Raw genomic sequence first — 55,504 nt, forward strand, 5'->3', positions numbered from 1 at the left:
ACGCGCCTCGGCCCCCGCCCGAAAGAGGCAAAACGCCCGCTTGGCAAGGCGCTGTGTCGCGCCTAAGGTCGCGCTGCAAACGCACAGGTGAATTATGCACATCGGTATCTTGCAATGCGGCCATACCTCGGGCGAGGTCGCAGCGCACCACGGAGACTTCGACACCATGTTCGAGGGCCTCTTTAACGGACACGGCCTGACCTTCTCCAGCTATGACATCGAAAACATGGTCTTTCCGCCCAGCGTCACCACGTGTGATGGCTGGCTTCTGACTGGCTCAAAGCACGGCGCATATGAGGACCATCCATTTATTCCTCCGCTTGAGGCGTTCATTCGTGACGCCTACGCAGCGGGTATCCCGCAGGTTGGGATTTGTTTTGGCCATCAAATCATGGCGCAGGCGATGGGCGGAAAAGTTGTCAAATATGATGGTGGCTGGGGGATTGGACGCGCTGTTTACCGCATGGGGGACCGCGATATCGCGCTGAATGCGCTGCATCAAGATCAGGTTGTCACACGGCCCGAGGCGGCTCGTGTTCTGGCCTCTTCTGATTTCTGTGAGAATGCGGCGCTTGTGTACGGGGACCGCATGCTTTCGCTTCAGCCGCATCCTGAGTTTTCACCGCAAGTGATTGAGACCTACATTAAGATGCGCAGAGGCATGGCAGGCTATGACCCTGACCGCATGGATGCGGCGGTGGTTGCGTTGGATCAGCCCATTGATCAGGCATCAGCCGCTGCCATGATCGCGGCCTTTTTCAAGGATGCACATAATGGATGATTGGCTTTCTGGATTGCCCGAGCACGCGCGCGCCTACCTTAAGGGGCGTCGTCTGGATGAGGTGGAATGTATCGTTTCGGACCTGTCGGGCATTGCCCGGGGCAAGGCGATGCCGGCGGCTAAATTCGCCAAGCAGTCTCATTTTTACCTGCCTGCCTCAATCTTTCAGCAGACCATCACAGGTGAGTGGGCCGACGATGGGGACCAGCCATTCCTTGAGCCCGACATGATCCTGCAACCGGACCTAGAGACTGCCTGCGCGGCACCGTGGACGGCGGATTGGACCCTTCAAGTCATACACGACATGGTCGATCCTGACGGCGCGCCTGTGCCCGTCGCTCCGCGCAACGTGCTGGCGCGTGTCGTCGCGCTGTACCGCGCCCGCGGGTGGGAGCCCGTCGTTGCCCCAGAGATGGAATTCTACCTTGTGGCGCGCAACACGGACCCGCGCCAACCCGTGGTTCCGCCCTTGGGGCGCTCTGGGCGGCCGGCGGCGGCGCGACAGGCCTATTCCATGTCTGCGGTGGATGAATACGGTCCCGTTATCGACGATATTTATGATTTCGCCGAAGCGATGGGCCTCGAGATCGACGGCATCTTGCAAGAGGGCGGCTCGGGTCAGATCGAGATGAACCTGCGCCACGGTGATCCGGTGAAACTGGCCGATGAGATATTCTATTTCAAACGCATGATCCGAGAGGCCGCTCTGCGCCACGATTGCTATGCCACGTTTATGGCCAAGCCGATCCAAGATCAGCCGGGCAGCGCGATGCACATTCACCACTCGGTCGTTGGTACGGATGGTAACAACATTTTTGTGGACGCGCAGGGCGAGGAAACGCCTGCCTTTTCGCACTTCATCGGGGGCATGCAAAAGCACTTGCCGCAGGTGATCGCGCTTTTGGCGCCTTACGTGAACAGTTATCGCCGGTATGTGCCGGATTTCGCCGCGCCAATTAACCTCGAATGGGGGCGGGATAACCGGACCACAGGCCTACGCGTGCCGATTTCGAACACGCAGGCTCGGCGATTGGAAAACCGGATCGCGGGAATGGATTGCAACCCCTACCTCGGGATCGCAGGGTCATTGGCTTGTGGCTACTTGGGGTTGGTCAATCAGATTGAACCGGCAGAGCAATTCAAAGGCGACGCCTACGCGAGTGATGAAGGCATCCCGCGGAACATGGCCGAAGCGCTGGACCTGTTCGCCGAGGCGACCGAGATCCATGAGGTGCTGCACCCGCGATTTGCTGAGATTTATCGCTCTGTGAAGGATTTGGAATATCGGGCCTTCCTACAGGAGATTTCCCCGTGGGAGCGGGAGCACCTGCTGTTAAACGTATGAGCTGGCTGCATACCAATGGCCCGTTGAGCCAGCATCCAGACAGCTATTATGCGAGCCTTCAGCCGCCGATGCCGCAGTATGAACCTCTGCGTGGGGCAACGACAGCTGACGTCTGTGTCGTGGGTGGTGGGATCACGGGGCTATCGACGGCTTTGCATGCTGCGCAGATGGGCCAAGATGTCATTGTGCTGGAGGCTGCGCGCTTTGGCTGGGGCGCGTCGGGGCGGAATGGCGGGCAAGTGGGCAGCGGCTTTAACTGGGATCAGCGCAAGCTGGAGAAAAAGCTAGGCGTTGAGATGGCCGCGCAGCTTTGGACGCAGGCGGAAGAGGCCAAAGCACTCACCCGTGAGTTGATCGAGGCGCATGCGCCAGAGGCCGATTATCGGCCGGGAATTGTGCATGCGTTTTCGCGCGAGCAAGAGGCGACAGGCTACGGCGAACACATGGCACATATGGCGGACCGGTATGGCCAGTCGTTAGATTTATGGTCAAAGGATGAAATGGCCACACGCCTCGGTACGCAGGCCTTTGCGGGTGGCGTGGTGGATATGAGCGCAGGTTTTTGTAACCCGCTTGCCTATGTCGCGGGGCTGGTGCGCGCATGTGAGGATACTGGCGTTAGGCTGTATGAGCGTTCTGAGGTGCATCGCCTAACATCAGGCCTTGTCCAAACGAACGGTGGGGAGGTGCGCGCGGCCAGTGTGGTGCATGCGACCAACGGGTTGGGTCCGCACCTGACTAGCCGCGTGGCAGCGCGGGTCCTGCCCATCAATAACTTTATCGCCGTGACTGAGCCTTTGGGCGCTGCAGCCCCTATGACTGATCCGATTGCGGTGGCGGATGATAGGTTCGTCGTGAATTACTTTTGGCAAACCCGGGATGGGCGGTTGGTTTATGGCGGGGGCGAAAGCTATGGCAAACGCTATCCATCTGACATTGCCACGCGGGTGCGGCAGAACCTTGGACGGGTATATCCGGAGTTGGCGGATGTGCGGTTTGATCACGCGTGGGGGGGCACCCTAGCAGTGACGGCCACAAGGTTGCCCTTTGTCGCGGATTTGGGTGGCGGTGTTTTTGCGGCGGGCGGGTATTCGGGGCACGGGTTGGCCTTGTCAGGGCTTGCGGGCAAGGTCCTTGCAGAGGCGACATGTGGCGACCGAACTCGCTTGGATTTGTTGGGTAAGTTGCCCGTGCCTGCATTGCCCGGGGGGCGGATGTTTGGGGGCTTGATGGCGACAGGTGGGATGATCTGGGCGGCCGCTATGGACCGGTTGCGCGGTTGAATGGGGCTCTGCCCCCGTCCTGCGGACGCCCCCGGGATATTTTGAAACCAAAGACTGCTTAGAAGAGGGAGCCTTGATCGGGCGGGGCTATTTTTTGTTTTGGTTTCTTGGGAGTGGTTGGCGTGACTGGTTTGCGCCCGTCTGCGAATTCGATTTCCACGGTTTCTACTGATTTGAGGGCTTTGTGGGAGGTGACGACGGCATCATCGCCCCAGACGACGGCGTAGCCGCGTTTGAGTGTTTCTTCGTAGCCCAGAGATAGGCGCATGCGTTCCAATGAATCGAGTTTTGCGCGCAGTGCAGCGACCTGTGATTGGGCGCGGGGGGCGAGGCGGGCTGTGGCAGTTTGGAGACGTTGATCTTGCGTGCGCAGGGCTGCGCGGAGTGTGTTGGGTGTCATGCGCCCTTCGAGCCGCGACAGCGCCATACGTCCGGCATTGGTGCGCGCGCGCAGGGCGTTTGGCAGACGTTCTGAGCTGAGGTCGAGGCGCTGGCGCGGTTGAGATAAAAGCGTGTCGGGGCGTGGTAGAGCGCGGGCCAGATCGGTGGCGCGTTGGGTGCGTTGGCGCAAGCCCATGCGAAGCGTCTGTGTCATCCGCGCGCCCTGCTGATCGACCCAGCCCATCAGGTCCAGCCGCACGGGTACGGCCATTTCCGCGGCGGCGGTGGGGGTAGGGGCGCGTTGATCGGCGGCGTAGTCGATCAGCGTGGTATCCGTTTCGTGCCCCACGGCTGAGATCAGGGGAATGCGGCTTTCGGCGGCGGCGCGCACGACGATTTCTTCGTTGAAGCCCCAGAGGTCCTCGATCGAGCCACCGCCACGGGCCACGATGATCAGGTCCGGTGTGGGCGCGCCCTCGGGCATCGCGTTGAAGCCGCGGATCGCATTCGCGACTTCGGGGGCGCAAGGTTTGCCTTGTACGGCCACTGGCCAGATAATCACACGCCGTGGGAAGCGGTCGCGCAAGCGGTGCAAAATATCGCGGATTACGGCGCCGGAGGGTGAGGTGACGACGCCGATGACCTCGGGCAGGTAGGGGAGGGGTTTCTTACGTTCCGGCGCGAAGAGACCTTCAGCGGTAAGCTGTTGCTTACGCTTTTCAAGCATGGCCATCAGGGCACCTGCGCCTGCGACCTCTAACTCCTCAACGTTCATGTTGTATTTTGACTGGGCGCCGTAAGCCGTGAGGCGGCCTGTGACGATGACCTCCATCCCCTCTTCGGGCTGTACGCTGAGCCGGGCGGCTTGGCCTTTCCATGTGGTGCAGGCGAGCGTGTTGCGATCGTCTTTGACGTCGTAATAGATGTGGCCTGACCGCGCGCGGACAACACGCCCGACCTCACCGCGCACGCGAATGCGCCCAAACTCACCCTCTAGGGTGCGTTTGACGGCGCCCGACAGCTCGGACACGGTGAATTCAGGGGCGTTTGATCCGTTGGGATCGCCGGTGGGGTCGTCGTCAAGGAGGTCCATGGGCAGAGGTTAAACCGTGTCGAGATAGAGGTCCATGCGCTCTGCGTCGGTTAGCTCGCTCACGTCGGTTAATTCTTGCTTCTTGGTTAGCAGAAGGTTCTGGATCAATCCCTCGGGCAGGAGGCGCTTGATCCAAGGATCGCTTTCAAATCGGGCGATGGCCTCGGCCCAAGTCTCGGGCGTTTGGGGCAGGTCTAGCGCGTATGCGTTGCCGGTGATCGGTGCGGGTGGTTCATTGGCGTCCTCGATCCCTGCGAGAGCCGCGCCCAATACGACCGCGAGCATCAAGTAAGGATTAATGTCACCGCCCGCGATGCGATGCTCGATGCGGCGCGCCACGGGAGGGCCGGAGGGCACACGGATGGCCGCCGTCCGGTTCTCATAGGCCCATGCGAGCCCTGTGGGAGCATGGGCGCCGGGCACAAGGCGGTCGTAGCTGTTGGCGTGGGGGGCGAAGATGAGCATTGATGCGGGTGTGGCCGCCAGCAGGCCCGCAATGGCGTGGCGCAGGGTTTCTGTGCCCTTTGGGCCGCCATCGTCAAAGATGTTCTTGCCGGCCTGATCAAGCACGGAAAAGTGCGTATGCAGACCGTTGCCCGCATAGTCGGGATAGGGCTTGGCCATAAAGCTGGCCGCAAATCCGTGTTTGCGGGCAAGGCCTCGGACCAACAACTTGAAAAGCCATGCGTCATCCGCGGCTTTTAGGGCATCAGGCTGATGCATCATGTTGATTTCAAACTGGCCAAGACCTGCCTCGGAAATGGCGGTGTCCGCGGGAATGTCCATGGCCTCGCAGGCGTCGTAGAGTTCGGTAAAGAACTGATCGAACGCATCCAGCTGGCGCATTGCCAAGGTCTCGGCTCCGGCACGGCGTTTGCCAGAGCGGGGCGAGGGCGGCACACGCAGGACGCGGCGACTGTCATCGATCAGGTAAAATTCTAACTCGGTCGCCACTACTGGCGTCAGCCCCTTTGCGGTGTAGCGCGCGACGACAGCGTTTAGTGCGTGACGCGGGTCACCGGCAAACGGGCGGCCTTCGTCGTGGAACATCCACAGCGGCAGCAGAGCGGTGGGTGTTTCGAGCCACGGCATCGGCACATAGCCCCGGTCGGTGGGCAACAGAATGCCGTCCGCGTCGCCGGTGTCAAACACCAGCGGGCTGTCTTCGATATCTTCGCCCCAAATATCCAGATTGAGGACAGAAAACGGGAACCGTGTGCCCTCATCCTCAAGTTTGTGGGCAAAGCGGCGGGGAACACGTTTGCCTCGGGCTTGGGCGTTTAGATCGCACGCAACCGCGCGGACAGAGTGAATGTGCGGGTTGTCGTGGAGCCAACTCATCGGATCAGTGTGGGCCTTATCTTTAGCTTGGGAGCCTTGCCGAGGTGTCGGTTCAGGCGACGATTGATCGCCCCCATAGACAGGATCACCACCAAGGTCAGCAGGATGAAATATCCCGCAAGAATGGGGTAAGGCACAAAGGGATTAAAGGTCTTATCGGCGAAATAGTTAGCGTAATACAGGGCATCGCCGCGTTGCTGGCGCGCGGGAAAGCCGGAAAAGAACACCAGTGCAGTGGCGTGAAACAGAAAGATCGCCTCATTCGTATAGGCCGGCCAAGCGAGGCGCATCATCGTGGGGAATGTGATGCGGCGGAATTTGGCGTAGCCGGATAGGCCATAGGCGTCCGCGGCCTCCATATCGCCCTTTGGGATCGATTTGAGTGCGCCGAAAAAGATCTCACCGGAGTAGGCGGCGGTGTTGAGGAACAACACAATCAATGCGCCCAACCATGCCGACGAAAACGCGTCAAAGATCGGCGAGACGCCTTTGAGCGAGAGAAAGAAGAAGTAGGCGAAGAAGAATTGAATAAACAGCGGTGAGCCGCGGAACAAGAAGATGAACCATTCTGAGGGTTTGCGCACCAACCGGTTGCTGGAGGCCTTGCCCATCGCCACCGCGACCGCCAGCACAAAGCCCGCGAGCAGTGCGAAAACGCCGAAGTAGATGTTCCACAACATCCCCGAGCCGATCAGGGTGAACTGCTGGCACAGGGTGAAATCGCTGCGTGGGAGCAGTCGCTCACCGTAGCCGAGCGCGCGCAGGCCATAATCGCCAATGGTTTGCAGGCAGCTGTCCATCAGGCGGCTTTCCTTTGTGCTTCGCCGCCGGTGGTGGCTTGGCCGTGGGTCAGGCGGTTCATCAGCCGTTCTAGCACGACCTCGGATACGCGCGTAAAGGCGAGGTAGAACACCAGCAGAAACAGAAAATACCACATGCGCCAATCGCCGTGAGGGTAGTCTGTGAAGCGCGGGTTAGCCGTGCCGCCCAGTTCGCGCGCCCAGTAAACGATGTCTTCAACGCCCAACAGGAATAGCAGGGGGGTGGCTTTGATCAGAACCATCCATAAGTTGCTCAGGCCGGGCAGGGCATAGACCCACATTTGCGGCACGAGAATGCGCCAGAAGGTCTGGCGGTGGGTCATGCCGTATGCCTCCGCGGTTTCTAATTGCGCGCGGGGCACCGCCTGCATTGCCCCGTATAGGACGTTGGCGGCAAAGGCGCCGAACACGATGGCAAAGGTAAAGACCGCAAGCGCGAAGCCGTATACCTCATGCACCCATTGTGGTGCGTTGCCCAAGGGCAGTTTGGCCGCGTCACAGACGATGAAATCGTTGCCCTGGCGGATTGGTTGGTCCCAGTCGGGGCATAGTGCGCTGTGGCGCAAGAACTCTAGCCCCTGATCAAGGGCGATCACAAAGAACAAGAAAAATGCGATGTCGGGCACGCCGCGCACCACGGAGATATATCCGTGCCCAAGCCAGCGCACCGGCGCGATGCGTGAGCGCGCGGCAGACGCCCCGCCAAATCCCATCGCAAGAGACGTCGGCGCCGTGACCGCGAGCAACAATAGCACAGTGACGAAGGCCCAATAGAAGTTCGCATGCTTACCCGTGGTGAAGTAGCAGGCGAACCACTGGTAGGTCTCCAGGGTCGAGGGATCGGTGCAGAATGAGAACATAAGAAAATGAAGGGCGGCAGGTGTAACCCCGCCGCCCAAGCGCGATTAGAATTTCGCGCCGACTTCCCATTTTTCGATCAAGGCGTTGAGCGAGCCGTCTGCCTTCATGGAGGAGATTGCTGCGTCCATTTTCGCCTTCAGCTCACCGTCGCTTTCGCGCAGGCCCATGCCGATGCCGCCACCGATCAGCTCTTCACGCTCCAGCTTGGCTAGCTCTGCGTCGGCCTCAACGATTGGCGCCAGAAAGCTGTCGTCGGCCAGAACGGCGTCTGCTTCACCGGCTTTGACGGCAGCAACCGACTCCTCGGGGGAGGCGAATTCCAACAGCGTTGCGCCCATTTCAGCCACAAAAGAGGCTTGGATAGTGTTGGTCTGTGCGGCGATCACGGCGGTTTCGACGTTCAGGCCTTCGTTGCCCGCAGCCACCAAGTAGGAGGATGGATCGGGTTGTGTGTAGTTCTGAGTGAAGTCGATGACTTCATCACGCTCGGCTGTGATGGACATGCCAGCGATGATAGCGTCGTAGTTGCCGGACACGAGGTTGGGGATGATGCTGTCCCACTCGTTTGTGACCCACTCACAGGTCAGTTCGGCGCGTGCGCACAGCTCGTCGCCCAATTCGCGTTCAAAGCCGTCAACTTCGCCAGCGTCGTTGAGGAAGTTGAAGGGAGGGTATGCGCCCTCGGTGCCCAAACGGACAACGGAGTGGCCATCGGCAAATGCCGCGCCCGCGCCAATTGCGAGAAGTGCGGTGGATAGGATCAGCTTGTTCATGGTGGTCTCCCGTTAGCTGGTTTTGCTGGTAGTCGCCTAGGCTCAGGCCAAGTTGGTTGAGGCAAGAAAGCCTCTGAGCCGCTCGGATTTCGGTGTCTTAAAGAGAGCCTCTGGAGGGCCCTCTTCCTCTATCCTGCCTTGATGCAGGAATATCACGTGGTCTGACACGTCGCGGGCAAGCGCCATGTCGTGGGTCACGATCAGCATGGTCCGGCCCTCTGCCGCGAGGTCCTTGATCACGCGAATGACTTCTTGTTCCAATTCGGGGTCCAAGGCGGATGTCGGCTCATCGAACAACAGCGCCTTCGGCTCCATCGCCAGCCCGCGCGCAATCGCGGCACGTTGCTGCTGACCGCCAGACAATTGGGCGGGGTACGCATCGCATTTGTCGCCAATTCCGACCTTGTCGAGGATCGCGCGGGCGCGCACCTCAACCTCAGCCCGGTCCTGTTTGAGGACGGTGACAGGGGCCTCCATGACGTTCTCAAGGATCGTCATATGCGCCCAAAGGTTGAACTGTTGAAAGACCATCGACAGGTTCGTGCGGATGCGACGGACTTGTGCGGCATCACCGGGGACCCGCGCGGCACCTTGGCCTCTCCAGTGTACGGGTTCACCGCAGAAAATGACCTCACCCTGCTGGCTGTCTTCCAGTAGGTTGGCACAGCGTAGAAGCGTAGATTTGCCCGAGCCCGATGATCCGATGAGGGAGATCACATGCCCCTGTGGCGCCGTCACGTCCACGCCTTTCAGGACCTCAAGATCACCATAGGCCTTGTGCAGGTCCCGGATTTCGATCACCGGCGCGGTTTCAGAACTCATGGACATCCCCAGATCCAAATGACGCCTGACTTAGCGGTAATTCTTAGCGAATTGCAATGGTGCAGGCCGTAATGACGGAACGTCATGTGTGCGAGGCGCTGGTGTATCGGCCGATGTGCCAAAACAGGTGGCAGTCGGGTAGTGCAGCTTAGACGACTGGCGGCGGCGGGACGGGCACGTCAAAGTAGGCCGATTCTGGCCAGACGTGAAAGCCAGACAAGCCACCAAGAGCATCAGAGCCTCGCACAGGTGAGCCGTTGATCACGGCGTCTAGCGCTGCGCGCAGCGGGGCGGCATCACGCGAGAGCGCGGTTATCAAGGGCAGGCCCGGTGTGGGCTGCGTGCGCGACCGGATCGGTATGTCGGCAAATTGGGGCGTGTTGCGCTGCAACAACCGCCAGGTCACCGCGTCAATAAACGCGATATCCGCGCGTCCATCCGCCACTGCGTAGGCAGAGGCCGCGTGCGAGCCGGTCATGACTATGCGTGTCTCGGGGCCCACGGCGGGATCATTCTGCGCTGCGGCCCAGCCCGATTGGCTATCGGCCGCATTCACAGCCAACCTGACGTCCTTGGTGGGTGCCGTCCCAATACAAACCGAATGATAGCTGCCCACTGGACCCGGTAGGCCGAAATCTAACGTGCCCACATAGCTCACGCGGCCCTTTAGCGATGTCCGTAGCGGCAAGGCGCAGGTCTGGGAAAGGACAAGCTTAGGATCGGTCCAATGCGCGGTCCAATCCTTTGGCAGCGCGCTGGGCGGCGTCAGATCCGGGAGCCTTAGGCCAAAGTCGCATGCCGCATCTTGGATATCGCGCCAAAGGCCCGTCCACGCAGCAGCACCTGCCACGTCCCAATACATTGGCAGGCTCGCAATCATCCCCGCTTGGCGGCGCGCTGTCGCGCAAAGTTGCTGTCGCGGTCGTTGATGCCCAGCAGATTGGCGACCATGCGAAGGAACGTGTCTTCGTCGTGATCCCGCTCTCCGTCGGCAAGGACAACAGCCCAAAGCGCTTCGATGATTGCGGTGCGATCCTCTAGGTCAACGGCGTCCTTGATAGCGCGGGTAAAGCGGACGGTATCTGGCGCTTCGCTTTCCAACGTTTCGGCCTGACCGCGCAGCTTCGCGGCCTCAAACGGTGAGAGGCCGTGGCGGGCCGCAAGGATCTTGTCGATCTTGTCGATCTCAGCGGCTGCATAATCACCATCCGCGCGGGCCACGCGCACCAACAGGGCGGCCAGCGCCACTTGCGCATCTGGTTGAGGAAGGCGCTCGGGCTGAGGCGCGATGAGGCGGTTTAATAAGTCAGCAAACATAGGGCACCATATAGGAAAGCCCGGGGCAGAGTTTTAGGAAAAACGCCGCCCCGGGTCAAAATGAACGCAAAAGGATTAGGCTGTCGCTTTTGCCAGCGCTTGATCCAGATCGGCGATCAGGTCGACGGCATCCTCGATCCCGATGGAAACGCGCACGACATTTGGGGCGGCCCCTGCGGCTTCTTGCTGCTCAGCCGTCAACTGACGGTGCGTGGTTGAGGCGGAGTGGATGATCAACGACCGCGTATCGCCCAAGTTGGCCACGTGTGAGAAGATCTCGAGGTTATCAACCAACTTGATGCACGCCTCGTAGCCACCCTTGACCGCAAAGGTAAACAAACCGCCTGCGCCACGCGGACAGATTTTGGGCACGAGGTGATTGTACGGCGACGATTCGAGCCCAGCATAGGTGACGTAATCTACCCGTGGGTCCGCTTCGAGCCACTTGGCCAGCTTGGTCGCGTTCTCAACGTGGCGTTCCATCCGCAGGCTCAGCGTCTCAATCCCGCACAGCGTGTAGTGCGCCGCCTGTGGGTTCATCGTCATGCCCAGATCGCGCAGACCAATGGCAATCCCGTGGAAGGTGAACGCCATGGGGCCAAACGTCTCGGCGAACTTTAGGCCGTGATAGGCAGGCTCGGGCTGGCTCAGACTTGGGAACTTATCGTTCGCGGCCCAATCGAACTTACCGCTGTCCACAACACAGCCGCCGGTAACGGTGCCATTGCCGGTCAGGTATTTCGTGGTCGAATGCACAACAAGCGTGGCACCATGTTCAATCGGGCGCACAAGGTATGGGGTGGCAGAGGTGTTATCGACGATCAGAGGGATACCAGCCTCGTCGGACACAGCCGAGATCGCGTCCAAATCCGTGATGTGGCCACCGGGGTTGGCGATAGCCTCACAGAAAACCGCACGAGTATTTTCGTCAATCGCTGCAGCAACTGCTTTGGGGTCGTCCATATCGACAAACTTGGCAGACCAGCCAAACCGTTTGATCGTCTGAGAAAACTGCGTGACCGTTCCGCCATACAACCGGGTCGAGGCGACGATGTTGCAGCCAGGCTGCATCAGCGGAAACAACGCCATGATCTGCGCCGCATGCCCGGATGAGCAACAAACCGCACCAACACCACCCTCAAGCGTCGCGATCCGCTCTTGCAGCACAGCAACCGTCGGGTTCGTCAGACGCGAATAAATGTAGCCGACTTCCTGAAGGTTAAACAGCTTGGACGCATGCTCTGCATCGCGAAACACGAAGGCCGTCGATTGATAAATCGGCGTGTTACGTGCGCCTGTTGCGGGGTCAGGGTTCGCGCCTGCATGAATTTGCAGCGTGTCGAAGCCGTACGTTTGATCACTCATGTCATCTCTCCATGTCTTTTTGTCTTTTGTTGCGGCTTTGATAGGCCCGTGCGCTCGCGCCGTCCATCGCAACGATAAATCCAGCGCGGGAATTCGGCCTCGAATCCCGCTTAATCCCAGAATTTCCGCCCATTTTTCGCAAAACCCGCCCTCTTTGGTTTGGAAATATCCCCGCCGGAGGCACATAATCCTTTATTTCGCGCCACATGCCGCAGCCCACGGGCACTGGACGCTTCCCCGTGCGGGGCCTATAGGTGAGGCGTTCGAACCGGAGGACACCCATGTTCTATTTTCTCAAACGCGCCGTGACGTGGTGGAACAGTCAAACGCTGGGCACTCAGCTTTTCACGTGGCGCAAAGGCGAGCGTGTGGGTGAGGATGATCTTGGCAATACCTACTACCAAACAACAGGTGGTGTGCGTCGCTGGGTGATCTTCAATGGTGAGGCAGAGGCATCCCGCGTGCCGCCCGAATGGCACGGTTGGTTGCATCACACGTACAAGCTACCGCCGACCGAGTCGCCATTGCCGCACAAGGTTTGGGAAAAGCCGCACCAGATGAACCTCACCGGGACGGCTGCGGCTTATGTGCCAGCAGGATCGCTGAAACGTGCCAAACCCGTCGAACGCCAAGATTATGAGGCTTGGAGCCCGGAATAATCGGGGCTACGTATGGGCACCTTAACAAAGGGGCGCTCTGATGGCTGAAAACCGCACTGAGATTTTTGTAGGCACCGTGGTGCTGACCGTGGCACTCGGGTTCCTGTTCTATACGGCCCAGGCCACTGGCTTTGCGAACGGGCCGGGCAGCAGTGCTGCAAACTACTCGGCGTCCTTTCGCGCGGCCGATGGCATTGCAGTCGGGTCCGAGGTGCGTTTGGCGGGCGTCAAGTTGGGTACAGTCACGGATCTTGCTCTCAACCCCGTGACTTTTCGCGCCGACGCCACCGTGGCCGTACCTGCAAATCTCGAAATCCCTGACGACAGTTCACTGATCATCTCTTCCGAAGGGCTGCTTGGCGGCAACTTCGTTGAGATCGTCCCCGGCGGCTCGCCGTTCAACCTAGAACCCGGTGGTCAGTTTCTCGATACCCAAGGGTCCGTTTCTCTGGTGTCGTTGTTGATGCGGTTTGTGACCGGGTCCGAGGAGTAATGATGCGGCTTCTGGGCGCGTTCTCACTGGTCCTTGGCCTTCTGGTGGCCCCCGAAGTGGCACCGGCTCAGGGCACATCCGTTGTCACGGGCACAGGCACTGGCGCGGTTTTGCGCACATTGGACAAAGTCACAGGCGCGGTGTTCGATGTTGAGGTCGCTTCGGGTCAAACCATGGGGTACGGCACGCTCGAAATCACGCTCAGTGAATGCCGCTACCCTGCCAGTAACCCCGCAGGGGACGCTTTCGCGCATTTGACTGTGATGGATGGCAGCAAGCGCCAGGATATCTTTCAGGGGTGGATGATCGCCTCATCTCCCGCGCTCATGGCACTGGATCATGCCCGCTATGACGTCTGGGTGCTGCGCTGTATCACATCCTGAACAGGGGGCATTTCGGGTGCGCGGGTAAAGTCTGCCTCTTGGCCTAACGCGCGCGCCAGTTGCGCATGATACATCGCCCGCGGAATCTCTACGGCACCAAGCGACATTAAATGCGGTGTGACGAACTGCGTATCAAACAGGGTAAAGCCGCCGACCCGCAATCTGTGCACCAGATAGGCCAGCGCGATTTTTGAAGCATTGGTGCGCCATGAAAACATGCTTTCTCCAAAAAATGCAGCCCCAAGGGTGACCCCGTAAACGCCACCAACCAAGGTTTTATCTTCCCAGACCTCTAGGGCGTGCGCGTAACCCGCCCGGTGCAACGCGCTATAGAGGGTCGCGATAGGGCCATTGATCCACGTCTCATCCCTGTCGGCGCAGCCCTCAACCACTGCATCAAAAGCCGTATTGATACGGATTTGAAATGGCTCTTTGGCGATGTGTTTTCCCAAAGATCGGGAAATGTGAAAACCGTCGAGGGGCATGACCCCACGCTCGCGCGGATCGACCCAGAAAATCTCGGGGTCGTCGCGGCCCTCGGACATTGGGAAAATCCCGGCGGCATACCCCCGCAGGAGCGTTTCTGGCGTCAGCATGGTCGTCATAGCGGCACGCTACTCTGCATCGGAGGTGCGCGGCAACGCGACCATCAATCCCCGCGCCAAAACCGCAAGCACGCACACGCCGAGCATCAAAGGCACAGCGGTTCCGTCAAATGCCAGCCCCAACGGGATGGCAATAACCGCCCCAGCGATGGTCGCGACCGAGCCAATGACCGACGATGCGACGCCGGCGATGTGGCCCATGGGGCTCATGGCGATGGCGTTAACGTTGCCGATGGTCAGGCCTGCCTGAAAGAATACGGATGTTTTCCAGATGATGAACATTGCGAACAAAAGGCCTCCATCCAACAGACCCGCCAGCCAGACAATCGCGCATAGGCCTGACAAAAGGATCTGCGCCGCAAGGGTCCAGCGGATGATAAAGTGCATGCCCAGCTTTTCGACGAGCTTTGCGTTCAGCAACGACGCGGTGCTTGCGATCAGGGCGACCAACCCAAACCACAGTGGAAAACTGCCGGCACGGTCGAATGTGATGTCGAAAATCTGCTGGGTTGAGGCAAGGACCCCGAACAACATGCCATAGCACAACGCCTGTACCCCGATCGCGAGGCTCACGTTGCGGTTGGCCAACACTTCGCGGAGGCTGGATGCCAAAACGCCGGGGCGCAGGGGGCGTCGGGCCGCGGGCGGGTGGGTTTCGGGCTGTCGCAGCCCCATCCATAGGGACAGGATAATGGCAAACACCACAAACGCCGCAAAAATCCCGCGCCATCCCGTGACCCAGATAATGCCCGCGCCGATGGCTGGCGCGATGGCAGGCACCAGCGCAAAGACCAGCATGACAAAGGACATGATTTTCGCCATGCCACGCCCCGCATATTGGTCGCGCACGATGGCCAGCGTCACAACGCGGGGCCCTGCGGCGCCTAGACCCTGTAACACACGCCCCGCGATGACTGTTTCCAGTGTCGGGGCCACGTAGGCCAAAACCGAACCGATGCAAAACAAGAGCGCTCCGGCCAAAACAACCGGCTTGCGCCCGACCGCATCCGAAATTGGTCCCGCAAAGAGTGTTCCAAGGCCGAGGCCGAGGACAAATGTCGTGATGATCAACTGCGCGCGGTTTGGTTCATCGGGGGTCAGGTCGCGCGCGATGTCAGGCAGGGATGGCAGCATCGAGTCGATTGAAAACGCAACGATTGCGGTCATCATCGCCATGAGAGCGATAAATTCGGCGCGTGATAGCGGTGGCTTGGGCGTCAGTTGGTCGCCTGCCACCGCTGTGTTTGGGTCACTCGGGGGCATCTGCCGCTTTTATCTGGGCGTTCAGGTCGTCAATCACTTGGCCCCATAGCTCGGGTGGTTGTGCACCGGGCACGACGTGTTGATTGGCAATAATAAATGTAGGCACAGCACTGACGCCACGCTCACGCGCATGGGCGTCTCGGGCACGGATATCATCCGCATCGGCATCACTGCTCAGCAAGCGGCGGGTCATATCCGCCTCTAGCCCCGCGCGGGTGCCAATTTCGACCAGCGCATCCCGGTCACCGATGTCTTCGCCTTTGATGAAATAGGCTTCAAACAGAGCCTGCGCCATGGGGGTCTGTTTGTGTTCCAGCCCGGCCCAATGGATCATCCGGTGCGCGTCCAGCGTATTTGGCGTGCGGGTGATGCCCTCAAGGTTAAGGTTCAGGCCCATGGCCTCGGCCGTCTCAGCAATCGGGGCATAGGCGCGCACCGCGGCCTCTTTGCCGCCAAACTTTCCCTCTAAATAAGCGCGGCGATCCATACCTTCGGGCGGCATGTCCGGGTTCAACTGGAACGGATGCCAAGCCAGCACAAAGGGGTGGTCGCCCGCCGCCTCTAGGGCGCGGAACAGATGGGTTTTGCCAATGAGGCACCAAGGGCAAATCGGGTCGGAAAGAATATCAAGGGTGATCATCCCCTCTCGTCGTCCACTCGGCTGCGTTTTGCAACCCCTGAGGCAAGGACCGCCGCCTCTGCCTCAGTGCGCAAGGCGCGGCGGTTTAGTTTGCCATTGGCATTTCGCAGCAGCGTTCCACACGCGAAATAGAGGCGCGGCTGTTTGTACCGGGCCAGATGGGTCTGAGCCATGTCGCGGATATCGTCTTCTTGGCCGCCGACATGAAACAGCGCAATCACACTCGTGTCTTCGTGGAGCCTTACCTCGCAGGCGGCCACTTCCGACACGCCGGGCGTCAGCGCGAGCTTGGTTTCCACTTCAAGGGGCGAAACCCGAAAGCCCCCGGCGTTCATCATATCATCGCGGCGCCCTAGGTATGTGATCGCTCCATCGCGGGCCATAGTGACGTAATCACCGGTGCCAAACCAAGCCGTGCCAAGGGGCGCGGGCCCTGTGTCCGGTTCCCAATAGCCCAGCATCAAGCCCGGCTCAGAGGCGTGTAGGCACAACTCCCCGGGGGTGTTGTAATCTACGGCTGTGCCCTCGGCACGCACGCTGATGTGACGCCCGGCTTGTGGGTAGCCAGCCGTGCCGGGTGCCGCGGGCCGTGTTGGGCTGCCAGAGATATAGGTTGAGCATTCGGACATCCCCAAAGCCTCATGCACGGCGGTGCCGGTTGCCTTGATCCATGCGGCACGTGTGATGTTCGGCAGGGCCTCTCCCGCGCTTAGCCCATGACGTAGCCTGCGCAGGGGCGGGGTCGGTCCCCGCAGCATTTGACGATAGACGCCTGGGGCTGCAGCAAAGATCGTGACGTTGTGCGCGGCAATCATCGCGGGCAGGTCCTTGGCTTTGGTGCCTTCCGCGGGGATCAACGCAGTGGCCCCAATGGCCCAAGGGTCCATTAGTCCCGTCCCCATCGTATAGGTCCAATTAAAGGCGCCTGCGTGCATCAAACGGTCGTCGACCCGCAGGCCATACCAGCCGTCCCACATCATTTGCCGCGCCCATACGGCCCGGTGGGCATGACAGACGGGCCGTGATTTTCCTCCGCTGCCAGAGGTGAACACAATGTAGGCGGGTCGGTTTGGGTCTCCCATCTCTGCGGTCAGCGGGGGCAGACTTTGCATCTGGCGCAAGCTATCGGCATCAAGCAGTGGCAGATCCGTTTCAGGTACCGCTACGCCCTGTGACGTGGCAATGGCCGCCGGTGTGACCTGCGAGATGAGGGCCGCAACCTCAGCACTTGTCAGGGCGGCGGCCGTTGGTACGGGAATGATGCCTGCCCAAATGCAGGCCAAATACGTCAGGGGACAAATCACTGAATTGCCTTGGCGTAGCATCAACCGATCACCAGGCTGCAGGCCGGCATCCCGCAACCCGCGCGCCATGCCTGCTACGGCTTGTCTTAGGTCCGCATAGGTCCACGGTGCGGACCCGTCTCCAACAACTTGCAAGGCGCAGGCGTCGGGCTTTCCAGCCTGCAAAACATAGGCCGCCATGTTGAACTCAGCGGGCGGGGCAGGAAACGTATCGTGAAAAACAGCAGGCATATGCCATGTTTAAGTATCCAAACCCCATGCGGCAAGCGCTTGCAGCGACTTTGGGCTGAGGATACAAAGGCGCCATGTCCAAGACCGAACCCAGCCTGATCCGCTTGGCCCGCGAAAGCGGGGGCGACCGCAGCCCCGAGCCCCTCAACCTCGCGGAGCGGGTGCGCTCCTTGCGCAAATCACGCGGCTGGACTTTGGAACAGGCCGCTAATCAGGCCGGTCTCGCGCGGTCCACCCTCTCCAAGATCGAGAACGGCCAAATGTCCCCCACGTGGGAGGCACTCAAGAAACTCGCAACGGGTCTAGAGATTTCGGTGCCACAGCTGTTCACTCCCCCCAAAGAGGGTCAGGTCACGGGGCGCCGCACAGTCACCCGTATGGGTGAGGGTGAGGCCCATGTCACCACGACTTACGAACACGAACTGCTGGCGGGCGCTCTCACGACCAAACGGATGCTGCCCTACCGCGCCCGTATTCGCGCGCGCTCCTTCTCTGATTTCGATGATTGGGTCCGTCACGACGGAGAAGAATTCCTGCTGGTGCTCACAGGCGCTATCCGGCTCTACACCGAATTCTACGAGGCCATCGAAATGCGTCGTGGCGACAGCGCCTATTATGACGCCTCAATGGGCCACAATGTTGTCTCGGTTTCGGACGAAGACGCCACGATACTCTGGGTCACATCGCTGCCCTAAACCCTTCTTTGGTTTTCAAATATCCCGGGAGTGTGAGGGCAGCGCCCTCACGGGTCGCGGGGCCAAAGGCGCCGCGACACTCAGGTTAACTGTCAAACATCGCTGCCAGATCAACTGAACTTTCATCGCCGATCTGATCAAAATGCGTGTCCAAAAACGTGTCCGTCGCGCGGTATCCCGCCGCGCGCAGCTGAGCCAAGACCGCCGGGTTCGGGACCAGCTTTGTGGCCACGGATAGTTGCTGCATCAACGCGTCGTCAGCGACCATATGCACCAATACGTCCTTCATCGCGTCGCCCGACATAGTGCCTGCGTGCAAAAGGCGTTGCACAAAGGCAATCGCACGCAGCTCTCGCAAAAGCGACGTGTTAAAGCTGATCTCATTGATGCGGTTTTGAATGTCCCGCGCGGAACGCGGCACCTCAGCCCGGTGCAGCGGGTTGATATTCACGACCAGAATATCCCGTGGCAGGTCCTTGTGAAACAGCGGAAACAGCGCGGGGTTGCCGGTGTATCCGCCGTCCCAGTAGGCCTCTCCATCAATTTCGACGGCCTCAAACAACGTGGGCAAACAGGCAGAGGCGAGAATCGCATCAGTTGTGATTTCCTCGCGGGTGAACACCCGGATTTTACCTGACCGGACGTTGGTCGCACAGATATGAAACTGCGGCCCCGCGTCGGAACAGACATTGTCAAAGTCGAACCCCTCAACAATGCGGCGCAGCGGGTTCGAAGTTGTGCCCCGATACAAATAGGGTGATATCGTCCGCGATGTTGTGTCCGACAGCGCGAATGGCAGCGAGTATTCAATCGCTCGGCTGATCGCCATCGGCGAAAACGCGTTCAGCCATGGGCCAAACGCCTCGTCCGTAATCGCACCCACCTTGGTCCAAAGCGCCTCAAGCCCGGCTTTGGCCTTGTCCCGATCCCCAGTGACCAGCCCACATTTTGTCGCCGCCCCGTTCAGCGCACCCGCAGATGTGCCCGAGATGGCCGCAATCTCGATCCGTTCATCGTCTAGCAATCGGTCCAGCGCGCCCCATGTGAACGCGCCGTGTGCCCCGCCGCCCTGAAGGGCTAGGTTGATGCGTTTGGTTTGGGCCATGGGGTCATCCTTTTGCGCGTGGGGTAGGGGTTTCCTCAGAGGGCGGTCCAGCCACCATCCACCGAAATGGTCGTGCCGGTTATTTGTGCCGCCGCGTCCGAGCATAGAAACACAGCCGTGCCGCCCATCTGCTCAACCGTTGCGAACTCTTTGGAGGGCTGCCGCGTCAGTAGGACGTTCTCAACGACCTCTTCGCGGCTCATGTTGTATTCTTTCATCGTGTCGGGGATCTGCGCCTCGACCAATGGGGTCAAAACATAACCGGGGCATATCGCGTTTGCTGTGATCGGCTCGCGCGCAGTTTCGAGGGCCACGACCTTGGTCATGCCAACCACCCCGTGTTTTGCCGCGACATAGGCAGATTTGTAGGGGGAGGCGGTCAGCCCATGCGCCGAGGCGATGTTGATAACTCGGCCCCAGCCTGCCGCGCGCATCATCGGCAATGCCGCGGCCGTGGTGTGATAGGCCGACGACATGTTGATCGCGATAATCGCGTCCCATTTGTCTTGGGGGAATTCGTCAATCGCGGCGACGTGCTGGATGCCTGCGTTGTTGATCAGGATGTCACATGCGCCGGCCTGCTCGATCAGGGCGCGGCACTGGTCGCCTTTGGACATATCGGCCTGAATATAGCGCGCGTTGACGCCGTGATCTGCCGCGATTTGGGCGGCTAACGCATGATCATCTTCGCGGTCTGTGAATGAGTTGATCACCACGTCCGCGCCAGCCTTGGCCATTTCGATTGCGATACCCAAGCCGATGCCCGAATTGGAGCCGGTGATGACGGCGGTCTTGCCTTGAAGTGTCATGGATCGTTTCCCTTGTCTCACGTTGCGTCAACGATAGCTGCTGCACCGCAGAATGGAAGGAAGTTCTGCGATACCTGCCGCAGTGCGGCATCAGTCGTGACCAGCTGTGATGCGTGATTGGTGTGTCGGATTGCCTCGCATATGGCCCAAAAAAAACGCCAGCACGAAGCTGGCGTTAAGTTATTGAGGCAGGTTTCATACAGGCAAGAAACCTATCGAGCAGTGACCTCAATATACTGGATGCGGTGTTGAGAGTCCAAGTTAAAGTTTTGGACTATCCTGAGGGATCACCGTATCTTGAGGCCAATAAATCAAGGAAAACAGGAACTGTTTCGATATGGTCTTCAATTCTTTTCATCGAGCAGTCGCAGGCGCCGTGGTCGGATTGGCGCTTTTTTGCCAACCGATTCTTGCCACCGATTCTCCCTCTGAAAGCGCTCAGGCACACCATGGAATCGCTCTTTACGGTGATCCGGCGTTGCCTGCGGACTTTGGGCACTTACCCTACGCAAATCCCGACGCCCCCAAGGGTGGGGTATTTGTTGACGGTCAGGTCGGTGGTTTCGATAGTCTCAACCCGCACATTCAAAAAGGCCGGGTGCCGTGGCAATTGCGGTTCCTTGCGCACGAAAGCCTGATGGGCAGATCCTATGATGAGCCGTTCACATTGTACGGCCTTCTGGCCGAGACGGTGGCCGTTGATCCAGAGGGCCATTGGGTCGAGTTTCAACTGCGTCCCGAGGCCCGGTTTTCCGACGGTACTCCGGTCACCGTTGAGGACGTTATCTGGTCTTATGAGACGCTCGGCACCCAAGGGCATGCGCGCTACCGGGGGTCATGGGCGCAGGTGGCGCGTATTGTGCCCGTGGGCGCGCGCGGTCTGCGCATCAGTTTTAAGGCGCCCAACCGTGAGTTGGCGATGATCATGGGGATGCGCCCTGTTCTGAAAAAGGCTCAGTGGGAGGGCCGCGATTTTGCCCAAAGCGGATTGGATGTGATCCCGATTACGAGTGCGGCCTATGTCATCACTGATTTTGAGCCGAACCGCTTTGTCGAGCTGACCCGCAACCCTGATTATTGGGCCCGTGATCTGCCTCTACGCAAAGGGGTACACAACCTCGATACCCTGCGGATGGAGTTTTTTACCGATGCGTCCGCCATGTTTGAGGCATTCAAATCCGGTGAATTGAGCACGATGCGCGAAACCTCTGCGGCGAAATGGGCGGAGCAATATGATTTTCCGGCGGTGCAAAGCGGCGAGATCGTCAAATCCGAGGTTCCGCATCAACGCCCAACTGGGATGACGGGCTTGGTTATGAACACCCGCACCGGGTTTTTTGCTGATTGGCGCGTGCGTGAGGCGATGATTGAGGCGTTCAACTTTACCTACACCAACACGGTCCTGAACGGTGGCGCACTGCCCCGGATTGAAAGCTATTTCGCGAATTCGCCGCTTGGCATGACACCGGGCACCCCTGCTAAGGGCCGGGTGCGTGACCTGTTGGAACCCTTTGCCGATAGCCTGCCACCGGGTGCGATTGACGGCTATGCATTGCCCAAGGGCAGTGCGCGTGTGGCCAATCGTGGTGCGATCCGGCGGGCTACGGCTTTGCTTGAGGATGCAGGGTATACCGTTGAAAATGGCCGCCTTGTGGGACCGGACGGGCCGGTTCAGTTCGAAATCCTGCTGCAAAACGGCTCAAGCGAGATCGGTTCAGTGGTCGATATCTATGTCGAAGCACTGGAGCGGCTGGGCCTTGATCCGGAGATTTCCTCCATCGACAGCGCCCAATACACGGAGCGTGTGAACAGCTACGATTTCGACATGACTTATTATCGCTGGGGTTTGTCGTTGTCGCCGGGGAATGAGCAATGGCGCTATTGGGGCCCTGAAGGGGTTGAGGCACCGGGATCGCGAAACCTAATGGGCACTGACACGCCCGCGATTTCCGCGATGATTGAGGCTATGCTAGAGGCCCAATCGCAAGAGGATTACGTGGCTGCCGTCAAAGCGCTGGACCGGGTGCTGACCGCAGGGCGCTATGTGGTTCCTCTGTGGCACAACCCGGTCTCATGGATTGCACATGATGCTGAGCTGAAATTCCCCTCTGATAGGATCTCGATCTACGGCGATTGGATCGATTTCCAGCCCGATGTTTGGTGGCGCGAACCCGACTAGACCCCCAAGTCGGGCGCCTCGCATGCCAGTGGCGCCTCGTCTTCATGGACTGCAAACAAATCGTTCAAGGGGTCTGCGCCTTTTGCGCGGGCCGACACGCCCCCGCCGGGTTGTTTGAAAAAGTCCCAGCAGATCGGCTCGGGGCTTTCGTCGTAGATAAAACAGATGTCGCTGTTGGCGTTTTCAAACCATATGCCGCGTTGGCATTGGCCGTCTTCAAACGCCCAGATGACGCGTTTGTCGGGAAAGTATTGCTCGGCGCCAAAAGCGCGGCCCGCGCGTTCAAAATAGAGAGTTTTGCCAGAGACGCGGGCGTCAAACTCAGCGCCTGAAAACGTCTCTTGGGCGACTGCGGGTGTGGTGAGCATAAGACAAAGGGTTAGGGCGAGGCGCATGGTCACTCCGGGCTGTTGGCCTCAACATAGGTAAGGTGGGGGCGGCTGAAAACCATACCTGCCAAATCTGTGTGGTCACCCGCGACCGGGGAATTCGTTTCCTATGGTAGTCGCGGTGGTATCGGCTTGGGGGAATTCGCCCATTTGGTGTCGGTTTTGACATTTGGGAGAGGGCGGGGCGTGCTATCACACACCCGATGCGCGCGGGAGGCTTTCATGGCATTGGACGACAACAAAGGTGTGTGGAAATCAGGTCGAGGCAAAGGGCGCAAAACGCCCAAGGGTCGGCAGTATGAGGATACCGCACTGGCTGAAGTGCGCGCCCTTTTGGGGGATCGCCCGCGGCGGCGGGACCTGCTCATCGAGTTTTTGCACCTGATCCAAGATGCCTATGGGCACCAATCTGCGGCGCACCTGCGGGCTTTGGCCGAAGAGATGAAGCTATCAATGGCTGAGGTCTGGGAAGTCGCGACGTTTTACGTGCACTTCGACCCACTGCGCGAAGATGATCCAGTGCCGCCCGCACTTACCATTCGAGTTTGCGATTCGCTGTCGTGCGAATTGGCCGGGTCTGAGGCACTGATTTCGGCGCTTGAGGATGGCGTTGATCCATCCCAAGTGCGCGTTCTGCGCGCGCCTTGCATGGGACGCTGCGATACGGCCCCAACGCTGGAGCTGGGGCACAACCATATCGACAACGCCACGCCTGAATTGGTGCACGCGGCGATTGCGGCGGGCGATACCCACCACAAGATGCCCGACTACGAAGGGTTTGAGGCATATCGTGCAGGCGGTGGTTACGCCGAGTTGGCGCGTTTGCGTGCGGACGGCGACTGGGAGCAAGTGCAGGATCAAGTTCTAGCCTCGGGTCTGCGCGGGCTTGGCGGGGCCGGGTTCCCGTCGGGCAAGAAGTGGGGCTTTGTTCGGGCCAATCCCGGGCCGCGCTATCTGGCTGTGAACGGCGATGAGGGCGAGCCGGGCACATTTAAGGACCGTTACTATCTAGAGCGCACGCCGCACCTGTTTCTTGAGGGGATGCTGATCGCCGCATGGGCCGTCGAGGCTGAGACCTGCTTTATCTATATGCGCGATGAATATCCGGCAGTGCTGGAGATTCTGGCGACCGAAATCGCAGCCCTAGAGGCGGCGGGCATCGTCGAGCCGGGATATATCGATCTGCGCCGTGGGGCGGGTGCCTACATTTGCGGCGAAGAAAGCGCGATGATTGAATCGATTGAAGGCAAACGTGGCCTGCCGCGTCATCGCCCACCGTTTGTGGCGCAGGTCGGCGTTTTTGGTCGCCCGACGCTGGTGCATAACGTTGAGACCTTGAAGTGGGTTGCGCGGATTGTGCGCGAAGGGTCGGAAATCCTATCATCAGTCACGCACAACGGTCGCACGGGCCTGCGGAGCTACTCCGTATCTGGACGCGTCGCGGCGCCCGGTATGTACCTGCTGCCAGCGGGTTCGACGATTGTTGATATTATCGATGCGGCGGGTGGTATGGCCGAGGGGCATGCGTTCAAGGCCTATCAACCGGGCGGGCCATCTTCGGGCGTGTTGCCTGCGTCGTTGGATGATGTGCCGCTAGATTTTGATACGTTGCAGCCGCATGGGACGTTCATTGGGTCTGCCGCCGTGGTCGTTTTGTCGGATCAGGACCGTGTGCGGGATGCGGCGTTGAACATGCTGCGGTTCTTTGAGGCAGAGAGCTGCGGGCAATGCACCCCCTGCCGCGTGGGCTGTGAAAAAGCCGTGAAGCTGATGCAGGCGGAAACGTGGGATCAGGGGCTTTTGGAAGACCTGAGCCAAGCGATGGTTGATGCGTCGATCTGTGGGCTGGGGCAGGCGGCACCGAACCCCATCCGGCTGACGATGAAGCACTTTGCCGACGAAATCTAAACGTCGCCCTCTGGGCGGTTACATCTTTTAGGGGGCGCTGCCCCCGGCTCCGTGCCGGAGCCTCCCCCGGAGTATTTTGGGAACAAAGGAGGCTGAGTGACGCGGTGGCTTTCAAACCGTGCGTGCTCGTATTAGATGTGAGCGCCGTAGGCGACGGTAGGAACGGTCTGGGCGATGGCATTTTTCAAGAAACTCAAGGAACGAATGTTCAAGAGCTCCTCTAAGTTGGAGGAGGGATTGGATGCTATCGTTGAAGACGGTGGCGCGGTTGAGGCGACTGCCGACGTAGATTTGGGTGCTGAAGCGGAATGGTTGGCGACGGAGAGCGCTCGGCTTGAGGAAGAAGCGGCCCGTTTAGAACGTGAGGCTGAGGACGCAGAGGCTGCGCGGGTATTGGCGCAGGAGGCTGATGCGGAAGAGCGCAGAGCAGCAGAGGCGGCCAGAATTGAAGCTGACCGCGTGGAGGCTGTTCGCATCGCGCGAGTTGAGGCTGAGGAGCGCCGCGCCGAGGAGGCGAGAGCCGCAGCAGAGGCATCCCCCAAGCCCGGCTTGTTGGGCCGGATTTTAGGCCGGGGTGAGGCCAAGACTGTGGTGCGCCGTGCGCTTGATGATGAGATGTTGGAGCAGCTGGAAGAGCTGCTGATCACGGCAGACATGGGGGTCGATACCGCGTTGCGCGTGACGGCTAATATGGCTGAGGGCCGGATGGGTAAGCGGCTTTCTACGCAAGAGATTAAAGGGCTTATGGCCTCTGAGGTTGCGGCGATCATGGAACCCGTTGCCAAGCCGATGCCTTTGTACCCCAAGAAGCCTCAGGTCGTGTTGGTTGTGGGTGTAAATGGCTCGGGTAAGACGACGACGATTGGCAAGCTGGCCAGTCAGTTTCGTGCGGCAGGCAAGTCCGTTGTGATTGCCGCAGGTGATACGTTTCGTGCCGCAGCAGTGGAGCAATTGCAGGTCTGGGGGGATCGGGCCGGCGTTCCGGTTCTGACAGCGCCTGAGGGTTCGGACCCCGCTTCGTTGGCGTTTGATGCAATGAGTAAGGCCGAGGCAGATGGCGCCGACTTGCTGATGATCGACACGGCTGGGCGATTGCAAAATCGCGCCGATTTGATGGAGGAGTTGGCCAAGATCGTGCGTGTGATCCGCAAAAAGGACCCCTCTGCGCCGCATAACACCTTGCTGGTTCTTGATGCTACGACTGGTCAAAACGCGATCTCTCAGGTGGAGACATTCCAGAAACTGGCGGATGTGTCAGGCCTTGTGATGACAAAGCTGGATGGCACCGCAAGGGGCGGTGTTTTGGTGGCTTTGGCAGATAAATTCGGCCTGCCTATCCATGCCATCGGCGTAGGAGAGCAGATTGACGATCTGCAAGCCTTCGATCCAGAAGACTTCGCAAGAGCACTGACAGGCCTAGATGCCTGACGCCACATGAGCGCGTGGATCCTCGCGGTTGAGGGGACGTCAGCGGGCGAGCAGGTCGCCTTATTGCTTGTGCTGTTTGCGGCGCTTTTGCATGCGATTTTTGGCGCGATGCAGAAGGGGCGGTTTGATCCTTGGACGACCCGGGCGGCGATAGACGTTTGCCTTGTCCTTATCTCGGTGCCGTTTGCGTTGTTTGTCGTGCCGTGGCCCCACGGCCAAGAGTGGTGGTTGTTTGCGGGCGCATTGGTCATCCATTTTCTGTATAAATCTGGCATGGCGGCGGCCTACCAACGGGGGGCGTTTACCGTTGTTTATCCTGTTGTGCGCGGTACTGCGCCGCTGTTTGCGGTCTTTGGCGCATGGCTGATCTTTGGTGAAACCTTCGCTCCCCTGCAATGGTTTGGGCTGGGGTGTTTGTTGGCCGGTATCTTTGGCCTCGCGCTTTATAACATCCTCTATTTGGTCAAGGATCGTGGTTCGCTTTTACCAGCGCTTGGCATGGCGGTGTTCACGGGGATGATGGTTGCGGCCTACACAACCTTTGACGCCTTCGCGATCCGCACAACGCCCAATCCATTCACGTTTGTCGTGTGGTTCTTCTTTCTCTGCTCGCTCGATTTTCCGGTGCTGTGGGTTTGGCTGCACGCGCGGGGGCGCGTGGCGACGCCTGAATGGCGGCCGCTGTTTACACGCGGTGTGATTGGCGCTTTTGTGGCCTATGGCTCGTTCGGCTCAGTGCTTTTGGCGACGCGGTTGGGCAAGGTCGGGGAGGCCGCAGCCCTGCGCGAGACCTCAATCGTTTTTGCTGCCCTGATCGGCTGGCTCATCCTAAAGGACACCGTCGGGCCGCGCCGGATCGCGCTTATGTGTTTGATCGCGTTGGGTGCCGTGTTCATCGAGCTTGGCAGCTAGGGGTGGATATTCCGCGCCGCCGGGCCTAGGTCAGACTAAATCCATGGAGAAGCCGATATGACCCAGCCCGAACCCGCGCCCAAACCTGTTGTCCAATCTGAGGGGCGCACCGTGAACGGTACGCTGAAATTCCTTTTGGAAACGGGGCCGGTTCTCGCGTTTTTTGGGGCCTACATGTATTTCAAGGATGAGACGTTTCTCATCAATGGGACGGAATACGGGGGCTTCATCGCGGTGACGGTGGCGTTCATTCCCGTCATTCTAGCGGCTACGGCGATCTTGTGGGCGCTGTCGGGCAAACTGTCCAAGATGCAGGTGCTGACGGCGATTTTGGTGATTTTTTCGGGCGGCATCTCGTTTTGGTTCAATGACGAGCGGTTCATCAAAATCCGCCCCACGATTATGTTTTCGATCTTTGCCGCGATCCTGTTTTTGGGCTTGGCACGGGGGCGCAGCTATCTTGAATACTTGATGGAAGACCTGATCCCCTTGCAACGTGAGGGGTGGCTTATCCTGACAAAACGCTTTGCGATGCTGTTTGCGGGCCTCGCCGTCTTTAATGAGATCGCGTGGCGTAGCCTGTCGACCGAAGTCTATGTGACGGTCGACACGTTTGGCGTACCCATCGCGATCTTTGCGTTCTTTTTCACGCAAACCAAACTATTCACGGTTTACGCGATTGAGGAAGAACCTGAGGCCTAAGCCTCAGGGTTTTGTCGGTTTTTTCGAGCTAAGATCACGCGAACCATAGAACCCTGCACCGGGTGACTTGGCGCCACCTTTGCGCGCGCTGCCGCGTTTTGGCGCGCCCTTCGCGTCCTTGCGCAATGACATGCCGGGGTTCGAGAGGAACTGCTTCTTTTTCTCCGCTCTTTCCGCTTGTTCGGCTTCGCGCCGGGCGGATCGGTCATTGTCAGGACGGTCTTTGCCAAAAGGTTTCCGATCGCCACGATCCTCACCGTATGGCTTGCGCGCGGGGCGGTCACCGCGATCTTCACCGGGCTTGCCGTATGGCTTGCGCGCGGGACGGTCACCACGGTCTTCACCGGGCTTGCCGTATGGTTTGCGCGCGGGACGGTCGCCACGGTCTTCACCGGGCTTGCCGTATGGTTTGCGCGCGGGACGGTCACCACGGTCTTCACCGGGCTTGCCGTATGGTTTGCGCGCGGGACGGTCGCCACGGTCTTCGCCGGGCTTGCCGTATGGCTTGCGCGCGGGACGGTCACCACGGTCTTCACCGGGCTTGCCGTATGGTTTGCGCGCGGGACGGTCGCCACGGTCTTCACCGGGCTTGCCGTATGGTTTGCGCGCGGGACGGTCGCCACGGTCTTCGCCGGGCTTGCCGTATGGCTTGCGCGCGGGGCGGTCGCCACGATCTTCACCGGGCTTGCCGTATGGCTTGCGCGCAGGGCGGTCGCCACGATCTTCACCGGGCTTGCCGTATGGTTTGCGCGCTGGACGGTCGCCACGGTCTTCACCGGGCTTGCCGTATGGTTTGCGCGCGGGGCGGTCGCCACGGTCCTCACCGGGCTTGCCGTATGGTTTGCGCGCTGGGCGGTCACCGCGATCTTCACCAGGCTTGCCACCTGGGCGCCCACCGGGCTTTCCGCCAAACTTTCCAGCGGGCTTCCCGCCGAATTTGCCAGCAGGTTTTCCGCCGGGTTTGCGGCCACCGGGGCCGGGTTTGCCCGGTGCGCGGGTTTCGGTTTCGTCGGCCATCTCGGGCTCTCCTAGTTGGTCACGCAGCACACGCGTGCGGACCTCTTCAATCTCGCCGATCGCCAGTGTGCCCAGCTGAAACGGCCCATAACTCAACCGGATCAGACGGTTCACCAAAAGCCCTTGGCTTTCCATGGCACGCCGAATTTCACGGTTTTTTCCTTCGCGCAGGCCCAGCGTCAGCCAAGCATTGCCGCCCTGTTGGCGGTCAAACGCCACCTGCATGGGGGCAAAGCGTTCGCCTTCAACGGTTAGGCCTCCGCGCATCGCTTCAAGTTGTGCCTCTGTCGGCGTGCCGCGCACGCGGACGCGGTAGCGGCGCAGCCACCCGGTTGAGGGCAGCTCAAGGCGGCGTTTCAACTCACCATCGTTGGTCAGCAGCAACAGCCCCTCAGAGTTGAGATCCAGCCGCCCCACAGTCATCACCCGTGGCAAATCGTCGGGCAGCGCGTCAAACACTGTTTCACGGCCTTGCTCATCGCGGGTCGTGGTCACAAGGCCGGTGGGCTTGTGATACATCCACAGGCGAGCACGTTCCGGCGGTGCAAGAGGCACGCCATCAACAGCAACGCGATCCTCGTCCGTCACGTTAAGTGCGGCGCTTTCAATGACTTGCCCGTTAACCGTGACGCGGCCTTCAGCAATGATAACTTCGGCGTCGCGGCGCGAGGCGATGCCTGCGCGGGCAATCACCTTGGCAATGCGGTCACCGGGAGGCGCGCTTTTGGAGGGGGATGTGTTGGACATGCGCCTCCCTTATCGCGCAAGTGTGCGCTTGGAAAGCGTCTTGCGCGGGGGGCGGGGTTTCGGCAAGTCTGCGGCATGTCGTTTCGATCCCACATGGAGGCCGCGCTAGAGGCCGCAAAAGCCGCAGGTGCGCGCGGCGAGGTGCCCGTGGGCGCGGTCGTTTTATCCAAGGATGGCAAGGTCTTGGCGGTGGAGGGCAACCGCACGCGGGAACGTAATGACCCCACCGCTCACGCCGAGATCCTTGCGATCCGAGCGGCATGTGCCGCGCTTAACCAAGAACGATTAACTGATTGCGATCTTTACGTTACGTTGGAACCTTGCGCTATGTGCGCCATGGCGATCAGCCACGCGCGGATTGCACGGGTGTATTATGGGGCGTCTGATCCAAAATCAGGCGGTGTGGCCCAGGGCGCGCGGGTGTTTGGTCATCCGCAGACCCATCATGTGCCCGAGGTCTACGATGGTATAAATGCCGCCGCCTCTGAGGCGTTGTTGCAGGATTTTTTCAGTGCCCGCCGGGGGTAGTCATAGGCTACGCCTGCACGGGTTCAACCAATAGCGCCCGAAGTGAAAGGGCCATGACCTTGGCACTATCGAGCATATCCTGCACACCCACCCATTCGTCCGGCTGATGCGCCAGATCGAGGATGCCCGGCCCGTAGGCAATACAATTCTTGAGCCGCCCAATCCGGTCGATATGCTTTTGATCATAGGTTCCGGGAGAGACAACAAATTGCGCCTGCGTGTCCAATACTTGGGCGATGGCGTCTTGGACCGTGCGCACCACCGGCGCGTACTCATCGGTCATGGTGGGGGTGACGGACCATAACTCACGCAGATCATAGCGGAACTCAGGGCGTTGGGATTTGACCGTCTCAAGGACGGCAATGATCTCGGCTTTGACCTCATCGATGTTTTCTTCGATCAAGAACCTCCGGTCGATCGTGATCCGACACGAGTCTGGCACACAGGCAGAGGGGAAGCCGGTGTAATCCGCAGGCAGCTCATTCGCGCCGCCGTGAATAGCATTGATATTCATAGTCGAATTGCGCGCGCCCTCGGGCACCACCGGCATATCCGTGTGCTTTAAGGCCAAAAGCGGGAACAACGTGCGTTCCATTTCCTCTAGCACGGCGCCCATGTGGCGCACCGCGCAATCGCCCAAGAATGGCATGGAGCCGTGGGCGATCCGGCCCTTTGTCTCAATCTCGGCCCACCAAACGCCACGGTGGCCCAGACAAATGCGGTCCTTGTTCAAAGGCTCGGGGATGATGACGTGCTGCACGCGTTCGGGGTCAAAATACCCCTGCTCAGCCAGATACGCGACGCCGCCATAGCCGCCGGTTTCCTCATCCGCCGTTGCGCTGATTTCCACAGCGCCAGAGAATTCGGGGTGGGTATCGATGAACGCCTCTGCGGCGATGATGGATGCAGCCAACCCGCCCTTCATGTCACACGCGCCGCGACCATAGATGCGGTCACCCTCCAGTTCGCCCCCGAACGGATCACGGGTCCAGCCCTCACCCACGGTGACGACATCGTGGTGGCTGTTGAAATGCACGCATTCGCCGGGGCTGGCCCCTTCGCGCCGCGCTACAAGGTTCCAGCGCGGGTGGGTCTCACTATCTGCGGGCGCGCCTTGGGCACGGATCATCTCGGTCGTAAATCCATGCGCGCTGAGCCGGGCGTCCAGATAGGCGCAGATTGCATGGTAATTGTCGCCCGGCGGGTTCAGGGTCGGAATACGGATCAAGTCTTGGGTCAGCGCGATCAGATCGTCGCGCCGGGCCTCGATGGTTTGGAGAAGAGGATCGGACATTGGGGTCCCCGTGCTGTTCGGGCTGAGTGTAGGCAATTGCCACCCAATGACCAGAGGGGGTGGCGGCAAAGGCCGCGCCGACCTATGTGCTGATAAGCAAAGGGGGTGGCTATGCTGCTGAATATACGAGTGATGATGCTGATGCTGGCGGCCTTGACGGTGGTGTTCGTCAGCCTCTTTTTCTACTTTCGCGCGGGCCGGGTTGAGGCCGCAAGGGCCGCTTGGACGGCCAAGCAACCGCCGCTGCCGGAACATACCTACGTGCAAAACGATCTGGGCGACTATATACCGGGGCTGGTGAAGCGCCTTGCGATTTGGGTCTATTGCGTCCCGTTGGCGGCGACTTCGGTGTTGGCATTTGTGCTGAATATGCCGGAAGGGGACTGAGGGCTGTGATTAAGTGGATTTTATGGGGGCTGTTTGCCGCGATCTTGGGATCGTGTCTGCATTATACGCTGCCCCAACGCGATATTGTGATTGTGACTGGGACCGAGATTATTCGGCAGGACGTGAGCGGGCTAAACAGTTGGTTCTATGCGGGTGCCGACAGTGGCAACGCGTCGACAGTCAACCGGGACCTGCGTTTGATCAACACAACTGATGCAGATGGGACCACGCGGGTGTACCGCAATGAGGACACCGGGGTTGGCTGGCCCCCATATTTTAAATTCGATAGTGCGGATTTGCAGGCTGATGCACAGGCCGTGATTTCTACGCGGGCCGAACCGCAATGGGTTGCCGTTCGCCACTATGGTTGGCGCAGCACGCTGATTTCGATCTACCCCAATGCGACCTCTCTTAAGCCTGTTGCAGGGCCGGACGTGACGTTGATCCCTTGGTTCAATATCATCGTGTTGGTGGGGCTGCTGGCCTTGATCCGCGCTGTGCAGGTCCGTGTCGCGCGCTGGTGGGGCCGTAAATTTGGGGATGCGGCGGCCTAAGCGGCGCCCCACACCGGCCGACGCAAAACGTATCTGGCCGTGCCGGAGCGGGTAAGATAAGTCAGATTTATGCTAGCTACCACACACCTTCCATCTCAGGGCGCTGCGGCGCCGACATTGATCGCACATGGTCTGTTTGGATCCGCCCGCAATTGGGGCGTAATTGCCAAGCGCCTCTCGGATAGAGGCCCCGTTGCGGCCGTTGATATGCGCAACCATGGCGATAGCCTGTTCGCCGACGATCACAGCTATGCGGCCTTGGCCCAGGATCTGTCCGAGGTGATCACCGCCAACTGGGGGCAGGCCGATGTGATCGGTCATTCGATGGGGGGCAAGGCCGCAATGGTTTGCGCGCTGAATGCTCCGAATGCCGTTCGGCGTTTGGTTGTCGCGGATATTGCACCTGTGGGCTACGGCCATACCCAAGCCCATCTGATCCACGCCATGCGCGCGCTTGACCTAAGCCACATTACCCGCCGTAGCGAAGCCGTTGAGGCGCTTGAGGCGAGTATCCCGGAGCCAGGTGTGCGCGCCTTTTTGCTGCAATCGCTTGATGTTGCAGGCAAACGGTGGCGGCTCAATCTTGATGCACTTGAAGCAGAGATGGACAAGATCATCGGCTTTCCAGCGATCGAAGGCCGCTATGATGGGCCAGCGTTCTTTTTGTCGGGTGCTGAAAGCGATTATGTCCTGCCGGAGCATCGCGCACGGATCAAAGCGCTGTTCCCCCAAGCGCGGTTTGCGAAAATACCGGGCGCGGGGCACTGGCTGCATGCGGAAAAACCGCGTGAGTTTGAGGCAGCGGTTCGCGCGTTTCTGGACGCCTAGCGGCGCGGTGCGGTGGCCCGGCGACGGCGCTGCCATACCCACGCTGCCGGACCACCTGACGCCAGCCCAAGTATCATCCCCATGACTTGTAACTGGCTGTCGATCAGCAACGCACCCAGACCGCAGGCCAACCCCAAGGTGACCGCACACAAACTACACAAAACTAGATACTCGCGGCTCATGCCAAGGGTCCTTCTCGCTGCTGCGATCCCATTAGGGCGCGATCAGCGGTGGGGGCATTGATCTGTATCAATCACACCAAAATGTGACTGGATCCATGCGCCCCCACGGAGCCTAAGGGCTACTGTGCAGCGCGCAATTCATCGACCATTTCTAGCAACTGCGCGCTGGTGATCAGGCCGGGGGCGAGTGTCTCACCCACAACAAACGATGGCGTCCCGCTGAACCCAAGCTGCTGAGCCAACTGCATTGAGGTTTCGATGTGGGATGTGACTTCGGGGGCGTCCATATCGGTGCGCAATTGCTCGACGTCCAGCCCGACGTCCGCTGCGATTTTGAGCACGGTCGTTTCACCCAAACGGGCGCGGGCGTTCATCAAGGCTTGGTGGAATTCAGGGTACATGCCCTGAGCGCGCGACGCGAGCGCGGCCCGTGCCGCCCAAACAGAGCCTTCTCCCAAAATGGGCCATTCCCGCATCACGACGCGGATGCCGTCATCCAAGCCAAGCGCTTCGTTCACCTGCTCGCCTGCGCGTTGGCAGTAGGGGCAGTTGTAGTCGAAAAACTCAACGACCGTGACATCGCCATCTGGGTTCCCAAGCACCGGCGCGTTGGGGTCACGCTCCAATGCGGCACGCCCCTGCGACAGGGTTTCTTGGGCTGCGGCTTCAGCGGCTTGCGCATCGCGGGTGCGCAAAATTTCCACGGCCTGCATCACGATCTCGGGGTTCTCAAGGATCGCTTCTAGCGCCAGTTTCTTAACCTCATCGGGGGACAAATCCTGCGCCATTGCAGTGGTGGGCAGGGCCAAAAGACCAGACAGGATAAGCGCGCGGAACATGGGGTCGTCTCCATTCGGGGATGTCAGTTTTCGGTAGTCTCCCTCGCAACGGCGGGGGACACAAGCAAAACCGCCCGTGGCCCGCGCAATGCACACAGTCACAACTGTGTGTGTCCGGTGGCAGCAGGTCTTTCGGGCGGCGTGGCTTTGGGGTAGCGATATCCCATGATCCGCGCGTGCCTCTTTGCCCTGTGGGCCTGCCTCGCCCTCCCGCTTTATGCGGCGGGGTCCGATGTGGTGGCCACACGGACGATCACGGCGCAACTTGTCTCGGCGCAAGACGGCGTACCGACAGGCAGTGCCGCGCTGACGGCTGGGCTATTTGTGACGCTAGAGCCGGGGTGGAAGACCTATTGGCGCTCGCCCGGCGAAGTAGGTTTGCCGCCTCAGATCAGCTGGGATGGGTCGGAAAACATCCGCGATGTTGTGCTAAGCTATCCTGCGCCGACGCGGTTCACCGCCTTTGAGATTGAGAATTTTGGCTACGAGACAGAGGTGCTTTTTCCACTTCAGCTCCAGCTCGAACGCCCCGGTGCGCCGGCCCGCCTCGCGCTGGAGGCGACCTTGCTGGTCTGTGCTGACATTTGCATCCCGGAGACGGTGTCCTTGTCGCTGGACCTCCCCGCGGGTGGGGGCATTGACGCCAAAGCCGCCGAGCAGATCGCGACATGGATGGCGCGCATCCCCGATGATGGCGGGGCCTCTGGCTTGCGCCTCGATACGGTCTTTCTCGATGCGACCGCGCTCGTCGTCACGGCGCAGAGCGATCGCCCCCTCACCAGCCCTGATATTTTCCCCGAGCAGGGTGAATACGCGAGCTTTGGCAAGCCCGAGATTATCGTTGCGGATGCCGGGCGGTCAGTGTGGGCGCGCCTACCGGTTCTGGCTGAGGGAGAGGGCGGGTTACAGATTACCTTCACGGATGGCGCGCGCGCGGCGACACTAAACGCGTCTACGTTTGCGGACGTTCCGGCACCGCGGCCGCAAGCCTCCGGCGCGCTGATCGGGATGTTGGCCATCGCGCTTTTGGGTGGTTTGATTTTGAACGTCATGCCCTGCGTTCTGCCGGTTTTGTCGATCAAGCTGACCTCGGCGCTGGGCGCTGCGGGGCAGGGCCGGGCGCGGGTCCGTGCGGGGTTTTTGGCGTCGGCTGCGGGGGTTATTGCGTTTTTCTGGGTGCTGGCGGCGATTGTAATTGCGATGCAGGCTTCGGGCGCGTCGTTCGGTTGGGGCATGCAGTTCCAAAACCCTGTGTTCCTCAGCTTGATGATTACGATCATCGCTTTGTTTGCTGCCAACATGGCGGGCTTGTTTGAGATCACCTTGCCGCAGGGCTGGACCACGGGCATGGCCCGCACCGAGGCGCGCGGTGGGTGGAGCGGTGATTTTGCCACAGGTGCGTTTGCTGCATTGCTGGCGACACCGTGTTCGGCGCCGTTTTTGGGCACAGCAGTGACCTATGCCATGACCCACGGCCCGCGCGAGGTCGCAGCGATTTTCACCGCTTTGGGCGTGGGACTGGCGCTGCCGTATCTGTTGATCGCCGCGCGGCCTGGTTGGCTATCGCGCCTGCCTAAACCCGGACCATGGATGGTGTGGGTCAAATGGGCCATGGGCGGGCTACTGGCTGCGACGGCTCTTTGGCTGCTCGCTGTGCTTGCTGCCGTGTCGGGGCTGGGGCTGGCGGGGGCGTTGGCGGCAATTTTGGTGATCGGGGGTGTGGTTTTGGTCTGGCGGCGCGCGGCGTTACCTGTTGCGGTGGCGGTGTTTGCGGCGGCCATGGCGCTGCCGCTGTTCTGGCCGGCTCCGACCGCGATGGCCCAAGACGACAGCATGTGGCTGGTGTTTGATGAGGCAGAGGCCATGGCCCGTGCTGAGGCGGGTGAGGTTGTTTTTGTCGATGTCACCGCCGATTGGTGTCTCACCTGTAAGGCGAACAAGAGCCTCGTGCTGGACCGGGGCGCCGTGGCGGAAGCCTTGGAGAGCGTGATCCTTATGCGGGCCGATTGGACTCGGCCCAGCGATACAATCCTGAACTACCTCAAAAGCCATGATCGCTACGGCATTCCCTTCAACATGGTTTACGGTCCCGGCGCGCCTATGGGCATTGCCCTGCCAGAACTTCTGACGCCCGATGCCGTGCTGAATGCGATCATGACCGCACAGGGGGCTGTGCAGGGCTAAACCTATCGCGCAGGCCCCCCTTCGCGGTAGGTGTTAACTATGTCAGCACACAATTCCTCCGCCAAGTTCCTATCCGGCAATCTTTTTGCGCACGTGAGCATCATGTCTCTCACGGCCTCCGTCGGGTTAATGGCGGTGTTCCTTGTGGATTTCATCGACATGATTTTCATCGCCATGCTCGGCAAGGCCGAGTTGGCCGCAGCGGTGGGCTATGCGGGCGCGATTTTGTTTTTCACGACCTCGTTCGGGATCGGGATGGCGATTGCGGCAGGGGCCTTGGTGGCCCGGGCGTTAGGCGCGGGCGACGTGGCATTGGCGCAAAGCCGCGCGACCACGGCGCTGATCTATGGGTTTGGCTTCGGCGCAGTTTTTGCCGCGACGGTTTGGGCGTTTCTTGCGCCCCTCGCACAGCTTGTCGGGGCCAGTGGTGAGACACTGGATTTGGCGGTGCATTACCTTGCGATCATTGTCCCATCCTTGCCGTTTTTAATGTTGGGCATGATGGGTGGGGCGATCCTGCGCGCCCATGGTGATGCCCGCCGCGCGATGATGGCAACGATCTGGGGCGGGGTGGTGAATGCCGTGCTCGATCCGATCCTGATCTTTGGCCTCGACTTGGAATTGACAGGGGCGGCGCTTGCCTCGGTGGCGGCGCGGCTCACGATTGCTTACTTCGCACTGCGCCCGATCTTGCGCCACTATGGCGGCTTCACACTGCCGCCTGTTTTGTCTTTCCTTGCGGACTTGCGGCCCATTCTGGCTATTGCAGTGCCCGCGATCCTGACCCAGTTGGCCACGCCGGTGGGGCAGGCCTGGGTCACGCGTTCCATGGCCGCTTATGGCGAAGAGGCTGTGGCTGGGATGGCCATTGTTGGGCGCCTGACGCCTGTGGCATTTGGTGTGATCTTTGCGCTGTCAGGTGCAATCGGCCCCATTATTGGTCAGAATTTTGGAGCCAAAGACCACGCCCGCGTTCGCCGCGCTTTTCTGGACGGGGTCTTGTTTTGCGGGTTGTTCGTGGTGGGTATGACGGTGCTTTTGTACCTGCTGCGCCCGTTTATTGCGGGGTTGTTCTCGGCCCAGGGTGTGACGTTGACGCTGGTCTATCTGTTCTGCGGGCCACTCGCGCTTGTGTTCTTTTTCAACGGGTTGCTGTTTGTGTCTAACGCGGCGTTCAACAACCTTGGGCAGCCGTTCACGTCTACGTGGCTTAACTGGGGGCGGCATACACTGGGGACGGTGCCGTTGGTCGCGCTGGGCGGTTGGCTGTTCGGCGCACCGGGGGTGTTGATCGGGCAAGCCGTAGGCGGGTTGATATTTGGGCTATTGGCGGCGTGGATGGCGCTCCGGGTGATTGCGCGCGGAGGTGCACCGGCAGCCCCCCGCCCGCCCTTTGCGCGACAAGCCCGGCTTATGTCACTGTTGCACCTACGTCGCTGAGCATCGCATCGACCAGAGCCGTTTCATCCGGGCTTAGCTGCTGTGCGCGCGGGTACTGCGGTGCGGTGCGGTCGTTTATGATCGGTGCCTCCCAGCCGTCTGTCGTGGCAAAGAACCGTGCGACACCAGTCTCTCCGAATTCGTTCAAATATCCCTGCACGACCACGTCCAGATAGCTGAGCAGGATCGGATGCGTCTGACTGGGGGCTGCGTGCAGATCGGCCGGGATATGATAGATTTGCGCGCCCCGGCCGGGTTCTGCAGGGGCGCGGATATAGGCCCATTCGCGGGCATCCAGCGCGGTCCAATCGCCCTCGGGCACCTCTGCGAGGAGGCCATCAATCCGGGTGTTCGGACACGGGACAGCGGTTAAGAACGCGACCTTACGCGCGCCCGTGTGCCGCCAAGCCCGCCGCCAGCCCGACACGGTGGCGCGTTTGACACCGGGGTAATCTTGCGTGGCCCGGTTTACCAAACTGCCGTAGCCGAAGAACATGTTGTGGTTCATGGTCATTATGACACCTTTTCATGTAGCGCGCTGTGCGCCGCTCTTGATTGGATTTCATGGATCGCCTATCCACGGCGCATCACACGGGAGAATCTGCACCCGCAGTGCCGAAGGAGCAACCGCCCCGGTAAACTCTCAGGCCCAAGGACCGTGTGACGATAAAACTCTGGAGAGAGGCATTCAATTGCCCGCCGAAGGGATAACGATCTCAGGCGCATAGGACAGAGGGGGCAGGACCCGCCACGGCATCGTGGCGATAACTGTGAAGGGGCGCCTATGTCTGAACTGAACCCATTGCCGCTAGAAGCGTTGCATGCTGAATTGGGCGGCAAGATGGTGCCCTTTGCTGGGTACTCTATGCCGGTCCAATACCCGATGGGGGTCATGGCTGAGCATTTGCATTGCCGGTCAGAGGCCGGTTTGTTCGACGTTAGCCACATGGGGCAAGTGATTGTACGCGGCGCGGATGCCGCCAGCGCGCTGGAACGCTTGATCCCTGCGGATGTCGCGGGCCTTGGGGCGGGGCGGCAACGGTATGGTGTGCTGATGCAGCCCGATGGGGGCGTTGCAGACGATCTGATGTTCGCAAATCGCAGTGATCACTTCTATTTGGTGGTTAACGGTGCGTGCAAATATCAGGATGTGGAAATTCTCAAAGCTGGCCTGTCTGGGTGCGAGGTCACGCTTTTGGACGATCGCGCGCTGCTGGCGCTGCAGGGGCCAAAGGCTGAGGCGGTCTTGGCCGATTTGCTGCCCGCAGTCGCACAGATGCGGTTTATGGACAGCCAGATGTTCGACTGGATGGGGGCTGAGCTGTGGATTTCACGCTCCGGCTACACCGGTGAGGACGGCTTTGAGATCTCGGTCCCCGAGGATCGGGCCGAAGAATTGGCCCGTGCATTACTGGCTCACCCGGCTGTGGCGCCAATCGGTCTTGGGGCGCGCGACAGCCTCCGGCTGGAGGCAGGGATGCCGCTTTATGGCCAAGACCTGACCCCTGAAATTTCCCCCGTGGTCGCGGGCCTCGGCTGGTCCATCGCCAAGGCGCGTCGTGCGGGCGGGCCGCGCGCGGGCGGCTTTCCCGGGGCCGAGCCATTCCTTCAGGAACTGATGGACGGGCCTGCAAACATTCGTATGGGCCTGCGTCCAGAGGGCCGTGCCCCGATGCGCGCCGGTGTGGAGCTCTATCATTCGGTTGATGCGACAGCCCCAATTGGCCGGATCACGTCAGGCGGCTTTGGCCCCTCGGTCGGCGCGCCGATTGCGATGGGTATTGTCCCCGCAGAGCTGGCCCCAGGCACCACGATTTACGGCGAAGTCCGGGGCAAACGTTTGCCCGTGACCCTTGCCACGCTTCCCTTCCATACACCCCGCTACAAGCGCTAAGATCAGGAGAACCCCCATGAAATTCACCGAAGAGCACGAATGGCTAGACGCCGATGGTGACGTCATCACCGTTGGCATCACGGAGCACGCAGCCACCCAGCTGGGCGACGTTGTGTTTGTTGAACTGCCCGAGGTCGGCACCACGGTTGCCAAAGGCGATGAGATCGTCGTGATCGAAAGCGTCAAGGCCGCCTCCGACATTCTGGCCCCCCTTGACGGTGAGATCGTTGAGGTCAATGAGGCGCTGGTCGACAACCCTGCTGCCGTAAACGACGACGCCGTGGGGTCGTGGTTCTTCAAGATGACCTCGCCCGCCGCCGCCGAAATGGATGAGATGATGGATGAGGCCGCTTATCAGGCCTTTATCGGTTAAAAACACTCGCCTTCCCCCATGCAGATGGAGCGCCCCATGCAGATCACCGAGTACGATACCTATGACTTCGCCAACCGCCGCCATATCGGTCCCTCGCCCGAGGAAATGGCCGAAATGCTCAAGGCCGTAGGGGTCGACAGCCTTGATGATCTGATCGACCAGACGCTTCCACCTGCCATCCGTCAGGCCGAACCGCTGCCTTGGCCACAAATGACCGAGCATGCGGTTCTGGCCGAGATGCGGCGGCTTGCGGATAAAAATACCGTGCTGACCTCTATGATAGGGCAGGGGTATTATGGCACGGTCACGCCCCCAGCGATCCAGCGCAACATCCTTGAAAACCCTGCGTGGTACACGGCCTACACCCCCTACCAACCCGAGATCGCGCAGGGGCGGCTTGAGGCGCTTTTGAACTTCCAGACCATGGTGGCTGACCTCACGGGGTTGCCGGTTGCCAATGCCTCGCTTTTGGATGAGGCGACAGCCTGCGCCGAGGCGATGGTGATGGCGCAGCGGGTGTCCAAATCAAAGGCGACGGCGTTCTTTGTGGATGAAAACTGCCACCCTCAGAACATCGCCGTGATGCAAACCCGGGCCGAACCTTTGGGCATCGAAGTCATCGTGGGTCCTGCCGACACACTGGACCCTGCCGCCGTGTTTGGTGCGATTTTCCAATACCCCGGCACCCACGGCCATCTGCGCGATTTCACCCCCGAAATGGTCGCGTTACGGGCACAAAAGGCCATCGGGATTGTGGCCACTGACCTTTTGGCGTTGTGCCTGCTCAAAGAGCCGGGCGCGATGGGTGCTGATATCGCCGTTGGCAGCGCGCAGCGTTTTGGCGTGCCGCTTGGCTATGGCGGGCCGCACGCGGGCTTTTTCGCCTGTGCCGATACGTTCAAACGCAATATGCCGGGCCGGATTGTCGGTGTGTCGGTCGACAGCCATGGCCACAAGGCGTTTCGCCTGTCGCTGCAAACCCGCGAACAACACATTCGCCGCGAAAAGGCGACGTCAAACGTGTGTACCGCGCAGGCGTTGCTGGCCGTCATGGCGAGCTTTTTTGCCGTGTTCCACGGCCCCAAGGGTCTGCGCCACATCGCGCAAAACGTTCATCGCTCTGCCTGCGCGCTCAAGGCGGTCCTGCAAGACGCAGGGTTCAACGTGGCGCCTGAACATGTGTTCGACACCCTCACCGTTGAGGTCGGCGCGATGCAGGGCGTGATCCTGCGGTCCGCCGTGGCCGAGGGCATTAACCTTCGGAAAGTGGGTGACACGTCCATCGGGATTTCCTGTGATGAAATGACCGATACGGCTATTTTGAACCGGGTGGCCCGCGCCTTTGGCATCGACGCTGAGGTCCGCTTGGACGCGCTGGATATCCCCGCGGATCTGCAACGGCAAAGCGAGTACCTGACCCATCCAACGTTCCATATGAACCGGGCAGAGGCGGAAATGATGCGCTACATGCGTCGCCTTGCGGATCGGGATTTGGCGCTGGATCGGGCGATGATCCCGCTGGGGTCTTGCACGATGAAGCTGAACGCAGCCGTGGAAATGATGCCGGTCACATGGCCCGAATTCGCAAACATCCACCCCTTTGCCCCCGCCGACCAAGCCGAGGGTTACAAGGAGATGATCGATGATCTGGCTGAGCGTCTGTGCGTGATCACCGGATATGACGCGATGTCGATGCAGCCCAATTCCGGGGCGCAGGGCGAATATGCGGGCCTTTTGACCATTGCGGCCTACCACCGCGCGCGGGGCGATGATCGTGATATTTGCCTCATCCCGACCTCTGCGCATGGCACAAACCCTGCCTCGGCGAACATGGCGGGAATGCGGGTTGTCGTGGTGAAATCTGCTGACAACGGTGATGTCGATCTTGATGATTTCCGCGCCAAGGCGGAAGCCGCGGGCGATAAACTTGCCGCGTGCATGATCACGTACCCTTCAACCCACGGGGTGTTTGAGACGACCGTGCGCGAGGTGTGTGAGATCACGCATGCCTATGGCGGGCAGGTCTACCTTGATGGGGCCAACCTGAACGCGATGGTTGGCCTGTCCAAACCCGGCGAGCTGGGCGCGGATGTCAGCCACCTGAATTTGCACAAAACGTTCTGCATCCCGCACGGTGGCGGCGGACCGGGCATGGGCCCAATCGGTGTAAAGGCGCACTTGGCCCCCTATCTACCCGGTCACCCGGAAACTGGGATGGACGCGGATGACGGGGGCCCGGTTAGTGCTGCTCCGTTCGGCTCGGCTTCGATCCTGCCGATCAGCCATGCCTATTGCTTGATGATGGGGGGAGAGGGGCTGACCCAAGCGACGAAAGTCGCGATCTTGTCGGCCAATTATATCGCGGCTCAGCTGAAGGGCAGCTTTGATGTGCTGTTCACGGGACGCAATGGGCGGATCGCGCATGAGTGCATTCTAGATACCCGACCCTTTGCAGACAGCGCCCACATCACCGTTGATGATATCGCTAAGCGTTTGATGGATCATGGCTTTCACGCGCCAACCATGTCGTGGCCCGTGGCAGGGACATTGATGGTTGAGCCAACTGAATCCGAGACGAAGGCTGAGTTGGACCGCTTTATCACTGCGTTGCGCGCCATCCGAGATGAGATCGCTCAGGTTGAGGACGGCACGATGGATGCCGATAACAATCCGCTGAAAAACGCGCCGCACACGATGGAAGACCTCGTGCGCGATTGGGATCGGCCCTACACGCGTGAGGCGGCGTGTTTTCCACCCGGTGCCTTCCGCGTCGATAAGTATTGGCCCCCTGTGAACCGGGTGGACAACGTGGCAGGCGACAGAAATCTGATCTGCACCTGTCCACCGGTAGAGGCTTATCTCGAAGCCGCAGAGTAGCAAACAGGTGGCGCGGGGTTCCCCCTGCGTCACCGCCGCCATTGACAGGGCGTGTCCCCACCTCCACCATGCCGCAACGCAGCATTTTGGGTTATGGGGAATCGACATGCCGGGTCAGGTCATCACAGTCGCACAGCAAAAGGGCGGTTCGGGCAAAACCACTTTGTCCGTCAATCTGGCCGTCGCTTTCGCACAAATGGGGCGCAAGGTTGCGGTGATCGATAGCGATGCTCAGGGCTCGCTTGGGCGGTGGTTTATGACCCGACTTGAACAAACGGGCGGTGAACCGGGCGTTGATTTCTCTACGGCCAGCGCGTGGGGCGTTGCTTATGAAGTCGACAAGTACCGCAAAACCCACGACGTCATCATCATCGACACTCCCCCCAAGATTGACAGCGATATGCGGCCTGCGTTGCGTTCATCTTCGCTGGTCGTGGTGCCAATTGCGGCAAGTGAGGTCGATATGTGGGCCACCGAAGGTGTGCTGGAGCTAGCTGCGCGGGAGGGCAAAGTCGTGATGGCAGTGCTGAACCGGGCCAAGTCTGGCACGCGCTTGGCCGCGAAAATGTTAGAACAATTGGGCGCACTAGACGTCGTCCCAGCAGCTACAGTGTTGGCCAATCGAGTGGTCTATGCTGAAAGCTTGGGCAAAGGGTTGGGCGTGGCCGAGGTCTCTCGGAATGCGCCTGCCACTGAGGAAATCAAGGCGTTGACCGCAGAGGTCGATGCCGCCCTTGGCGCGCTGGCCAAGCAGGCGGCAGAGTAACCCCGGCTAGCCGCCGAGGTTGGTTTCAAGCCACTTTTCGAGCCAGTGGATCGTGTAGTCACCTGTGTGAATATCTTTCTCTTCCAGCAGGGCGTGAAACAGGGGCACTGTGGTGTCGATCCCGTCGATGATCAGCTCACCCAAAGCACGATGCAGACGCGCCAATGCTTCCGGACGGTCACGTCCGTGGACGATCAGCTTGCCAATGAGGCTGTCGTAATAGGGCGGAATTCGGTAGCCGTCATACAGCGCTGAGTCCATCCGTACACCCAAACCACCCGGCGCATGATACTGAGTGATCGTGCCGGGGCAGGGGGTGAAGTTTGGCAGCTTTTCCGCGTTGAGACGCACTTCAATGGAGTGCCCATTGATCTGAAGGTCTTCTTGCTGGAACGACATGTCGTACCCTGCGGCCACACGGATCTGTTCGCGCACGAGATCGACACCAAAAATGGCCTCGGTCACGGGGTGTTCCACCTGCAAACGCGTGTTCATCTCGATGAAGAAAAACTCTCCGTTTTCGTACAAGAACTCGATCGTGCCTGCGCCCGCGTAGTTGATGCGGGCCACAGCTTCGGCGCAGGTGCGGCCAATTTCGGCGCGCTGCTCAGGCGTGATGGAGGGGCCGGGGGCTTCCTCGAACACCTTTTGGTGGCGCCGCTGAAGCGAACAATCCCGCTCACCCAAATGCACCGCGCGGCCTTTTCCGTCGCCAAAAACCTGCACTTCGATGTGACGTGGCGTGCCGAGATATTTCTCGATGTACACCTCATCGTTGCCAAAAGCGGCCTTGCCCTCAGCGCGGGCGGTGCGGAAAGCGGTCTCAAGCTCTTCGGCCGTTTTGGCCAGCTTCATGCCACGGCCGCCGCCACCGGCGGTTGCCTTGATGATGACGGGGAAACCCATGTCATCACACAGGGCTTGCGCCGTCTCAAAGTCAGGCACGCCACCATCCGAGCCAGGCACGCAAGGCACGCCTAGCGCCTTCATCGTGTCCTTGGCCGTGATCTTGTCGCCCATGATGCGAATGTGCTCGGCCGTGGGGCCGATGAACGCGATGCCATGGTCCTCAAGCGCTTGAACAAAACTCGCGTTTTCGCTCATAAAACCATAGCCGGGGTGGATCGCCTCGGCGCCGGTGATTTCACAGGCCGAAATGATCGCGGGCACGGACAGGTAGCTGTCGGTGCTAGAGGCGGGTCCGATACAAATGGATTCGTCGGCCATGCGCACGTGCATCGCGTCAGCGTCCGCCGTGGAGTGGACCGCAACAGTCGCCACGCCCATTTCACGGGCCGCACGGATTACGCGCAGGGCGATTTCGCCGCGGTTGGCGATCAGGATTTTCTTGAACATGCCGGATGTCCCTTATTCGAGGATCACGAGCGGTGCGCCAAACTCAACGGCCGCGCCGTCCTCGATCAGGATGCGTTTCACCTTGCCCGCTTTGGGCGAGGGGATCTGGTTCATTGTTTTCATCGCCTCAACGATCAGAAGCGTTTGGCCCTCGGACACGGTGTCGCCGACGGAAATAAAGGCGGATGCGCCGGGTTCGGGCGACAGATACGCCGTGCCAACGATGGGCGATGTGACGGCGCCGGGGTCTTGGGCTGGATCTGCGGGGGCAGAAACCGGGGCTGCCGCGGGGGCGGCCGGTGCGCTGGCAGCAGGGGCTGCTGCCGCGGGGGCTGCGGCGACTGTTGCAACAGGTGCGGCCATCATCTGGCGGCTCACACGTACGTTGAGGCTGTCGTCCTCGGCGTAGTCGCGCTTTACTTGCAGCTCGGTCAGGTCATTCTCCCGCAAAAGCTCGGCCAGAGCCTTGATAAAGGCTACGTCGCTGTCATGTGTCTTGGTCATGTTGGATGCTCCTCGCGGTGGGCCGCGCTTTTTGCCTATTCGCTTTTCTATACGTCAGCTATCGATGGGTGAAAACCCAAGGACAGCGCGTTATTTCCCCTGATTTGAGGCCTTTTTACACCGGGGGCAAGGGAAACTCACGCCAAAGCTTTGCCCAAGCGGTGTAGACGTGCGCGCTTGAGCAGGGTGCGGCGGTTTAGGGCGGTTCCTTCAATGCGCGATGCCTCTGCGTGGACGCGGGCTACGGCGCGCTCCACCCCATCCGGCTGAGCGAGCCACAGATCGTATAGGAATGCATCTGGCGTTTCGCGGGCAATACCCTCAGCAAACAGGTCCGCGCGGGGAAAGTCTTTGATATTCAGCGTAATAAGAGTGTCGGCATGTCCGTCGATGGCGGCGGCAAGCACGTGGATGTCATTGGGGTCAGGCAGCCAAAGCCGTGCCTCGGTGCCTGTATGAACCCGGATGCTGGCCTTTGGAAAACGCGCCGCAAGAAGCGCGATTTCCGCACGGGCCTGCGCCTCACCCGTTGGGCCGATCTTGCGGGCCGCGCGCGCCCATTCCTCTAGGATACGCGCGGACCAAAGCGGCTCAAACTGGGTTTCCTCTGCCGCGGCGAGCAATATTTCGCGCAAGACCGTGGGGAAGAGTACGCAAGCGTCCAGCAGGATCTTCATGGGCAATGGAACGCGAGCGCCTTGAGGTAGCCGGTTTCTGCTAATTGTGGATGCATCGGGTGATCGGGGCCCGCAAAGCCGGTGTAGATCAGTGCGCCGGGACGGCCCGCCCGCCCCATGCCGCGGACACATGCGGCCCGAAACTTCGACAACTCCGCCGCGTGCGAGCAGGAACACAGGATCAGATAACCACCCGGCGCGACGAGCGATGCGGCCAATTTCGCCACTCGCTCATACGCACGCAGGCCTGTTGCAAGGGCCTGTTTTGACGGGGCAAAGGCGGGCGGGTCGGCGACAACAAGGTCGAATGTTTCGCCAGCAGCACTGAGCTCGGTCATGACATCAAACGCATCACCGCGCCGCGTGCTAAAGGCATCCGCGCGGCCCATGGCGTCCGCGCCCTCTTCGGCGAGTGCAAGCGCGGGGGCAGACCCGTCCACCGCAAGCGCGGATTGAGCACCGCCTGCAAGGGCCGCCAAACCAAACCCGCCGACGTGGGAAAACACGTCCAGCACCCGGCTACCGGGCGCAAGGCGCGCGGCAAAGGCGTGGCTGGGGCGTTGGTCATAGAACAGACCCGTCTTTTGGCCACCAATCAGGTCGGCCATGTAGGTCGCGCCGTTCATTGGTACGGCAACTTTGCTGGGGGGCGTGCCCAGCAACGGGCCGTTCACATCGTCCAATCCTTCAGTCACGCGCGCCCGGCCTTGGGCGTTTTTGAACACCGATGTGCAGCCCGTTACCTCTGCAAGGACATTGGCCAGAAGCGTGCAGTTCGCCTCGGCCCAAGCGGTATTGGGCTGAATGACCAGCGTGTCATCGAAGCGGTCGACAATAACACCGGGCAGGCCGTCGGCCTCGGCGTGGATCAGGCGATAGTAAGGGGCGTCAAACAAGCGGCTGCGCAGCGCAAAGGCCTGCGCAATCTTGGCGTGTACCCATGCGGCGTCAATCTGCGTCTCGGGGTTCAGGTCCAGAACCCGTGCAACAATACGTGTGCCGGGGTTTGCGGCGACCAGCGCGAGGGGATTGCGTTCGCTGTCTTCTAGCAGGGCTAGGGCGCCCGGCACCAAATTGCGGCTGCGGCGATCAAGGACGATGTCATCGCCGTAAACCCAAGGGAATCCGTGACGAATACGCTTGGCATCAGCTTTGGGTTTGAGGCGGAGTGTGGGGAGTTGTGTATCCATGGCCCCGCCTAGCAAGCGGCGGGGCATTGGAAAAGGCTTTAGTGCGCTGTTTGGCGACCGAATACGACGGTTCCGCTGCGTACAAAGGCGACAACTGCTTTCAGGATGGAACGCAGAGCCTCGGCACGCAGGCGGCGGGCTTCACGTTCGATTTCGATGTGGTTGATTTCAAAGCTGTTCATTTGATGTCTCCGAGCGGGCGCGGGGAGGGAGGAAGGGAGGAGGAGACGCGCCCGTTGATGCACCCAAAATGGGGCTAAACTCGGATTGCGAGTAGATATGAAAATAGAAAAGCCGGGTTGCATTGGACGCAAACCGGCTTTTTTGAGCTATGTTAGCGATCACATCGCATATTTCTTAGTCGAGAGCGTGAATGCCCTCAGCCGTTTGCCGCGCGCCCGAGAGCATCCATGCGTGTTCCGATGCGACGAAGAACATCGAAAACCCAAAGCGACGCCAGTCTTGGGCTTGGGCCGTCGTCGGGACCCACGTCATGTAGGTCTTGCCATGGGCGGCGCAGGCGGCTCCGACTTGGGTCATGGCCTCTTGGAGTTCTGGGGAAGTGGTGTCGGTCTTGCCATAAGCGACCGATAGGTCCGCAGGCCCCACAAACAAGCCATCGATGCCTTCAATGGCCGCAATGTCAGCGGCAGCGTCGACGCCCTCAGGCTCTTCGATCTGAGCTATTACGATGGTTTCTTCCCGCGATTGAGCCAACAGTTCGGGCATTTTGCGCGTGGCGTACCCGGCCCATCGGGTTGAGCCTGCGTAGCCCCGCCCACCGTGGCCAAAACGGGCGGCTTTGGCGATTGCGCGGGCTTTTTCGACGCTATCGACATGGGGCACGACAATCCCCGTGGCCCCTAAATCCAGCGCGTTGAGGATGTCTGACGGAGAGGCGGAGGGCACCCGGATCAGGATTGGCACGCCAAGCGCGCGGGCCACGGCGATGCAGGCATCCGTGCCGCTGCGGTCAAACGGGGCGTGTTCTGCGTCGAGACAGATAAAATCGAGGCCCGCGTGGGCGAGCACCTCAATGATCACGTGGTGTGGTGTTTTCAGGAACGTGCCGGCGAGCATCTGTCCCTCGGCCATAGCCGTGCGTAGCGATTTGGTTGTCATGGAGCCTCCCTCAGACGTTGCGCGATCCTATGCGTGTTGGATCGGGGGTGTAAACGGGCGGCTTTCTTTATTCGATGGCTGGCAGGTCCGGTAAAGCGGGAAGAGGGGGCAGGTCGGGCAAACCACCATCCGGTCCGTCGAGCGGCGGCAAGTCAGGCAGCGGTGGCATATTGCCCGCCTCAGGCGAAAGCGGGGGCAGATCGGGCAGTTCAGGCGGGGCGCCAATGTCGGGCATATCTGGCGCGCTGGTGGGAGGCGCCAAAGCAGGTGCCGCCGCTATTGGAGTAGATGTGTCAAATACGGCGTTGCTGCCCGCAGGTTGACCAGCATCTGCTGCAGGCCCCGCTAGTGACAAGCGCACCGCGCGCATCCCATTTTGTTGGCCCAGCTTGCCAGAAAGAGCATGCCCTGGACCCGCGCCCATAACCTCAAGCGCGCCCAATGCGCCGCGTGAAATCGGCAGTGTATCACCGGGCTTTAGAGATTGAAGGCGGCTCAGCGGGACGGAAAACCGGGTGAGTGTGACGCGCAATTCTACGGGCGCGTCGGAAACGGCGGCCTGTATGTCGGCAGCCCAGACCGGATCAGGTGCGGAAACGGTGGCTTTGCTGGGGGGAGCACCCGTGGTCGCCGCCCCAGCCGGTGATGATGGTTGCACTGCGGCGGCAATCGCGGGCAATGCCAGCCACACCTTTGCGCGCTTGGCTCCGTTGCCAAGCTCAACCGTGACGCATTGCAGGCGGTAGTCGCCTTCGCCCAGCATAAGCGGCAGCGGCGTTGGGTCGGGCACATAGGTGCCGTATTTAAACCCGCGCGCCCAACGGGCATCCGCGACCGTGGCCACGCGGGTCGCAAAATCTGTTAGGACCGTTTCGACAAAATCGCGGGTCAGTGCGGCGTCAATACGGGTCGTTTCGCGCGCCGCACGGGTGGTTTTGTCCACGCGACCCATGGTTTGCACCTCAATAAGCGCATCCACCAACTCGGGGCTGAAACAGATCAATCCGCGACTATCACCGGGACCATCAGCCAGCGTAAATAATGCCACCTCGGGCAATTGGCTCAACAGTTCGGACTGGTCCACGCGAGTGGAGTCCTGTTCTCGCACGGTGAGTTCCAGCCCCGGCAACCCCTCACCGGATTTGGTCAACGCCTGAACCAGCGCCTTTTCCGGCGACATACCGCGCGGAGGCGGAGGTGGACCCGGACGGGCCCCCGCCTTGCGGCGCAAAACAGGAAGAGGTGACATATCCTCGGACATAAACGGCCTTCGCAGCAAAAAAGCTTTGCCCCGTTATGCTGCCAACAAAGTTAATTTTCCGTTCTTCCCGCGCAGAAAAAACCTATTGCGCAGCCACACTTGGCGCGTTGGCTTGCGCGCGCGGCAGTGTGACCCGGAAGGCGGCGCCTTTCTGGCCCGGCAGGTAGTCAATATTGCCGCCCAAACGGCCCATGACCTCCCGACAAATCGCAAGGCCAAGGCCCGCGCTGCCCGCCGAGGCATGGTCGGTCAGACGGGCAAATTTTTCAAAAATCACGCCACGAGATCGCGCAGGAATACCACCGCCATTGTCAATGAAATCAACGGTCACGCGGGTTTTGGTCCGGCGGACCTTGATCGCCAGCTCGGGCGCCTCTGCATCACAGTATTTACATGCATTCGTGATCAGATTGATGAACACCTGGGACAGCCGATCCGCGTCGGTGTGCAGGCTGACATCCTCACGATCCGGGTCCCGAATGATCGTTAATTTACCCTTTGTCAGGGACGAAGACGCGTTCACGGCGCGCTCCAATACCTCATGCAGGGACAGGGTCGCCTCGTTCAGGACGACCTGACCGTTTTCCAATACGCTGAGATCTAGCAAATCATCCAAAAGTCGGGTCAAGCGCTGGCTCTCATCCCGGATGATGCCGGAATAATTCTGTCGCTCCTCACTGGCGAGATCGTCGATCATCAAAATCTCAGAAAACGCCCGAATGGACGTCATCGGGGTGCGTAACTCGTGGCTAACTTGACTGAGAAACGCGTCCTTCTGGATCGAAAGCTCCGTCAGCTTGGTGTTGGCTTCGCGCAGCTTGCGGGCGGTGCGGGTCAGCTCTTCGGATTGGGTTTCGAGCCGAGCGGAGTATTCCATGATTTGTGCCGCCTCATCCGCCACGGCCAGCAGGTCGTCCACGGATACGGTCGCGCCATCGGTCAACTGGCCCACCATGGCGTGGGAGGTCGCGGTGCCAACCGACCCGGACAATTCACGTTCCAAAGTTTCAATGAAATCTGGCGTTGGATCAGGCAGATAGCCACTTTTTCCCTGCGCGCTGGCCTCGGTTTGGAACAGGCTTTGCGCTTGCTCGGTGCCCAAGATGCGCTGGGCCATGATCAACAGTTCCTCGGCGCCCGCGGTTCCCCCCTTCCAGCCGCGTGGCGCGGTGGAGCGGTCAAACACGTTGATGAATTGTGCGCCCTGCCAGCGTTCCAACGGTGTCGGGAATGACAGCAGCGATAGCGCGCAAAACGCGATGGTGTTTGCGCCGATCGACAGGATTAGGGTCGAAAGTAGGGGGTCCGTTTCATTGATGCCAAAAAGCCCCTCGGGCCGCAGCCACGCAATCTCAAACGGCCCCTCCGCGAACAAAGCCACCGGTAAAAGCGTGCCCTGAAACACCGGCAACAGCATGGTATAGCCCCAAATTGCGAAGCCGATCGAGATACCAGCCGCTGCGCCAATCCGCGTGGCCCCACGCCAAAACAATCCACCCAATAGTGCGGGCAACACTTGGGCAAGGCCCGCAAACGCGATCAGCCCGATGGATGCCAGCGCCTCATTCCCGCCGTTCAAACGGTAATAGATGTAGCCCATGCCCAAAACGGCTGCGATAGACGCGCGCCGGGCGACAAGAACGACGTAGCGGACATCACCTGAAACCGTCGCGCCCTCCGCCTTGGTCGCGAGCCACAGGGGCATGACAATATGGTTCGATAGCATCGTCGCCAGCGCCACAGAGGCAACGATCACCATCGATGTCGCCGACGAAAACCCGCCGAGGAAGGCCAGCATTGCCAAGGTATCTTCGCCCAGGGCCAGTGGGATGGTCAGCACGAATAGGTCGGGATTGGAGCCTTCGGGCAAGATTTCGAGGCCGACAACCGCGATCGGCACCACAAAGATCGACATCCCCAAAAGGTAGAGCGGAAAGGCCCAGCTTGCGATGGCGAGGTGCCGCTCGTCCGAGGCCTCGACCACCATGACCTGAAACATGCGCGGCAGGCAGATGATCGCCGCGGCCGATAGCATCGTCAGCCCGACCCAGCGCCCGGAGGATGACGTCCAATCCGCCATGGGTGAGGCCGCGACACGCTCTAGGATATCTTGCGGGCCAGAGGCGACGCCCCACACCACAAAGCCGCCAACCGCCAAGAGCGCTGCCAGCTTTACGACGGCCTCTACGGCGATGGCGGATACGATGCCGTCATGACGTTCATTCGCGTCCAGACTGCGGGTGCCAAAGATGATGGTGAACAGTGCGAGGCCAACCGCAACGTAGAGCCCGATTGCCTCCGCATCGCGGTTAGCGCCGTCTGCAAACACCGTGAAGGATAGGGTAACAGACTGCAATTGAAGCGAAATATAGGGCGTCGTGCCCACGACCGCGAGAACCGTCACCAACACGGCCAGCCCGTTAGATTTGCCATACCGGGCCGAAATTAAGTCAGCGATGGATGTGACGCGCTGGCTTTTTCCCACGCGCACGATCTTGCGCAATAGCCACCACCAGCCGACGAATACCAGCGTCGGACCAAGGTAGATCGTGATGAACTCTAGCCCCGACCGCGCCGCTGATCCGACCGCCCCGTAAAACGTCCACGCGGTGCAATAGATTGACAGCGACAAAGTGTAGACGAGCGGTGAGCGCAGCACGCGTAACTGGCCGCGCGCAGCCGCCCTCTCCGCCGCGAATGCCACCACGAACAGAAGCGCCACATAGGCCAGTGAAACGGCTATCAGGCTGTTAAGTGACATTTCAGTCGTCGCGCGGCGCGTCGTTTGGGCCGCCTTGCATATTTTCCGCTGTTAACTTGCGCGCCAAAAGGAACGCGAGCCCGATCAAAAACAGCCATGCGGCCAAGAAATAGACCAACCATGGGGCCGTCGCCCCTTGGGCTGCGCGTTCGTCCGACAAAATCAGGTCAGGAAACAGCAAAAGGATCGCGCCAAGGATCGGTAGCAGTCGGGCCGCATCTGCGATCCGGTTGCGGCGATACACATCGCGCCCCAAAAACAACGGCTGCTGAGGGGGCTTGAACGGTGGGCCCGGCAGCTCAGCCATGGGTCATGCCTTTTGCCCGACCAACGCCTCAACCGCTTCAAGCACGGCTTGGTTGGCAAAGGGTTTGGTCATGAATTGCGTCACGCCCAAGGCTTCTGCGCGGGCGCGGTCCTTGGTCTGGCCTTTGGCCGTCAGCATCAACACCGGCACGTCGTGCTCGGTGTCTTGCGCGCGAATGTCCGCCAAGATGTCAAAGCCAGAGCGTCCCGGCAGCATCACATCCAGCACGATCACGTCGGGCCGTTCGCGGGCCACGGCTTCCATCGCGTTGGCGCCATCGGAATGGGTCTGCACACGCCAGCCAGCGCGTTGCAGGATAAAGCTGATTGCGACGATGATATTAGGCTCATCTTCGATCAGGAGAACCGTTTTGGTCATGGTGCCGTCCCTTGCACAAAGCGCTTATTTTTTTGTTCGCTTTTGCACAACTTTGCCGTGTTTTTGATCTCGTGTCAAAAGGCGGTGTCAGCCTTGGGGTGATCTGGCGCAGGTGTCAGCAAAGATGGCTCGCGGCGGGCGGTGCAATTGGTGCGCGCACAAACGCGGCATGTGACGCCCACAGCCAAGGGCCGCGTGACGGGCAGGCTCTTGGCGGGCATCCGTTGGATCAGCATCGTTGCGTGCAACACGTCGGGCGTGCCGGGGCGCGGTCGCGTGGCGGGCAGGGCGATTGCGGTTGCGTCAAATACGGCGCCATCCGGTAGGGTCAGGCGGCTCTGTACGGGGTAATGCGGGCGCGCAAGGCTTTGATATAGCGGCCATAACGGGCAACCGGCTGTCACCAGCGGTAGGGCGAACCCTGAAATCGGGCGGCGATATCGCGCGGCCCCCGCACTGTCTATGACCAGCAGGCCGATGTCGGCGGTCTCGGGCGCATCGGGGGGCAGGGCCGCAAGCCGCCGCATGAGGCAATCAAGCGGAACGCTTAACTCTTCGGCCAAAACCAAGGGGTCGACGCCCATGTCCAGGATCGCGTCGCGCAGGATTTGCATCGGCAATTGGCGGGCATCATGCAGGTACTGCAAAAGCGCCGTCCGGACCATTGTGCGGGCATTTGCATCCTCTGGCCCCTCTGCGCACAGCGCTTCCACGTCCGTCTCGGACCCCGTTTCTAGTGTTTGAAAATGGTGCTGCGCAGAATCGAGGAAGGCTGACGCCACCTCTGTCGGGGCAAGAAACCCAGGCCCCCGCCGCGCCTGTGTCTCAAAATAAGAGACCATAGCCTCTGCGCCATCAGCCAACCGGCGGCTGTCTTCATCAAGGTTGGTGTGGAACCGGCCCAGCCAGTTGGGATCAATCTCGGGTGTAGAGGCAAGGATCGATGCGGTTGAGCGCACGGCTGATACTGTGGACAGAACCTCGTGCATGGCTTCGGCCAATGCGGGATCGTGGGTCAACCGGTCGTTCAGCGCATCGACCGACCGTTCCAGCGCGGCGATCTGTTCTGCCTGATTGGCAATCAACCCCGCCCAACTGGGAAAGCCGCGAATAAGCCCTTCGGCTTGGGTCAGCGCGTCCTCATTCAGGCCTGTTGCTGCGCCGGCGGCGGTCACGGTTTCAAGCAGGGCTTGATCTGCGCCTTGCATCAATTCGGTGTAGTCCACCTCTAGATGCGTGGCGATATCGGCAAGCAGTTTTCCCGCGATCCGCCGCTTGTTGTGTTCTATCAAGTTGAGATAGGAAGCGGATATTCCCGCCGCACGCGCCAAATCCGCCTGCCGCATGCGCAATGCAAGGCGGCGTTCACGGATGCGGGTGCCGGTTAACTCAGATCTGGCCATGTCAGGATCACTCAATTATCGCGTGTTTTCAGACACTTTCTGCGGGTGCAAGAAAACCGATTTACACATTCTTCGCGTGCATTGTGTATATATTTACAAAAAAGTCTATGCGTCAAAGGCACTTATTGCTTATTTTTCGATTCCGCCCCGATACTGGTGACGCCTTGTAAACCAAGCGCGCGGCTCAGAGCCTTGGAGGAGGACCTCTTTGCCGGTATATCAAATAGGGAGGGACTTCATGTCCAAATCTAACTTTACACGCCGTGGCGTGCTGAGAACTGGTGCCGTGGGCGGCGCTGGCTTGGCTCTGCCAACCATTTTCACCTCCGGTGCGTCTGCTTTCACAAACGAACCTACAGGCGGCACGGTTACTCTGGGCTTTAACGTCCCACAAACCGGCCCCTACGCGGATGAGGGTGCAGACGAACTGCGCGCATTCGAACTGGCTGTTGAGCACCTGAACGGCACCGGCGCCGATAGCGGCATGCTGGACACCTTCAGCTCCAAAGCTCTCAAGGGCAACGGCATCCTCGGCAAGAAAGTCGAGTACGTCACAGGCGACACGCAAACCAAATCCGACGCCGCACGCGCATCCGCACGTTCGATGATCGAAAAAGACGGCGCTGTCATGGTATCGGGCGGCTCGTCCTCCGGTGTGGCTGTGGCTGTGCAGGCGCTGTGCCAAGAGGCTGGCGTTATCTTCATGGCGGGTCTGACCCACTCCAACGACACGACCGGTAAAGACCG

Annotated in this window: 55 protein-coding genes and 2 riboswitches (1 of these 57 only partly in view); of the genes, 23 read left to right on the forward strand and 32 right to left on the reverse strand. The window is 60.3% G+C overall.

What is annotated here, in order from left to right:
- Positions 1-94: 94 nt before the first annotated feature.
- Genes THS5294_RS17220 through THS5294_RS17230 form a run of 3 tightly spaced genes read left to right on the forward strand, consistent with a single transcriptional unit; the run spans position 95 to position 3,409 of the window.
- The gene (locus THS5294_RS17220) at positions 95-781 is read left to right on the forward strand and encodes a type 1 glutamine amidotransferase (protein WP_058124684.1); all 687 of its coding nucleotides are present in this window, start codon (positions 95-97) and stop codon (positions 779-781) included.
- On the forward strand, positions 774-2,126 hold the full coding sequence (locus THS5294_RS17225; RefSeq protein WP_058124685.1) for a glutamine synthetase family protein: 1,353 nt from the start codon (positions 774-776) through the stop codon (positions 2,124-2,126). The genes THS5294_RS17220 and THS5294_RS17225 overlap by 8 nt, the downstream gene beginning before the upstream one ends.
- Positions 2,123-3,409 carry an NAD(P)/FAD-dependent oxidoreductase gene (locus tag THS5294_RS17230; protein ID WP_058124686.1) on the forward strand — a complete coding sequence of 429 codons (1,287 nt, stop codon included), beginning with the start codon at positions 2,123-2,125 and terminating at the stop codon, positions 3,407-3,409. Before THS5294_RS17225 ends, THS5294_RS17230 begins: the two co-directional genes overlap by 4 nt.
- Positions 3,410-3,467: 58 nt before the next feature.
- Here THS5294_RS17230 and xseA read toward each other — a convergent pair whose 3' ends face one another.
- From xseA to THS5294_RS17275, 9 genes are all read right to left on the reverse strand, one after another.
- Positions 3,468-4,883, reverse strand: a complete 1,416-nt coding sequence (gene xseA, locus THS5294_RS17235) for an exodeoxyribonuclease VII large subunit (RefSeq protein ID WP_058124687.1) — start codon at positions 4,881-4,883, stop codon at positions 3,468-3,470.
- A 9-nt stretch (positions 4,884-4,892) separates the two neighbouring features.
- Positions 4,893-6,224 (reverse strand): glutamine synthetase family protein, encoded by a 1,332-nt coding sequence (locus tag THS5294_RS17240; protein ID WP_058124688.1) that lies wholly within the window; start codon positions 6,222-6,224, stop codon positions 4,893-4,895.
- Positions 6,221-7,024: an ABC transporter permease gene (locus tag THS5294_RS17245; RefSeq protein WP_058124689.1), complete on the reverse strand. Its 804-nt coding sequence runs from the start codon at positions 7,022-7,024 to the stop codon at positions 6,221-6,223. The genes THS5294_RS17240 and THS5294_RS17245 overlap by 4 nt, the downstream gene beginning before the upstream one ends.
- Positions 7,024-7,905 carry an ABC transporter permease gene (locus THS5294_RS17250; RefSeq protein ID WP_058124690.1) on the reverse strand — a complete coding sequence of 294 codons (882 nt, stop codon included), beginning with the start codon at positions 7,903-7,905 and terminating at the stop codon, positions 7,024-7,026. The genes THS5294_RS17245 and THS5294_RS17250 overlap by 1 nt, the downstream gene beginning before the upstream one ends.
- Before the next feature lie 45 nt (positions 7,906-7,950).
- A complete protein-coding gene (locus tag THS5294_RS17255; RefSeq protein WP_058124691.1) occupies positions 7,951-8,679 on the reverse strand; it encodes a transporter substrate-binding domain-containing protein in 729 nt (242 codons plus the stop codon).
- 42 nt (positions 8,680-8,721) lie between these two features.
- The gene (locus THS5294_RS17260; protein WP_058124692.1) at positions 8,722-9,501 is read right to left on the reverse strand and encodes an ABC transporter ATP-binding protein; all 780 of its coding nucleotides are present in this window, start codon (positions 9,499-9,501) and stop codon (positions 8,722-8,724) included.
- Positions 9,502-9,649: 148 nt separating this feature from the next.
- Complete coding sequence (locus THS5294_RS17265; RefSeq protein ID WP_072936588.1) at positions 9,650-10,363, reverse strand: substrate-binding domain-containing protein; 714 nt, start codon at positions 10,361-10,363, stop codon at positions 9,650-9,652.
- Between the two features lie 14 nt (positions 10,364-10,377).
- Complete coding sequence (locus THS5294_RS17270) at positions 10,378-10,818, reverse strand: tellurite resistance TerB family protein (RefSeq protein WP_058124694.1); 441 nt, start codon at positions 10,816-10,818, stop codon at positions 10,378-10,380.
- Between the two features lie 75 nt (positions 10,819-10,893).
- A complete protein-coding gene (locus THS5294_RS17275) occupies positions 10,894-12,183 on the reverse strand; it encodes an O-acetylhomoserine aminocarboxypropyltransferase/cysteine synthase family protein (protein WP_038004860.1) in 1,290 nt (429 codons plus the stop codon).
- Positions 12,184-12,464: 281 nt separating this feature from the next.
- On the opposite strand from THS5294_RS17275, the gene THS5294_RS17280 reads away from it, so the two are divergent.
- Genes THS5294_RS17280 through THS5294_RS17290 form a run of 3 tightly spaced genes read left to right on the forward strand, consistent with a single transcriptional unit; the run spans position 12,465 to position 13,718 of the window.
- Positions 12,465-12,842, forward strand: coding sequence for an NADH:ubiquinone oxidoreductase subunit NDUFA12 (locus tag THS5294_RS17280; RefSeq protein ID WP_058124695.1), 378 nt, complete (start codon positions 12,465-12,467; stop codon positions 12,840-12,842).
- A 40-nt stretch (positions 12,843-12,882) separates the two neighbouring features.
- On the forward strand, positions 12,883-13,335 hold the full coding sequence (gene mlaD, locus THS5294_RS17285) for an outer membrane lipid asymmetry maintenance protein MlaD (protein ID WP_058124696.1): 453 nt from the start codon (positions 12,883-12,885) through the stop codon (positions 13,333-13,335).
- A 2-nt stretch (positions 13,336-13,337) separates the two neighbouring features.
- Entirely contained in the window at positions 13,338-13,718 is a 381-nt protein-coding gene (locus tag THS5294_RS17290; RefSeq protein WP_058124697.1) for a DUF2155 domain-containing protein, read from the forward strand.
- Here the strand turns inward: THS5294_RS17290 and aat are convergent.
- From aat to THS5294_RS17310, 4 genes are read right to left on the reverse strand one after another with little or no spacing between them, the layout of a single operon-like run.
- On the reverse strand, positions 13,682-14,323 hold the full coding sequence (gene aat, locus THS5294_RS17295) for a leucyl/phenylalanyl-tRNA--protein transferase (RefSeq protein ID WP_058124698.1): 642 nt from the start codon (positions 14,321-14,323) through the stop codon (positions 13,682-13,684). The two genes, THS5294_RS17290 and aat, sit on opposite strands and share 37 nt — an antisense overlap.
- Positions 14,324-14,332: 9 nt before the next feature.
- Positions 14,333-15,586, reverse strand: a complete 1,254-nt coding sequence (locus tag THS5294_RS17300; RefSeq protein WP_058124699.1) for a multidrug effflux MFS transporter — start codon at positions 15,584-15,586, stop codon at positions 14,333-14,335.
- Positions 15,573-16,226, reverse strand: coding sequence for a DsbA family oxidoreductase (locus THS5294_RS17305; protein ID WP_038004868.1), 654 nt, complete (start codon positions 16,224-16,226; stop codon positions 15,573-15,575). The genes THS5294_RS17300 and THS5294_RS17305 overlap by 14 nt, the downstream gene beginning before the upstream one ends.
- Complete coding sequence (locus tag THS5294_RS17310) at positions 16,223-17,761, reverse strand: class I adenylate-forming enzyme family protein (RefSeq protein WP_058124700.1); 1,539 nt, start codon at positions 17,759-17,761, stop codon at positions 16,223-16,225. The genes THS5294_RS17305 and THS5294_RS17310 overlap by 4 nt, the downstream gene beginning before the upstream one ends.
- 74 nt (positions 17,762-17,835) lie before the next feature.
- Here THS5294_RS17310 and THS5294_RS17315 point away from each other — a divergent pair, with 74 nt between their 5' ends.
- The gene (locus THS5294_RS17315; protein ID WP_038004872.1) at positions 17,836-18,456 is read left to right on the forward strand and encodes a helix-turn-helix domain-containing protein; all 621 of its coding nucleotides are present in this window, start codon (positions 17,836-17,838) and stop codon (positions 18,454-18,456) included.
- An 85-nt stretch (positions 18,457-18,541) separates the two neighbouring features.
- On the opposite strand, the gene THS5294_RS17320 is transcribed toward THS5294_RS17315, so the two are convergent.
- Together THS5294_RS17320 and THS5294_RS17325 are read right to left on the reverse strand one after the other, a co-directional pair.
- Positions 18,542-19,561 (reverse strand): patatin-like phospholipase family protein, encoded by a 1,020-nt coding sequence (locus THS5294_RS17320; RefSeq protein WP_058124701.1) that lies wholly within the window; start codon positions 19,559-19,561, stop codon positions 18,542-18,544.
- 35 nt (positions 19,562-19,596) lie between these two features.
- The gene (locus THS5294_RS17325; RefSeq protein WP_058124702.1) at positions 19,597-20,370 is read right to left on the reverse strand and encodes a 3-hydroxybutyrate dehydrogenase; all 774 of its coding nucleotides are present in this window, start codon (positions 20,368-20,370) and stop codon (positions 19,597-19,599) included.
- 337 nt (positions 20,371-20,707) lie between these two features.
- Here THS5294_RS17325 and THS5294_RS17330 point away from each other — a divergent pair, with 337 nt between their 5' ends.
- The gene (locus THS5294_RS17330; protein WP_058124703.1) at positions 20,708-22,549 is read left to right on the forward strand and encodes an extracellular solute-binding protein; all 1,842 of its coding nucleotides are present in this window, start codon (positions 20,708-20,710) and stop codon (positions 22,547-22,549) included.
- On the opposite strand, the gene THS5294_RS17335 is transcribed toward THS5294_RS17330, so the two are convergent.
- Positions 22,546-22,944: a hypothetical protein gene (locus THS5294_RS17335; RefSeq protein ID WP_058124704.1), complete on the reverse strand. Its 399-nt coding sequence runs from the start codon at positions 22,942-22,944 to the stop codon at positions 22,546-22,548. The two genes, THS5294_RS17330 and THS5294_RS17335, sit on opposite strands and share 4 nt — an antisense overlap.
- A 216-nt stretch (positions 22,945-23,160) precedes the next feature.
- Between THS5294_RS17335 and THS5294_RS17340 the strand changes: the two genes are divergently transcribed.
- The 4 genes from THS5294_RS17340 (at position 23,161) to THS5294_RS17355 (ending at position 27,888) form a co-directional block, all read left to right on the forward strand.
- Positions 23,161-24,846 (forward strand): NAD(P)H-dependent oxidoreductase subunit E, encoded by a 1,686-nt coding sequence (locus THS5294_RS17340; protein ID WP_058124705.1) that lies wholly within the window; start codon positions 23,161-23,163, stop codon positions 24,844-24,846.
- A 174-nt stretch (positions 24,847-25,020) separates the two neighbouring features.
- Positions 25,021-26,274, forward strand: coding sequence for a signal recognition particle-docking protein FtsY (ftsY, locus tag THS5294_RS17345; RefSeq protein ID WP_058124706.1), 1,254 nt, complete (start codon positions 25,021-25,023; stop codon positions 26,272-26,274).
- A gap of 6 nt (positions 26,275-26,280) precedes the next feature.
- Positions 26,281-27,186 (forward strand): EamA family transporter, encoded by a 906-nt coding sequence (locus THS5294_RS17350; RefSeq protein ID WP_058124707.1) that lies wholly within the window; start codon positions 26,281-26,283, stop codon positions 27,184-27,186.
- A 57-nt stretch (positions 27,187-27,243) separates the two neighbouring features.
- Positions 27,244-27,888, forward strand: coding sequence for an inner membrane-spanning protein YciB (locus THS5294_RS17355; RefSeq protein ID WP_058124708.1), 645 nt, complete (start codon positions 27,244-27,246; stop codon positions 27,886-27,888).
- Positions 27,889-27,891: 3 nt separating this feature from the next.
- Here the strand turns inward: THS5294_RS17355 and THS5294_RS17360 are convergent, their stop codons facing one another.
- Positions 27,892-29,652, reverse strand: a complete 1,761-nt coding sequence (locus THS5294_RS17360) for a pseudouridine synthase (RefSeq protein WP_082645070.1) — start codon at positions 29,650-29,652, stop codon at positions 27,892-27,894.
- 75 nt (positions 29,653-29,727) lie between these two features.
- Here THS5294_RS17360 and THS5294_RS17365 point away from each other — a divergent pair, with 75 nt between their 5' ends.
- Positions 29,728-30,180 carry a nucleoside deaminase gene (locus THS5294_RS17365; protein WP_058124805.1) on the forward strand — a complete coding sequence of 151 codons (453 nt, stop codon included), beginning with the start codon at positions 29,728-29,730 and terminating at the stop codon, positions 30,178-30,180.
- A gap of 7 nt (positions 30,181-30,187) precedes the next feature.
- Here THS5294_RS17365 and THS5294_RS17370 read toward each other — a convergent pair whose 3' ends face one another.
- On the reverse strand, positions 30,188-31,474 hold the full coding sequence (locus tag THS5294_RS17370; protein WP_058124709.1) for an acetylornithine deacetylase/succinyl-diaminopimelate desuccinylase family protein: 1,287 nt from the start codon (positions 31,472-31,474) through the stop codon (positions 30,188-30,190).
- Positions 31,475-31,585: 111 nt separating this feature from the next.
- Here THS5294_RS17370 and THS5294_RS17375 point away from each other — a divergent pair, with 111 nt between their 5' ends.
- The 3 genes from THS5294_RS17375 to THS5294_RS17385 all read left to right on the forward strand — a co-directional run bounded on the left by THS5294_RS17375 (position 31,586) and on the right by THS5294_RS17385 (position 33,243).
- A complete protein-coding gene (locus THS5294_RS17375) occupies positions 31,586-31,861 on the forward strand; it encodes a hypothetical protein (protein WP_058124710.1) in 276 nt (91 codons plus the stop codon).
- 5 nt (positions 31,862-31,866) lie between these two features.
- Positions 31,867-32,415, forward strand: coding sequence for a DUF1523 family protein (locus THS5294_RS17380; RefSeq protein ID WP_058124711.1), 549 nt, complete (start codon positions 31,867-31,869; stop codon positions 32,413-32,415).
- A gap of 69 nt (positions 32,416-32,484) precedes the next feature.
- Positions 32,485-33,243, forward strand: a complete 759-nt coding sequence (locus THS5294_RS17385) for an alpha/beta fold hydrolase (protein ID WP_058124712.1) — start codon at positions 32,485-32,487, stop codon at positions 33,241-33,243.
- On the opposite strand, the gene THS5294_RS17390 is transcribed toward THS5294_RS17385, so the two are convergent.
- Entirely contained in the window at positions 33,240-33,425 is a 186-nt protein-coding gene (locus THS5294_RS17390; RefSeq protein ID WP_038004902.1) for a hypothetical protein, read from the reverse strand. The two genes, THS5294_RS17385 and THS5294_RS17390, sit on opposite strands and share 4 nt — an antisense overlap.
- A gap of 119 nt (positions 33,426-33,544) precedes the next feature.
- Complete coding sequence (locus tag THS5294_RS17395; RefSeq protein WP_058124713.1) at positions 33,545-34,264, reverse strand: DsbA family protein; 720 nt, start codon at positions 34,262-34,264, stop codon at positions 33,545-33,547.
- Between the two features lie 165 nt (positions 34,265-34,429).
- Here THS5294_RS17395 and THS5294_RS17400 point away from each other — a divergent pair, with 165 nt between their 5' ends.
- Positions 34,430-36,448, forward strand: a complete 2,019-nt coding sequence (locus THS5294_RS17400) for a protein-disulfide reductase DsbD family protein (RefSeq protein WP_058124714.1) — start codon at positions 34,430-34,432, stop codon at positions 36,446-36,448.
- A gap of 39 nt (positions 36,449-36,487) precedes the next feature.
- A complete protein-coding gene (locus tag THS5294_RS17405) occupies positions 36,488-37,888 on the forward strand; it encodes an MATE family efflux transporter (protein WP_058124715.1) in 1,401 nt (466 codons plus the stop codon).
- Here the strand turns inward: THS5294_RS17405 and THS5294_RS17410 are convergent.
- On the reverse strand, positions 37,860-38,396 hold the full coding sequence (locus tag THS5294_RS17410) for a gamma-glutamylcyclotransferase family protein (protein ID WP_058124806.1): 537 nt from the start codon (positions 38,394-38,396) through the stop codon (positions 37,860-37,862). The genes THS5294_RS17405 and THS5294_RS17410 overlap by 29 nt on opposite strands.
- 74 nt (positions 38,397-38,470) lie before the next feature.
- A riboswitch (glycine riboswitch) is annotated at positions 38,471-38,557 on the forward strand.
- A 3-nt stretch (positions 38,558-38,560) separates the two neighbouring features.
- Positions 38,561-38,623: riboswitch (glycine riboswitch) on the forward strand.
- Between the two features lie 49 nt (positions 38,624-38,672).
- Here THS5294_RS17410 and gcvT point away from each other — a divergent pair.
- The 4 genes from gcvT to parA all read left to right on the forward strand — a co-directional run bounded on the left by gcvT (position 38,673) and on the right by parA (position 43,798).
- Positions 38,673-39,782, forward strand: coding sequence for a glycine cleavage system aminomethyltransferase GcvT (gene gcvT, locus THS5294_RS17415; protein ID WP_058124716.1), 1,110 nt, complete (start codon positions 38,673-38,675; stop codon positions 39,780-39,782).
- Between the two features lie 16 nt (positions 39,783-39,798).
- Positions 39,799-40,155, forward strand: a complete 357-nt coding sequence (gene gcvH, locus THS5294_RS17420; protein ID WP_038004914.1) for a glycine cleavage system protein GcvH — start codon at positions 39,799-39,801, stop codon at positions 40,153-40,155.
- Positions 40,156-40,191: 36 nt separating this feature from the next.
- Positions 40,192-43,032 carry an aminomethyl-transferring glycine dehydrogenase gene (gcvP, locus tag THS5294_RS17425; RefSeq protein WP_058124807.1) on the forward strand — a complete coding sequence of 947 codons (2,841 nt, stop codon included), beginning with the start codon at positions 40,192-40,194 and terminating at the stop codon, positions 43,030-43,032.
- Positions 43,033-43,138: 106 nt separating this feature from the next.
- On the forward strand, positions 43,139-43,798 hold the full coding sequence (parA, locus tag THS5294_RS17430; protein WP_058124717.1) for a ParA family partition ATPase: 660 nt from the start codon (positions 43,139-43,141) through the stop codon (positions 43,796-43,798).
- A gap of 6 nt (positions 43,799-43,804) precedes the next feature.
- On the opposite strand, the gene accC is transcribed toward parA, so the two are convergent.
- The 11 genes from accC to THS5294_RS17480 form a co-directional block, all read right to left on the reverse strand.
- The gene (accC, locus tag THS5294_RS17435) at positions 43,805-45,154 is read right to left on the reverse strand and encodes an acetyl-CoA carboxylase biotin carboxylase subunit (protein ID WP_058124718.1); all 1,350 of its coding nucleotides are present in this window, start codon (positions 45,152-45,154) and stop codon (positions 43,805-43,807) included.
- 12 nt (positions 45,155-45,166) lie between these two features.
- Positions 45,167-45,658 carry an acetyl-CoA carboxylase biotin carboxyl carrier protein gene (gene accB, locus THS5294_RS17440; protein WP_058124719.1) on the reverse strand — a complete coding sequence of 164 codons (492 nt, stop codon included), beginning with the start codon at positions 45,656-45,658 and terminating at the stop codon, positions 45,167-45,169.
- 137 nt (positions 45,659-45,795) lie between these two features.
- On the reverse strand, positions 45,796-46,335 hold the full coding sequence (locus THS5294_RS17445) for an RSP_2648 family PIN domain-containing protein (protein WP_058124720.1): 540 nt from the start codon (positions 46,333-46,335) through the stop codon (positions 45,796-45,798).
- Entirely contained in the window at positions 46,332-47,525 is a 1,194-nt protein-coding gene (locus THS5294_RS17450) for an RSP_2647 family RNA methyltransferase (RefSeq protein ID WP_058124808.1), read from the reverse strand. The genes THS5294_RS17445 and THS5294_RS17450 overlap by 4 nt, the downstream gene beginning before the upstream one ends.
- Positions 47,526-47,563: 38 nt before the next feature.
- On the reverse strand, positions 47,564-47,707 hold the full coding sequence (locus THS5294_RS18410; RefSeq protein ID WP_158508610.1) for an RSP_7527 family protein: 144 nt from the start codon (positions 47,705-47,707) through the stop codon (positions 47,564-47,566).
- 175 nt (positions 47,708-47,882) lie between these two features.
- Positions 47,883-48,647: an HpcH/HpaI aldolase family protein gene (locus THS5294_RS17455; RefSeq protein ID WP_058124721.1), complete on the reverse strand. Its 765-nt coding sequence runs from the start codon at positions 48,645-48,647 to the stop codon at positions 47,883-47,885.
- Between the two features lie 67 nt (positions 48,648-48,714).
- Positions 48,715-49,896: a FliM/FliN family flagellar motor switch protein gene (locus THS5294_RS17460; protein WP_158508611.1), complete on the reverse strand. Its 1,182-nt coding sequence runs from the start codon at positions 49,894-49,896 to the stop codon at positions 48,715-48,717.
- A 94-nt stretch (positions 49,897-49,990) separates the two neighbouring features.
- Positions 49,991-52,669: an ATP-binding protein gene (locus THS5294_RS17465; protein WP_058124723.1), complete on the reverse strand. Its 2,679-nt coding sequence runs from the start codon at positions 52,667-52,669 to the stop codon at positions 49,991-49,993.
- A gap of 1 nt (position 52,670) precedes the next feature.
- Entirely contained in the window at positions 52,671-52,976 is a 306-nt protein-coding gene (locus THS5294_RS17470) for a hypothetical protein (protein WP_052068236.1), read from the reverse strand.
- Positions 52,977-52,979: 3 nt separating this feature from the next.
- Positions 52,980-53,354 carry a response regulator transcription factor gene (locus tag THS5294_RS17475; RefSeq protein WP_058124724.1) on the reverse strand — a complete coding sequence of 125 codons (375 nt, stop codon included), beginning with the start codon at positions 53,352-53,354 and terminating at the stop codon, positions 52,980-52,982.
- A gap of 74 nt (positions 53,355-53,428) precedes the next feature.
- The gene (locus THS5294_RS17480) at positions 53,429-54,757 is read right to left on the reverse strand and encodes a helix-turn-helix domain-containing protein (RefSeq protein ID WP_058124725.1); all 1,329 of its coding nucleotides are present in this window, start codon (positions 54,755-54,757) and stop codon (positions 53,429-53,431) included.
- Positions 54,758-54,995: 238 nt separating this feature from the next.
- On the opposite strand from THS5294_RS17480, the gene THS5294_RS17485 reads away from it, so the two are divergent.
- Positions 54,996-55,504 carry the beginning of a substrate-binding protein gene (locus THS5294_RS17485; protein WP_038004937.1) on the forward strand. Its footprint extends 838 nt past the window's final position, so the window shows 509 of its 1,347 coding nt (coding positions 1-509); its start codon is at positions 54,996-54,998; the stop codon falls past the right edge of the window.

It is taken from the genome of Thalassobacter stenotrophicus (assembly GCF_001458315.1).
GTDB lineage: Bacteria > Pseudomonadota > Alphaproteobacteria > Rhodobacterales > Rhodobacteraceae > Thalassobacter > Thalassobacter stenotrophicus.

Excerpts from the sequence above, each read along its gene's own strand:
- THS5294_RS17455 (WP_058124721.1), bottom strand. The coding sequence starts at position 48,647 with ATGACAACCAAATCGCTACGCACGGCTATGGCCGAGGGACAGATGCTC.
- parA (WP_058124717.1), top strand. The coding sequence starts at position 43,139 with ATGCCGGGTCAGGTCATCACAGTCGCACAGCAAAAGGGCGGTTCGGGC.
- THS5294_RS17305 (WP_038004868.1), bottom strand. The coding sequence starts at position 16,226 with ATGATCACCCTTGATATTCTTTCCGACCCGATTTGCCCTTGGTGCCTC.
- THS5294_RS17225 (WP_058124685.1), top strand. The coding sequence starts at position 774 with ATGGATGATTGGCTTTCTGGATTGCCCGAGCACGCGCGCGCCTACCTT.
- THS5294_RS17250 (WP_058124690.1), bottom strand. The coding sequence starts at position 7,905 with ATGTTCTCATTCTGCACCGATCCCTCGACCCTGGAGACCTACCAGTGG.
- THS5294_RS17355 (WP_058124708.1), top strand. The coding sequence starts at position 27,244 with ATGACCCAGCCCGAACCCGCGCCCAAACCTGTTGTCCAATCTGAGGGG.
- THS5294_RS17365 (WP_058124805.1), top strand. The coding sequence starts at position 29,728 with ATGTCGTTTCGATCCCACATGGAGGCCGCGCTAGAGGCCGCAAAAGCC.
- accC (WP_058124718.1), bottom strand. The coding sequence starts at position 45,154 with ATGTTCAAGAAAATCCTGATCGCCAACCGCGGCGAAATCGCCCTGCGC.
- THS5294_RS17480 (WP_058124725.1), bottom strand. The coding sequence starts at position 54,757 with ATGGCCAGATCTGAGTTAACCGGCACCCGCATCCGTGAACGCCGCCTT.
- THS5294_RS17300 (WP_058124699.1), bottom strand. The coding sequence starts at position 15,586 with ATGCCCCCGAGTGACCCAAACACAGCGGTGGCAGGCGACCAACTGACG.
- THS5294_RS17410 (WP_058124806.1), bottom strand. The coding sequence starts at position 38,396 with ATGAACCACAACATGTTCTTCGGCTACGGCAGTTTGGTAAACCGGGCC.
- THS5294_RS17475 (WP_058124724.1), bottom strand. The coding sequence starts at position 53,354 with ATGACCAAAACGGTTCTCCTGATCGAAGATGAGCCTAATATCATCGTC.
- accB (WP_058124719.1), bottom strand. The coding sequence starts at position 45,658 with ATGACCAAGACACATGACAGCGACGTAGCCTTTATCAAGGCTCTGGCC.
- THS5294_RS17230 (WP_058124686.1), top strand. The coding sequence starts at position 2,123 with ATGAGCTGGCTGCATACCAATGGCCCGTTGAGCCAGCATCCAGACAGC.
- THS5294_RS17280 (WP_058124695.1), top strand. The coding sequence starts at position 12,465 with ATGTTCTATTTTCTCAAACGCGCCGTGACGTGGTGGAACAGTCAAACG.
- THS5294_RS17340 (WP_058124705.1), top strand. The coding sequence starts at position 23,161 with ATGGCATTGGACGACAACAAAGGTGTGTGGAAATCAGGTCGAGGCAAA.
- THS5294_RS17335 (WP_058124704.1), bottom strand. The coding sequence starts at position 22,944 with ATGCGCCTCGCCCTAACCCTTTGTCTTATGCTCACCACACCCGCAGTC.
- mlaD (WP_058124696.1), top strand. The coding sequence starts at position 12,883 with ATGGCTGAAAACCGCACTGAGATTTTTGTAGGCACCGTGGTGCTGACC.
- THS5294_RS17385 (WP_058124712.1), top strand. The coding sequence starts at position 32,485 with ATGCTAGCTACCACACACCTTCCATCTCAGGGCGCTGCGGCGCCGACA.
- THS5294_RS17290 (WP_058124697.1), top strand. The coding sequence starts at position 13,338 with ATGCGGCTTCTGGGCGCGTTCTCACTGGTCCTTGGCCTTCTGGTGGCC.
- THS5294_RS17375 (WP_058124710.1), top strand. The coding sequence starts at position 31,586 with ATGCTGCTGAATATACGAGTGATGATGCTGATGCTGGCGGCCTTGACG.
- aat (WP_058124698.1), bottom strand. The coding sequence starts at position 14,323 with ATGACGACCATGCTGACGCCAGAAACGCTCCTGCGGGGGTATGCCGCC.
- THS5294_RS17325 (WP_058124702.1), bottom strand. The coding sequence starts at position 20,370 with ATGACACTTCAAGGCAAGACCGCCGTCATCACCGGCTCCAATTCGGGC.
- THS5294_RS17445 (WP_058124720.1), bottom strand. The coding sequence starts at position 46,335 with ATGAAGATCCTGCTGGACGCTTGCGTACTCTTCCCCACGGTCTTGCGC.
- gcvP (WP_058124807.1), top strand. The coding sequence starts at position 40,192 with ATGCAGATCACCGAGTACGATACCTATGACTTCGCCAACCGCCGCCAT.
- THS5294_RS17275 (WP_038004860.1), bottom strand. The coding sequence starts at position 12,183 with ATGAGTGATCAAACGTACGGCTTCGACACGCTGCAAATTCATGCAGGC.
- THS5294_RS17310 (WP_058124700.1), bottom strand. The coding sequence starts at position 17,761 with ATGCCTGCTGTTTTTCACGATACGTTTCCTGCCCCGCCCGCTGAGTTC.
- THS5294_RS18410 (WP_158508610.1), bottom strand. The coding sequence starts at position 47,707 with ATGAACAGCTTTGAAATCAACCACATCGAAATCGAACGTGAAGCCCGC.
- xseA (WP_058124687.1), bottom strand. The coding sequence starts at position 4,883 with ATGGACCTCCTTGACGACGACCCCACCGGCGATCCCAACGGATCAAAC.
- gcvH (WP_038004914.1), top strand. The coding sequence starts at position 39,799 with ATGAAATTCACCGAAGAGCACGAATGGCTAGACGCCGATGGTGACGTC.
- THS5294_RS17265 (WP_072936588.1), bottom strand. The coding sequence starts at position 10,363 with ATGTATTGGGACGTGGCAGGTGCTGCTGCGTGGACGGGCCTTTGGCGC.
- THS5294_RS17255 (WP_058124691.1), bottom strand. The coding sequence starts at position 8,679 with ATGAACAAGCTGATCCTATCCACCGCACTTCTCGCAATTGGCGCGGGC.
- THS5294_RS17245 (WP_058124689.1), bottom strand. The coding sequence starts at position 7,024 with ATGGACAGCTGCCTGCAAACCATTGGCGATTATGGCCTGCGCGCGCTC.
- THS5294_RS17330 (WP_058124703.1), top strand. The coding sequence starts at position 20,708 with ATGGTCTTCAATTCTTTTCATCGAGCAGTCGCAGGCGCCGTGGTCGGA.
- THS5294_RS17460 (WP_158508611.1), bottom strand. The coding sequence starts at position 49,896 with ATGTCACCTCTTCCTGTTTTGCGCCGCAAGGCGGGGGCCCGTCCGGGT.
- THS5294_RS17220 (WP_058124684.1), top strand. The coding sequence starts at position 95 with ATGCACATCGGTATCTTGCAATGCGGCCATACCTCGGGCGAGGTCGCA.
- THS5294_RS17465 (WP_058124723.1), bottom strand. The coding sequence starts at position 52,669 with ATGTCACTTAACAGCCTGATAGCCGTTTCACTGGCCTATGTGGCGCTT.
- THS5294_RS17470 (WP_052068236.1), bottom strand. The coding sequence starts at position 52,976 with ATGGCTGAGCTGCCGGGCCCACCGTTCAAGCCCCCTCAGCAGCCGTTG.
- THS5294_RS17450 (WP_058124808.1), bottom strand. The coding sequence starts at position 47,525 with ATGGATACACAACTCCCCACACTCCGCCTCAAACCCAAAGCTGATGCC.
- gcvT (WP_058124716.1), top strand. The coding sequence starts at position 38,673 with ATGTCTGAACTGAACCCATTGCCGCTAGAAGCGTTGCATGCTGAATTG.
- THS5294_RS17395 (WP_058124713.1), bottom strand. The coding sequence starts at position 34,264 with ATGTTCCGCGCGCTTATCCTGTCTGGTCTTTTGGCCCTGCCCACCACT.
- THS5294_RS17260 (WP_058124692.1), bottom strand. The coding sequence starts at position 9,501 with ATGAGTTCTGAAACCGCGCCGGTGATCGAAATCCGGGACCTGCACAAG.
- THS5294_RS17270 (WP_058124694.1), bottom strand. The coding sequence starts at position 10,818 with ATGTTTGCTGACTTATTAAACCGCCTCATCGCGCCTCAGCCCGAGCGC.
- THS5294_RS17350 (WP_058124707.1), top strand. The coding sequence starts at position 26,281 with ATGAGCGCGTGGATCCTCGCGGTTGAGGGGACGTCAGCGGGCGAGCAG.
- THS5294_RS17240 (WP_058124688.1), bottom strand. The coding sequence starts at position 6,224 with ATGAGTTGGCTCCACGACAACCCGCACATTCACTCTGTCCGCGCGGTT.
- THS5294_RS17390 (WP_038004902.1), bottom strand. The coding sequence starts at position 33,425 with ATGAGCCGCGAGTATCTAGTTTTGTGTAGTTTGTGTGCGGTCACCTTG.
- THS5294_RS17360 (WP_082645070.1), bottom strand. The coding sequence starts at position 29,652 with ATGTCCAACACATCCCCCTCCAAAAGCGCGCCTCCCGGTGACCGCATT.
- THS5294_RS17315 (WP_038004872.1), top strand. The coding sequence starts at position 17,836 with ATGTCCAAGACCGAACCCAGCCTGATCCGCTTGGCCCGCGAAAGCGGG.
- THS5294_RS17370 (WP_058124709.1), bottom strand. The coding sequence starts at position 31,474 with ATGTCCGATCCTCTTCTCCAAACCATCGAGGCCCGGCGCGACGATCTG.
- THS5294_RS17320 (WP_058124701.1), bottom strand. The coding sequence starts at position 19,561 with ATGGCCCAAACCAAACGCATCAACCTAGCCCTTCAGGGCGGCGGGGCA.
- THS5294_RS17400 (WP_058124714.1), top strand. The coding sequence starts at position 34,430 with ATGATCCGCGCGTGCCTCTTTGCCCTGTGGGCCTGCCTCGCCCTCCCG.
- THS5294_RS17405 (WP_058124715.1), top strand. The coding sequence starts at position 36,488 with ATGTCAGCACACAATTCCTCCGCCAAGTTCCTATCCGGCAATCTTTTT.
- ftsY (WP_058124706.1), top strand. The coding sequence starts at position 25,021 with ATGGCATTTTTCAAGAAACTCAAGGAACGAATGTTCAAGAGCTCCTCT.